Annotated in this window: 50 protein-coding genes, 1 pseudogene and 1 riboswitch (1 of these 52 running past the window's edge); of the genes and pseudogenes, 1 reads left to right on the forward strand and 50 read right to left on the reverse strand. The window is 49.5% G+C overall.

The window, feature by feature from the left end; all coding sequences use genetic code 11:
* The 24 genes from LZ11_RS12455 to ribD form a co-directional block, all read right to left on the reverse strand.
* Window positions 1-210: transposase (locus tag LZ11_RS12455; protein ID WP_484421978.1), on the reverse strand; the 210-nt coding region annotated here is incomplete at its 3' end.
* 158 nt (window positions 211-368) lie between these two features.
* Entirely contained in the window at window positions 369-3218 is a 2850-nt protein-coding gene (gene uvrA / locus LZ11_RS02145) for an excinuclease ABC subunit UvrA (RefSeq protein WP_148866212.1), read from the reverse strand.
* A gap of 16 nt (window positions 3219-3234) precedes the next feature.
* Entirely contained in the window at window positions 3235-5253 is a 2019-nt protein-coding gene (gene uvrB / locus LZ11_RS02150) for an excinuclease ABC subunit UvrB (protein ID WP_148866214.1), read from the reverse strand.
* Window positions 5254-5430: 177 nt separating this feature from the next.
* Window positions 5431-5538, reverse strand: a complete 108-nt coding sequence (locus LZ11_RS02155) for a MetS family NSS transporter small subunit (protein WP_148866216.1) — start codon at window positions 5536-5538, stop codon at window positions 5431-5433.
* 6 nt (window positions 5539-5544) lie between these two features.
* Complete coding sequence (locus LZ11_RS02160) at window positions 5545-6999, reverse strand: sodium-dependent transporter (RefSeq protein WP_148866218.1); 1455 nt, start codon at window positions 6997-6999, stop codon at window positions 5545-5547.
* Window positions 7000-7063: 64 nt separating this feature from the next.
* Window positions 7064-7930: a sulfite exporter TauE/SafE family protein gene (locus LZ11_RS02165; RefSeq protein ID WP_148866220.1), complete on the reverse strand. Its 867-nt coding sequence runs from the start codon at window positions 7928-7930 to the stop codon at window positions 7064-7066.
* Window positions 7931-7946: 16 nt separating this feature from the next.
* Window positions 7947-8987: a proline racemase gene (locus tag LZ11_RS02170; RefSeq protein ID WP_148866222.1), complete on the reverse strand. Its 1041-nt coding sequence runs from the start codon at window positions 8985-8987 to the stop codon at window positions 7947-7949.
* A 6-nt stretch (window positions 8988-8993) separates the two neighbouring features.
* Window positions 8994-9458 carry a glycine/sarcosine/betaine reductase component B subunit gene (locus LZ11_RS02175; protein WP_148866224.1) on the reverse strand — a complete coding sequence of 155 codons (465 nt, stop codon included), beginning with the start codon at window positions 9456-9458 and terminating at the stop codon, window positions 8994-8996.
* An 11-nt stretch (window positions 9459-9469) separates the two neighbouring features.
* On the reverse strand, window positions 9470-10348 hold the full coding sequence (locus LZ11_RS02180; protein ID WP_148866226.1) for a glycine/sarcosine/betaine reductase component B subunit: 879 nt from the start codon (window positions 10346-10348) through the stop codon (window positions 9470-9472).
* A gap of 85 nt (window positions 10349-10433) precedes the next feature.
* Complete coding sequence (gene prdB / locus LZ11_RS12835; protein ID WP_148866227.1) at window positions 10434-11159, reverse strand: D-proline reductase (dithiol) protein PrdB; 726 nt, start codon at window positions 11157-11159, stop codon at window positions 10434-10436.
* Between the two features lie 5 nt (window positions 11160-11164).
* The gene (locus tag LZ11_RS02190) at window positions 11165-11365 is read right to left on the reverse strand and encodes a CBO2463/CBO2479 domain-containing protein (protein ID WP_148866229.1); all 201 of its coding nucleotides are present in this window, start codon (window positions 11363-11365) and stop codon (window positions 11165-11167) included.
* Between the two features lie 33 nt (window positions 11366-11398).
* Entirely contained in the window at window positions 11399-13144 is a 1746-nt protein-coding gene (prdA, locus tag LZ11_RS02195) for a D-proline reductase (dithiol) proprotein PrdA (protein ID WP_148866231.1), read from the reverse strand.
* A 19-nt stretch (window positions 13145-13163) separates the two neighbouring features.
* Window positions 13164-14453, reverse strand: a complete 1290-nt coding sequence (gene prdC, locus LZ11_RS02200; RefSeq protein WP_148866233.1) for a proline reductase-associated electron transfer protein PrdC — start codon at window positions 14451-14453, stop codon at window positions 13164-13166.
* A gap of 251 nt (window positions 14454-14704) precedes the next feature.
* Complete coding sequence (locus LZ11_RS02205) at window positions 14705-16117, reverse strand: sigma-54 interaction domain-containing protein (RefSeq protein ID WP_148866236.1); 1413 nt, start codon at window positions 16115-16117, stop codon at window positions 14705-14707.
* A gap of 266 nt (window positions 16118-16383) precedes the next feature.
* A complete protein-coding gene (locus tag LZ11_RS02210; protein WP_148866238.1) occupies window positions 16384-16581 on the reverse strand; it encodes a hypothetical protein in 198 nt (65 codons plus the stop codon).
* Between the two features lie 354 nt (window positions 16582-16935).
* The gene (locus LZ11_RS02215; RefSeq protein ID WP_148866240.1) at window positions 16936-18180 is read right to left on the reverse strand and encodes a PDZ domain-containing protein; all 1245 of its coding nucleotides are present in this window, start codon (window positions 18178-18180) and stop codon (window positions 16936-16938) included.
* 12 nt (window positions 18181-18192) lie between these two features.
* Entirely contained in the window at window positions 18193-19431 is a 1239-nt protein-coding gene (locus LZ11_RS02220; RefSeq protein WP_148866242.1) for a S41 family peptidase, read from the reverse strand.
* Window positions 19432-19499: 68 nt separating this feature from the next.
* On the reverse strand, window positions 19500-20648 hold the full coding sequence (locus LZ11_RS12840) for a murein hydrolase activator EnvC family protein (RefSeq protein WP_148866243.1): 1149 nt from the start codon (window positions 20646-20648) through the stop codon (window positions 19500-19502).
* Window positions 20649-20669: 21 nt separating this feature from the next.
* Window positions 20670-21542: a permease-like cell division protein FtsX gene (ftsX, locus tag LZ11_RS02230; protein ID WP_148866245.1), complete on the reverse strand. Its 873-nt coding sequence runs from the start codon at window positions 21540-21542 to the stop codon at window positions 20670-20672.
* Window positions 21532-22218, reverse strand: coding sequence for a cell division ATP-binding protein FtsE (gene ftsE / locus LZ11_RS02235; RefSeq protein WP_148866367.1), 687 nt, complete (start codon window positions 22216-22218; stop codon window positions 21532-21534). Before ftsE ends, ftsX begins: the two co-directional genes overlap by 11 nt.
* Window positions 22219-22337: 119 nt before the next feature.
* Complete coding sequence (gene ribH / locus LZ11_RS02240; RefSeq protein WP_148866247.1) at window positions 22338-22817, reverse strand: 6,7-dimethyl-8-ribityllumazine synthase; 480 nt, start codon at window positions 22815-22817, stop codon at window positions 22338-22340.
* 22 nt (window positions 22818-22839) lie between these two features.
* Window positions 22840-24042, reverse strand: a complete 1203-nt coding sequence (locus tag LZ11_RS02245) for a bifunctional 3,4-dihydroxy-2-butanone-4-phosphate synthase/GTP cyclohydrolase II (protein WP_148866248.1) — start codon at window positions 24040-24042, stop codon at window positions 22840-22842.
* Window positions 24043-24083: 41 nt separating this feature from the next.
* Window positions 24084-24731 carry a riboflavin synthase gene (gene ribE / locus LZ11_RS02250; RefSeq protein ID WP_148866250.1) on the reverse strand — a complete coding sequence of 216 codons (648 nt, stop codon included), beginning with the start codon at window positions 24729-24731 and terminating at the stop codon, window positions 24084-24086.
* Window positions 24716-25837 carry a bifunctional diaminohydroxyphosphoribosylaminopyrimidine deaminase/5-amino-6-(5-phosphoribosylamino)uracil reductase RibD gene (gene ribD / locus LZ11_RS02255; RefSeq protein WP_148866252.1) on the reverse strand — a complete coding sequence of 374 codons (1122 nt, stop codon included), beginning with the start codon at window positions 25835-25837 and terminating at the stop codon, window positions 24716-24718. Before ribD ends, ribE begins: the two co-directional genes overlap by 16 nt.
* Window positions 25838-25923: 86 nt before the next feature.
* Window positions 25924-26070: riboswitch (FMN riboswitch) on the reverse strand.
* A 128-nt stretch (window positions 26071-26198) separates the two neighbouring features.
* Between ribD and LZ11_RS02260 the strand changes: the two genes are divergently transcribed.
* Window positions 26199-27092, forward strand: a complete 894-nt coding sequence (locus LZ11_RS02260; protein ID WP_148866254.1) for a radical SAM protein — start codon at window positions 26199-26201, stop codon at window positions 27090-27092.
* A 71-nt stretch (window positions 27093-27163) separates the two neighbouring features.
* Here LZ11_RS02260 and LZ11_RS02265 read toward each other — a convergent pair whose 3' ends face one another.
* The 26 genes and pseudogenes from LZ11_RS02265 to LZ11_RS02395 form a co-directional block, all read right to left on the reverse strand.
* Complete coding sequence (locus tag LZ11_RS02265; RefSeq protein ID WP_148866256.1) at window positions 27164-30715, reverse strand: glycoside hydrolase family 130 protein; 3552 nt, start codon at window positions 30713-30715, stop codon at window positions 27164-27166.
* Between the two features lie 11 nt (window positions 30716-30726).
* Complete coding sequence (locus tag LZ11_RS02270; RefSeq protein WP_148866258.1) at window positions 30727-31752, reverse strand: hypothetical protein; 1026 nt, start codon at window positions 31750-31752, stop codon at window positions 30727-30729.
* Complete coding sequence (locus LZ11_RS02275) at window positions 31745-32905, reverse strand: glycosyltransferase family 4 protein (RefSeq protein ID WP_148866260.1); 1161 nt, start codon at window positions 32903-32905, stop codon at window positions 31745-31747. The genes LZ11_RS02270 and LZ11_RS02275 overlap by 8 nt, the downstream gene beginning before the upstream one ends.
* 334 nt (window positions 32906-33239) lie before the next feature.
* Window positions 33240-33985: pseudogene (locus LZ11_RS12970) on the reverse strand (MerR family transcriptional regulator).
* Window positions 33986-34537: 552 nt separating this feature from the next.
* Entirely contained in the window at window positions 34538-35302 is a 765-nt protein-coding gene (gene madM, locus LZ11_RS02290) for a malonate transporter subunit MadM (protein ID WP_148866262.1), read from the reverse strand.
* Window positions 35303-35324: 22 nt separating this feature from the next.
* The gene (gene madL / locus LZ11_RS02295; RefSeq protein WP_148866264.1) at window positions 35325-35699 is read right to left on the reverse strand and encodes a malonate transporter subunit MadL; all 375 of its coding nucleotides are present in this window, start codon (window positions 35697-35699) and stop codon (window positions 35325-35327) included.
* Between the two features lie 16 nt (window positions 35700-35715).
* Complete coding sequence (locus LZ11_RS02300; RefSeq protein WP_148866266.1) at window positions 35716-36900, reverse strand: CaiB/BaiF CoA transferase family protein; 1185 nt, start codon at window positions 36898-36900, stop codon at window positions 35716-35718.
* Between the two features lie 413 nt (window positions 36901-37313).
* On the reverse strand, window positions 37314-38240 hold the full coding sequence (locus LZ11_RS02305; RefSeq protein ID WP_148866267.1) for a transketolase family protein: 927 nt from the start codon (window positions 38238-38240) through the stop codon (window positions 37314-37316).
* A gap of 52 nt (window positions 38241-38292) precedes the next feature.
* Window positions 38293-39120, reverse strand: coding sequence for a transketolase (locus tag LZ11_RS02310; RefSeq protein WP_148866269.1), 828 nt, complete (start codon window positions 39118-39120; stop codon window positions 38293-38295).
* Between the two features lie 30 nt (window positions 39121-39150).
* Window positions 39151-40002 carry a YitT family protein gene (locus tag LZ11_RS02315; protein ID WP_148866271.1) on the reverse strand — a complete coding sequence of 284 codons (852 nt, stop codon included), beginning with the start codon at window positions 40000-40002 and terminating at the stop codon, window positions 39151-39153.
* Window position 40003: 1 nt separating this feature from the next.
* Window positions 40004-40744, reverse strand: a complete 741-nt coding sequence (locus LZ11_RS02320; protein WP_148866273.1) for a WecB/TagA/CpsF family glycosyltransferase — start codon at window positions 40742-40744, stop codon at window positions 40004-40006.
* Window positions 40725-41840: a polysaccharide pyruvyl transferase CsaB gene (gene csaB, locus LZ11_RS02325; protein ID WP_148866275.1), complete on the reverse strand. Its 1116-nt coding sequence runs from the start codon at window positions 41838-41840 to the stop codon at window positions 40725-40727. Before csaB ends, LZ11_RS02320 begins: the two co-directional genes overlap by 20 nt.
* Window positions 41833-43767, reverse strand: a complete 1935-nt coding sequence (locus LZ11_RS02330; protein ID WP_148866276.1) for a DUF5693 family protein — start codon at window positions 43765-43767, stop codon at window positions 41833-41835. The genes csaB and LZ11_RS02330 overlap by 8 nt, the downstream gene beginning before the upstream one ends.
* Window positions 43767-44873, reverse strand: a complete 1107-nt coding sequence (locus tag LZ11_RS02335) for a glycosyltransferase family 4 protein (protein ID WP_148866278.1) — start codon at window positions 44871-44873, stop codon at window positions 43767-43769. The genes LZ11_RS02330 and LZ11_RS02335 overlap by 1 nt, the downstream gene beginning before the upstream one ends.
* On the reverse strand, window positions 44870-46765 hold the full coding sequence (locus tag LZ11_RS02340; RefSeq protein WP_148866279.1) for an O-antigen ligase family protein: 1896 nt from the start codon (window positions 46763-46765) through the stop codon (window positions 44870-44872). Before LZ11_RS02340 ends, LZ11_RS02335 begins: the two co-directional genes overlap by 4 nt.
* A gap of 13 nt (window positions 46766-46778) precedes the next feature.
* Window positions 46779-47264: a DUF4330 domain-containing protein gene (locus LZ11_RS12655; protein WP_148866281.1), complete on the reverse strand. Its 486-nt coding sequence runs from the start codon at window positions 47262-47264 to the stop codon at window positions 46779-46781.
* Complete coding sequence (locus LZ11_RS02350) at window positions 47264-48394, reverse strand: glycosyltransferase family 4 protein (protein WP_246110677.1); 1131 nt, start codon at window positions 48392-48394, stop codon at window positions 47264-47266. The genes LZ11_RS12655 and LZ11_RS02350 overlap by 1 nt, the downstream gene beginning before the upstream one ends.
* 74 nt (window positions 48395-48468) lie before the next feature.
* Entirely contained in the window at window positions 48469-48930 is a 462-nt protein-coding gene (locus LZ11_RS02355) for a hypothetical protein (RefSeq protein ID WP_148866283.1), read from the reverse strand.
* Window positions 48931-48949: 19 nt separating this feature from the next.
* Window positions 48950-50051, reverse strand: a protein-coding gene (prfB, locus tag LZ11_RS02360; protein WP_425473428.1) for a peptide chain release factor 2 whose coding sequence is annotated in 2 segments (ribosomal slippage) — window positions 48950-49981 and window positions 49983-50051 — 1101 coding nt in all. Because the reading frame shifts where the segments join, the coding sequence is not laid out codon by codon here.
* A gap of 67 nt (window positions 50052-50118) precedes the next feature.
* The gene (gene secA / locus LZ11_RS02365) at window positions 50119-52629 is read right to left on the reverse strand and encodes a preprotein translocase subunit SecA (protein WP_148866287.1); all 2511 of its coding nucleotides are present in this window, start codon (window positions 52627-52629) and stop codon (window positions 50119-50121) included.
* A 64-nt stretch (window positions 52630-52693) separates the two neighbouring features.
* Window positions 52694-53272: a DUF5317 domain-containing protein gene (locus LZ11_RS02370; protein ID WP_148866289.1), complete on the reverse strand. Its 579-nt coding sequence runs from the start codon at window positions 53270-53272 to the stop codon at window positions 52694-52696.
* Complete coding sequence (locus LZ11_RS02375) at window positions 53259-54518, reverse strand: HD-GYP domain-containing protein (protein ID WP_148866291.1); 1260 nt, start codon at window positions 54516-54518, stop codon at window positions 53259-53261. Before LZ11_RS02375 ends, LZ11_RS02370 begins: the two co-directional genes overlap by 14 nt.
* A gap of 257 nt (window positions 54519-54775) precedes the next feature.
* Window positions 54776-55438, reverse strand: a complete 663-nt coding sequence (locus LZ11_RS02380; protein ID WP_148866292.1) for an alpha-isopropylmalate synthase regulatory domain-containing protein — start codon at window positions 55436-55438, stop codon at window positions 54776-54778.
* Window positions 55439-55541: 103 nt separating this feature from the next.
* A complete protein-coding gene (locus tag LZ11_RS02385) occupies window positions 55542-56246 on the reverse strand; it encodes an ABC transporter ATP-binding protein (protein ID WP_148866294.1) in 705 nt (234 codons plus the stop codon).
* A complete protein-coding gene (locus tag LZ11_RS02390) occupies window positions 56212-56967 on the reverse strand; it encodes an ABC transporter ATP-binding protein (protein ID WP_148866296.1) in 756 nt (251 codons plus the stop codon). The genes LZ11_RS02385 and LZ11_RS02390 overlap by 35 nt, the downstream gene beginning before the upstream one ends.
* Window positions 56948-57671, reverse strand: the 3' portion of a protein-coding gene (locus LZ11_RS02395; RefSeq protein ID WP_222927155.1) for a branched-chain amino acid ABC transporter permease. The gene runs 266 nt beyond the window's last position; only the last 724 of its 990 coding nucleotides appear in the window; its start codon lies beyond the right edge, outside the window — the gene reads right to left on this strand; it ends in the stop codon at window positions 56948-56950. The genes LZ11_RS02390 and LZ11_RS02395 overlap by 20 nt, the downstream gene beginning before the upstream one ends.

Consider the following 57671-nt stretch of genomic DNA (forward strand, 5'->3'; position numbering starts at 1 on the left):
TGCTTGGAGCATGAGTAGCTTAATTAACACTACCGGGTCAATACTAGGTCTTCCTGTATTTTCGCTATATAGGTCTTTTACTTCATCATAAATGAAATTAAAGTCGATGCTTTCTTCTACTGCCCTAAGGAGATGGTCTTGAGGTACTAAGCTATCGATGCTTACTAATTCTACCTGCTCTATTATTTCTCGATTTTTCTTCGTTAACATTTCATCGCCCCACAATATTTTTGTATCTTCTTTAATTTTACTAAAAAGCTGATGATTTTTGTACTAGCTTTTGCAAAAAAAGACTGTCGACAGTTACTTTGTCGACAGTCTGAATCCCACTTGAAAAGTGGGATTTTTTTTATTCATCAACATGAAGTTTAACCGGCCCATGAAACCTTTTTCATTTCGCACATCCCCAGGACCTTCTTGAGAAAATACCCTGTGTAAGACCTCTCGTTGGCCGCCACTTCTTCCGGGGTGCCCAGAGCGATAACCTCTCCTCCCCCGTCTCCCCCTTCAGGCCCCAGGTCTATTATATAATCGGCCGTTTTGATTACATCCAGGTTGTGTTCTATAACTATGACCGTGCTGCCGCTTTCTACGAGTCTGTGGAGCACATCCAGAAGTTTCTTGATATCCGCCGGATGGAGTCCCGTTGTAGGCTCGTCCAGAATGTACACCGTACCTCCGTTATTCTTCCTCGAAAGCTCGGTAGCTAGCTTGACCCTCTGGGCTTCACCTCCCGACAGCGTCGTCGAGGACTGGCCCAGTTTGATGTACCCCAGCCCCACATCCCTCAAGGTCTCCAGCTTGCGCTTGATTTTGGGGATGTTCTGGAAGAATTCCAGGGCTTCGTCCACCGTCATGTCCAGCACATCGGCTATGCTTTTCCCCTTATATTTCACTTCCAGGGTTTCCCGGTTATAGCGCTTGCCCTTGCATACTTCGCAGGGCACGTAGACGTCGGCCAGGAAATGCATTTCTATCTTTATTATACCGTCGCCCTTGCACGCTTCGCAGCGACCTCCTTTTACGTTGAAGCTGAACCTGCCGGGTTTATAGCCCCTCATCCTAGCCTCCGGGGTCAGTGAAAAAACCTCCCGGATATCGTTGAACACTCCGGTGTAGGTGGCCGGGTTGGACCTCGGGGTCCTGCCGATGGGCAACTGGTCTATATTTATCACTTTGTCCACATATTCGACGCCTTCAATATCGTCAAAATCCCCGGGTCTGGTTTTTACCCTGTACAGCTTCTCCCTCAGAGCCTTGTAAAGGATTTCGTTCACGAGGGTACTTTTTCCTGAACCGGAAACCCCTGTGACACAGGTGAAAAGGCCCACGGGAAACTTTACGTCGATATTTTTCAGGTTGTGCTCCCGGCAGCCCTTAAGGACGATCCACCGGCCGTCGGGCTTCCTCCGCACAGGAGGCACCGGTATCCTCAACCTGCCGCTTAAATACTGTCCCGTAAGGGACTCTTCGCACTTTTCGATGACTTCAACCGGCCCTGCCGCAACGACCCTCCCGCCGTTTTCCCCGGCCCCCGGACCTATGTCGATAATGTAATCGGCGGCCCTCATGGTATCCTCATCGTGTTCGACCACCAGCACCGTGTTTCCCAGGTCCCTGAGGTCTTTCAGAGTCTTGATCAGGCGCTCGTTGTCCCTCTGGTGGAGGCCTATGCTGGGTTCGTCCAGGATATAGAGAACACCCACCAGTCTGGAGCCTATCTGGGTAGCAAGCCTTATCCTCTGAGACTCGCCGCCGGACAAGGTCCCTGACGTCCTGTCCAGGGTAAGATAATCCAGACCGACGTCGATCAAAAACTGTAACCTGCTCTTTATTTCCTTCAACACCTGGTGGGCGATTAGCTTCTCCTTTTCGGTCAGCTGCAGGCTGTTGAAAAAGTCCATGGCGTCTTTTATGGAAAAAGCCGTCACCTGGGCGATGGAAAGACCGCCTACCTTTACCGCCAGGCTTTCGGGCTTGAGCCTGGCCCCCTTGCACGCCGGACACGGCCTGGTGCTCATAAACTGCTCGATTTCTTCACGGGACCATTCGGAATCCGTCTCTTCGTAACGCCTCTTTAAATTGTTTATCACGCCCTCGAAATATCCCCTGAAGTGCCTCGTGCTGCCGTAACGGCTTTCGTAGTAAAAGTCTATGACCTCGTCGGACCCGTAAAGCAGCATCTCTATCATGCGCTCGTCCATTTTCTCCAGTGGAGTCTCCACGTCGTAGCCGTAATGTTCCAGCACCGCCTGCAGCATCTGGAAATAATAGCCGTCGGGGCTGCTGTTCCAGGGCACTATGGCACCTTCGGCCACGGACTTGGACCTATCCGGTATGACCAGGTCCGGGTCGATCTCCATGTTCACCCCCAGGCCGCTGCAGGCCGGACAGGCGCCGTAGGGGCTGTTAAAGGAGAACATCCGCGGTGACAGTTCCTCAAGACTTATACCGCAGTCCGGGCAGGCAAAATTCTGGGAAAAAAGTATTTCCCTATCGCCGATAACATCTATGACCACCAACCCTCCCGCCCGGGCCAGGGCGGTTTCTATGGAATCGGCCAGCCTGGATTCCACTCCGGGTTTTACAATTATCCTGTCCACGATTATATCGATGTTGTGCTTTTTTTTCTTGTCCAGTTTGATTTCTTCTGCTGTTTCCCGGATTTCCCCGTCAACCCTTATGCGCACAAAACCGTCCTTCTTTATTTGCTCGATGAGCTTTTGGTATTCGCCCTTACGGCCTCTGACCACGGGCGCCAGCACCTGTATCCTGGCGCCTTCGGGCAATTCCATCACCACGTCCACCATCTGGTCTACGGTCTGCTGCGATATCTCCCTGCCGCAACTGGGGCAGTGCGGTTTACCGATCCGGGCAAAAAGCAGCCTGAGGTAGTCGTAAATTTCAGTAACCGTTCCCACGGTGGAGCGCGGGTTCTTGCTCGTAGTCTTCTGGTCGATGGATATAGCCGGGGACAACCCTTCTATATAATCCACGTCGGGCTTATCCATCTGTCCCAGAAATTGCCTGGCATAGGCCGAAAGGGACTCCACGTACCGCCTCTGCCCTTCGGCGTAAATCGTATCGAAGGCAAGGGTGGATTTGCCCGAACCCGAAATGCCTGTTATGACCACCAGCTTATCCCTGGGGATTTCCACGTCTATATTTTTTAAATTGTGCTGTCTTGCACCTTTAACGATTATTTTATCCTTGGACATGAGCATCACAACCCTTTTAGCTTTTTGAAACCGCCGTGCGGTTGTCCCTGACCACGCTGAAAGCCTGGGCATTGATCTCGAAGATTATGTCGCGAAGCTGGGCTGCCTTTTCAAACTCCAGGTTCCTGGCGGCCTGCTTCATTTCCTTTTCCAGCTTGTCAAGATAAGCTTTCAGTTCTTTCTTGCTCATCCTGGCCAGGTCCTTTTCCGGCAGGTAATCGGCCTTCTCTTCAGCAACTTTTGTAGCCTCGATCAATTCCCTGACTCCCTTTCTGACGGTCGTAGGCACTATGCCGTGCCTCCGGTTGTACTCCATCTGTATCATGCGGCGGCGGTTGGTCTCACTTATGGCCCTGGCCATTGAATCGGTTATTGTATCAGCGTACATTATCACTCTGCCTTCTGCATTGCGCGCCGCGCGCCCAATAGTCTGGATGAGCGAAGTCTCCGACCGCAAAAACCCTTCTTTATCGGCGTCGAGGATGGCCACCAGCGAAACTTCAGGGAGATCAAGGCCCTCCCTGAGGAGATTGACGCCAACCAGGCAGTCAAATTTTCCAAGCCTCAGGTCGCGTAAAATCTGGAGCCTCTCCAGGGTGTTGATCTCCGAGTGCAGGTATTTCACCTTTATCCCGGATTCCCTCAGATAGTCGCACAGGTCTTCGGCCATCTTCTTCGTAAGGGTGGTGACCAGGACTCGCTGGTCTTTTTCGGCCCTTTTTCTTATCTCCCCGATGAGGTCGTCGATCTGCCCCTTCGTGGGCCTCACCTCCACCTCCGGGTCTACCAAACCCGTGGGTCTTATGATCTGTTCGACCACCTGGGAGCTCTTCTCCAGCTCATAGGGGCCGGGTGTTGCAGAGAGAAAGATAACCTGATTTATCCTTTCCTCGAACTCCTCGAAGGTCAGGGGCCTGTTGTCGAAGGCCGAAGGCAGCCTGAACCCGTGTTCCACCAGTGCTTCCTTCCGGGACCTGTCTCCCGCCCACATGGCGCGGAGCTGGGGTATAGTCACGTGGGATTCATCTATTATTATGAGGTAATCCCTGGGGAAATAATCGAGAAGCGTAAAGGGAGGTTCGCCGGGTTTTCTCCCGGTAAGATGCCTGGAATAGTTTTCGATGCCCTTGCAGTAACCGGTCTCCCTGAGCATCTCTATGTCGAAATTGGTGCGCTGCTCGAGCCTGGCTGCTTCCAGCAGCTTCCCTTGAGCTCTCAATTCGGCCAGCCTTTCCTCCAATTCCTCCTTTATGGATTTGATAGCAGCTTCCAACTTGTCTCTCGGAGTGACGTAGTGGGAAGCCGGAAAAATCGAAACATGGGTCCTTTCTCCTATTACTTCGCCAGTGAGGGTGTCGATCTCGGTTATCCTTTCGATGACGTCGCCGAAAAATTCCACCCTTATGGCTCTTTCCGTGAAGGACGCCGGATAAATTTCAAGGATGTCCCCGTGCACCCGAAAGGTGTTCCGGCTGAATTCGAACTCATTCCGGGTATACTGGATTTCCACCAATCTCCGGATGATCTCGTCCCTGTCTTTCTGCATACCGGGCCTCAGGGAAATCACCTGGTTCTCATAATCCACCGGGGAACCGAGGCTGTATATGCACGAGACACTGGCCACGATCACCACATCCCTGCGCTCGAACAATGCGGCTGTAGCCGAGTGGCGCAGCTTGTCTATTTCGTCGTTTATAGAAGCGTCCTTTTCTATATAAGTATCGGTCTGGGGGATGTATGCCTCGGGCTGGTAATAGTCGTAGTAACTGACGAAATACTCGACGGCATTGTTCGGGAAAAATTCCTTTAGCTCGCTGCAGAGCTGCCCGGCCAGGGTTTTGTTGTGAGCTATTACGAGAGTGGGCTTCTGCACCTTTTCTATTAGGTTGGCTATTGTAAAGGTCTTACCTGTGCCGGTGGCCCCCAGCAGCGTCTGGAATTTGTACCCCTTCCTGATCCCTTCAGACAGCGCAGCAATGGCTTTGGGCTGGTCTCCCTTCGGAGTAAACTCCGAAACCACCCGAAACTCCCCCATGCGATCACCCTCTTCATCAATTTTTCCCTTAAAATTATATCATAATTAATGGAGGGAAGAAAGCTAATCCCGAAACTATGTTTGGGAATTTTCATTCACATCAGGACCATCCAATCAATTACAGCTTTGCCGGTCACGCAACATGTAAAAACCGCGCCGTTGCCTGCGGCGCGGTTTTTATTTCTGCTGGGCTCTGAACGCTAAATTTAGAAAGTAAGCGAGTCCTCCCCAGACCATACCCAGTATCAATACCATGGTGATGAGGCTGCCGACTTTTATTCCCATAACCGCTCAATTCCCCTCCTCTTTTTCCGGAATTGCCCTGGCAAACCTTTTATTCAGAGCTATAAGTACGACTATAATTATGGCCCACTGGGCAAACATGGTTGCAGGGCTGTAAACCTCAAAGGGGTTCCACCAGCTGTCAGGATACCATGTGAATTCCTGGTATACCCACCACCCGAAAATTATTGCGAAGAGCAGGGGAAAAATTCTTATGCAGTAATCCCACCAGACACCTATTTTTATATCGGAAACCGGGTTGATATCTTCAATTCTCGCCTTTCTGAGGCCGTATTTGGTCAACGCAAAAGCTACCAAAAGGCCGCTTACGAGCAAGGCCACGCCCCAGACCTGGTCCTGGTTGTTCAGAAAATTGATGTTGACGGCCGAGGGGAGGCCTCCAAGAAAGCTAAGCACAACCACAATAGCAGCCGCCCTCTTCCGATCCCATCCCGCATCGATCATGTTCCTTATGACGACTTCGTACATGGCGTAAAGGGACGTGAGAGCTGCAAAGGCCATGGCCAGGAAGAATACCGTCGCAATCCACCCACCTCCGGGTATCTGCGGGAAAAGCCTGGCGAGCCATATAAAGGTGAGCCCTGTATTACCGGAAGATATGATTTCGTCAACGCTGGCCGGAGCCAATGCAAAGACCGTCGGGACAATCGTCATAGAGGCTATAAGGGCGGCAGAAGTGTCCGCCAGGCCTGTGATAAAGCTATTTACGGCCACATCTTCCTTTTCCCTGGTGTACACCGCATAAGTTATCATAAATCCCCAGCCGGCACCAGTGGACCAGGCCGCCTGGGTAAACGCCTCGAGCCATACCTTACCGCTGATCAATTTGCCGAAATCGGGGTTGAATAAATAGTTAAATCCCTCTACAGCGCCGGGTAGGGTCAGTGCCTTTCCCATTCCCAGGATAAGAAGCCCGAAAAGGCTCGGTATAAGTATCTTCGAGGCCTTTTCGATGCCGCCTTCAACGCCTCTGAATACCACAAAGGCTCCCAGAACCACCGAAATCAGGTGGAACAGGACCCCCTGCCATGGCGTTCCTATGAAACCTTCCCATAGCGCCTGGGTATCGACTCCCGGCTTTAATACCCCCATAAGTCCGAAAACAAAATAACGCAGAGTCCAGCCCATGGTCACCGAGTAATAGGCTCCCAGAGCAAAGCATACGAAGGCTATCCAGGCACCCATCCACGTATAGCGCTCTCCTATAAAATCTCTAAAGGCTCCTACGGTGCCCTTCCTGGTTCTGCGGCCAATGACGACTTCGGCAATTAAAAGGGGAATGCACCAGACCAGCAGGGCTATCATGTAGGCTACTAAAAAAGGACCTCCGCCGTTGGCTGTAGCAACCCTCGGGAAGCGCCATACGTTGCCGGTGCCAACAGCCTGACCCATAGCCGCAGCTATAAACCCAAAACGTGTAGCAAACGACTCTTTTTTACTCATCGACTTACCTCCATGAAAATTTTCCAGGACCCCGAATCGCGCCAGGGTCCTGGAAATAAAGTCTTTATTCGTTGCCCTGATTTTTGAAGGCCGATCTCAGCATTGTTACGGCGGTGTATATTATTACGAATACCACGAGCCACTTCAGCATTGTTAGCGGCAGGGATTTTACGATATACGCCGCTACAAGAACACCCAATGACCCGGCGATTGTGATCGCAACGGAGGCCTTCCTGTCATACGCACCTTCCTGCACGAATTTTATTGAAGCAGCGGGCATGAGGAAAGCACAGGAGCCCATCATTATCGGGAAAGCCACCCTCGGGCTCATGCCCAGGGCGTAAACCAGGGCCATGCACGGTGCATATAGACCTATACCTATGGTCATCAGGGCCCCGAGGATGAAGTTGCCGGCGACACCGATGATAAGTTTGGTTCCAGTAAGACCTATGGCCTCACCGCCGACGGGCATGAGGTTGAACATACCTGCCAGGAAAACCATGGCCACCACGAGCAGGGCGATACCCATTCCGATCTGGATTTTTCTCTCAGGGAGTTTGGATACTATCCCGGCACCAACAACGGCGCCAAGAGTCGCAGAGGCGAGCATGGAGATGAGGGTGATAGGTTCTACTTTGATTACGGTTATGAAGATCAGTGCCTCAAGAACAACGGGTATTGTCATGCTCACGTTCAGCGTACCGGGTATCAATTTATCGGGTACGAGCTTCATCAGCTTAAAAAATGCGGTGGTCGGAGCGAAACTGCCTATGCCCAGGGTATCGAAGAAGTTGACGATAAACCCCACCACGGAAAGTTTTGCCCAGCTGGCGTCGGAAAACGTATGCTTATTTTTCACCGTGTCCTTGAAAAATACATAAGAGAATCCAAGAGTGAGCAGTCCGAGAACCGAAAGTACTGCCTGCGTCATATTTTTTCCTCCTTAACTAATTCATTTTGCAGCATTCACCCGTTCCGGGCTTTCCTAAAAGAAAACCGTATTTCACGGGGTCTTCCGGGTCGATGACGAACTGGTTAAAACCTGTGATATAAGCGCTTCCGGTTATTTCGGGTATAACGGCTGTGTACGGTCCCACCCGGGTTTCGCCAACCAGCCTGCCTTTAAATACAGTGCCTATGATACTCTCGTAAAGGAACTCCTGGTTCAGAGACAGTTTCCCTTTGGCGTAAAGGGTTGCCATTTTGGCACTGGTGCCGGTACCGCAGGGAGAGCGGTCTGCCTGTCCATCTCCAAATATGACAACATTTTTCAAATGAGCGTTCGTATTTTCTGTTTCATCGTAAATCTCCACGAGGTCGATGGTCCTTATATGCTCCTTTTCCGGGTGCCGAACCTTTATCTGCTCGTTCGCGGCTCTCTTTATTGCCATTCCGACTTTGATTAAATCGTCGATATAGGAGGGGTCTATTTTTATTCCCAGCTGTTTGGCGTTGACTATTGCGAAAAAGCTGCCTCCGAAGGATATGTCTGCAGTAATTTCGCCGATTCCGGGTACATTGATCTTTACATCGGGTTCATATAGAAATGCCGGAACATTTGTTATAGTAACGGATTTTACCATGTTGTTCGATACCTCGGCCCGTGCTTCGATCAGACCTGCAGGAGTATCCAGCTTTACGTGGGTAACAGGCGATACGGGTTTTACCATCCCCGTTTCTACGGCAACGGTGACCGCACCTATGGACCCGTGGCCGCACATGTTGAGATAACCGCCGCCGTCCATGAATATTATTCCGAAATCCGCCTCCTGGTTCACCGGGGCTGTGATTATTGAGCCGAACATGTCCCTGTGGCCTCGGGGCTCATGCATCAAGGCGGTCCTGATGTGGTCCATGTTCTGCTCCAGATAAGCTTTTTTTTCGGCCATCGTATTTCCTGGAATGTGAGGAATACCTCCAACTACTACCCTCGTCGGTTCTCCCATGGTGTGGGAGTCCACTGCAATTATCATCCTGCTGAATTTCATTTTATATCATCCCCTTTTCTTCTTTATCCTTTGCTTTAAAATCTTCATCGACTTTACCGCATCCGCTTTGATAACACAATTTTGCCCGACAACTTCCGTCTCCATGCCCTGGCCGGCTTTGTCCAGGTCAATGATATCCTCCATATACTCGTTTTCCACCACCAAGCCGTTACCCGCAAAGGTAAGACCTACGACAGGAATCCCCCTTTTACCCAATTCCTCTATATGGGCGGCAAAATCCACGTGCTGGTTTCCGAAACCCTCTGCGTAGATCAGTACGCCGTCGACTCCGAGGGCTTCGGCCAGCATGCCCAGCCTTTTTGCTACGTAGAACTTCTCCAGGTTATCCTGGGGGCTCCCGACAACGGCTATTCCTACCATGTCCACATCCCTGTCGTTTTGCACAATTTCTACCAGGGGATCCCTCATGTGGTGCAGTGTGGTTTCTTTAGTCGAAGGGCCTACTCCCATTTTTACTCCTCCTAAGTCATAGAATGTATGCCGCCATCCCTTACCTCATTGGGAGAAAGAATTATGGGAACGTTGCCCAGGTCGATTATCGATTTTCCACCCCTAACTCCTCCGGGTTCCGACGGCATGATGATTTTTTCATGCATGGCACCCTGACCGCCCAGTTCCTTCACGATCAGCACTTTAGGCCTACCCTTACGTCTGATATCCTTGAATTCCTGCGTAAAGACGGCTTCCTGCGGAGGTATTTTCTTCAGTTCCCACCTTACATGGTCCAGAATCCAATCGCAGACCTGATGCGCCGCCAAGGGGCCTCGCCTTTCCATTCCCGTGCCCTTTTCTATGACCACATCAATCCTTATCACAATTTCATCGCTTCCCGGCGTCCCCGGCATGCCAAAAGCAACCTTGTCCTTAAAAATACCGTTGGATGAACCGAATTCGGCTATCTGCCTTCCGGCCTCGTCGATTCCTGTCAGGAAGACGACCACGCCCCGCAGGCAGTGAGTTACGCCCTCCCCTATTTTACCCTCGACCTTGGCGGCTATAGGCATTATATCCATTATGGTGTTTGTGAAAACATCCTGCGCACCGGGTCTTATCACATCTATAGTTACTTTTTTCACAAGTGGGTTAATATTAATGGACTGCTGGGCTAAAGCCGCATCCAGATAGAGGGTGTTGTCCTTAATTTTGGTATTATTAGAAATTTGTACATTGTTTACTGAAAATTCGCGCCATATCAAAGTGCGCAAAACCTTTTCCCTGGGCAGTGGGGTTACCTCTGCCGCTTTATTCCGCTGCGGCTTATCTTTCAGGGCTATTTTCGCGTACTTTTCCGGCATCTCCATCGTTATGCTTTTTGCCTGGTTTATCAATAATTTGAACATTCCCTTTTCACCCCCTCTTAATACAGTTTTGTATATATCCCCGCCGGCAGGCCGTTGACATGACCCACCGGCGGAAAAAAAGGTTTTATATCTTTGCCTTGTACTCGTAAGGCAGGTTTACTACTTTTCCGTAAGTGTCTATTGTAACCAGAGCGTTGAGGGCATCCTTCAGTATCGCGGTCTGCATCACCTTGTTGTTGGGTTCGCCCACGTTGGCACCCATGGGCACCATCGGAGCGACTATTCTCGGGGACCCCTGCTGCTTCGCCACCGGCGGCAGCGCGGCAATCAGTACCGTGGGAATCCCGATGTTTTCGATTGCTCTCTGCACAATCACGGCAGAGCGGTGACAGGTCCCTCACCCGGCGGTCAGAACGACCGCATCAACTCCTTCCCTTTTCAGCACTTCGGCGATCTGGGGGCCGGTTTCTTCCTGGAATTTTTTAACATTCCCTCCACCGCCCATAAATCCAACATGGACGGGAGCCACTGCCTTTATAAAGCCTTCTTTTGCCAGTTCCCTCAGGCGGTCGATGGGGAACATGCAGTTGATATCCTTGTTTACATCGGTGTTGTCGTACCCGCCGTGGGTTACCATCAGCTCGGAGGACGGCGTGTCTCCGGGTATTTCCCTGAAGGTGAAGTCCCCTGCCAGGTTAAACGGCTTTTGGGATTTCATATGAATACCCGCAGCGGACACCAGGGCTACGCTGCAGTCCTTGAGCTGCTTCGTGAACGGCGTATATACAGGGGGTGGGGTTATCGGAACGTAAATTTCCGATTGCAGCCCTTCCACAACCGTGAGTTTCATTTGCTCTACCTCCCATCACTTTTTAGTCTGACGTAGCTCATCTCCAGTTCAACTTCGTCGCCGACCTGCGGACGCTTATCGCAGATCAGCATCCGCAGGGGAACTCTCAGCATCCCCATGCGGCCGTAAAATTCAATCTTAACGTCGCGTTCGGTGAGCTCTATAATCCTTCCCTTTACGGGCCGGGTTTCGGGGTATATTTCCATAATCCTTCTCCCTCATACCCTTTCGGCGAGCTTCTAAACGAGTTTCTGATTGTTCTCGATTACCGACGGATCCCATTTTTTCGGCGCGGGTTTGATTTCTACCCCGGCCATCTTAGCCTTGAGCATGGCCAGAGCCCTTACGGCGTCCTCTTTCGTCAAAGTATTGTCGCCCAGTATCTCGGACTCCATCCCGTTGGGGTCCTTGTTCAGCTCTATCATGGCGTCCATATACTTGTTGCCCACAATGAGCTGCCCCTGGTAAGCGGCATACGTCACGCCTACGACGGGGATACCTCTCTTGCCTATCTGCTCGATGTGGGATGCGAAATCAATGTGATTGTTTCCGAAACCTTCGGTGGTTACGATGGCGCCGTCGACGCCCAGCGCTTCCACCAGTGCTCCCAGGCGCTCCGATACGTAGAACTTTTCGTCATTTACCTGCGGGCTTCCAACAAAAACCACGCCCACCAGGTTAACCTCCTCGTCCTCGGCCACCAGGTTTACCAGCGGTTCCCTGAAATAGTGGCGCGTATTCTCCTTTGAGGCGGGGCCTATGCAGGTGAGGGCGTGAATTCCACCGTCCCTTACCTCGTTAGCGGAAAGCACTACCGGGATGTTGCCCAGGTCTACGTTGGGCCTTCCTCCCAGCACACCGGCCGGCTCCTTCGGCAGGATGACGTTGTCGTGCATGGCGCCCTGGCCCATGATCTCCTTCACTATTACTACTCTGGGCCTCCCGATCCTTTCCACGTCTTTGTATTCGATTTCCCTGGCGGCTTCGGCAGCAGGCCTCTTCTTGAGGGCGTCGCGGATTTCCTGGATTACAGCGTCGCAAACCTTATGAGCGGCATAAGGCCCTTTTCTCTCCATACCCGTTCCGGCCTGAATTGTCACGTGGATACGGATCATAATATCGTTTTCATCGGGACAGCCGGGCCTGCCGTATCTCACCTTTTCGCCGATGATTCCCTCGCAGGAACCGAATTCGTGCACCTGTATACCGCTCTCATCCACACCGGTGAGTACCACAACAGCACCGGACATGACATGGGTGATACCTTCGCCCAGAGAACCCTCGACTTTTGTAGCGATCGGTATGACGTCCATTATGGTGTTTGTGAATACATTCTTGTTGTCTGGCGTTATTATATCTATTTCCATCTTCTTGGCCAGAGGATCGGCCTTCAGCGCATCTTCGACCAGGCCCTTTCTGATCGTGAGAACTCCGTTTTCAAAGGAGGTCTCGTCTCCCAGTCTTACCTCTTTAACCTCAAATTCGCGCATCAGCAGGGTTCTCCTAACCCTGTCTTCCACCCTGGGTTTCGCAGCCACCTCCGCCCTCTCTTCCGGCTTCGCGGTAGGTTCGGCTGCTCCTGCTGCTGTCACAATGGCGGGAATTTCCAGGTTTATTCCCTTGCCCTCTTCAATATGGATTCTGATCACATTGCCGGCACCTGCTACGGGCTGCGCCGCTCCGGACTCCACCACCTCGGCTTCGCTCACCATCTCAGGTTTTTCCGTTTTTTCCAGCCCGCCCTCGATCATGTCGGGAGTAATGGGTGTCAGGGCGTCGATGGTTTTTGTCAATTTTTTACCAAGCACATCGCCGATGGTAAGAACGTTCTCCGGTATATTAAGCAGGCCCGAGTCCTCCAGATCCGGGAATATGGCAGGATCCTCCAGGTCTGCCGGGCTTATGATCGTACCTTCCTGGGTAAGGCAGCAAACAACTGCCGGATCATTTTTATGCTGATTGGCAGTTTCTGGAGTGATAGACATGAATCTCTACCTCCTTTTCTTATTTTTTCAGCCTGCGCACCAGAGGGTGGCCCACGGTGCGTAGCACGTGATCGGTATGATGGTAAACGGGCATTTTCAACTTCGGTGCAACACCCATTACAGTGTTGGTGCAATCACTGCAGGTCCCTACTATTAGTACGTCTGCCCCCATTTTCTTTAGCTTCAGGATTTTTTCGGCCTGTCCTGGGCAGTTTCCGGGATTCTCGCATTTAATTCCTCCCTTGACGTCAACCACCTGCTTGCAGCGTTCGACCCCGGCGACGCAGGCCCCCATCTTTTCGGCCACTTCACGCAGCCTCGCTTCGTTGGCACCGCAGCCGCAGACGAGAAGGCCGGCCTTCCTGCCCTCCCGGGGCAGCGGGTCCGTGACTATTATTCCTCCCGTTGTTTTGGTGACAACGCAGTCCAGATCAACGGCCTTCCCCGTAAAGGGGCCTCCCATTATTATTTCCCCAATCTCTCCTTCAAAACCCCCGGCCCTCTCGATCAGCTCAGCCACAGGAGTTCCAATGGGCACGTCGAAGAATACATAGGCTCTACGCCCGCTCTTCAGCCGGCCGACTACTGTGACGTTTTTGGATATGACCGGCTTTCTCTTTTCCACTGCTTCGCAGATGCGGGAAAGGGTTTCAACGTTCGATATCACGGCTCTAGCCGCCGAAGGAAGCTGATCGGGCCTCAAAAGCTGCCCTAGAATTTCCCGGACCAGCGCCCTCTCTTCGCCCATTGGGTAAAGGTCGGGCATTTCCCTCACTTCTATCCTGGGATCGTCGATCGCCGATTTCATGGCTTCAACGGCTTTTTTGTTTTTTGCCTTTATGGCTATATAGGCCCGGGAGGCGTTGGTAGCTTTCATTGCATACTTAAGCCCTTTGTAGACCGTTTCCGGGTTATTTTCCATCTGCCGCACGTTATGATTGAGCAACGGCTCGCATTCTATGCCGTTGGCAATTACAACACCGCCCTGTAAATCGACATCCATTTTGACGTGAGTGGGGAACCCCGCTCCGCCCATGCCCACTATGCCGGCTTCTTTTATAGCCTCAATAATACTTGAGGTTTCCTTTATGGGCACGTAATCCTCGGGCTGCTCTTTATCGGGCTCTATTTCTATATACTCACCGGTTACCGCCGTCACCACGCCGCTGACGCTGGCATGGATATTGGCCCCCAGCTTATCCGGAGCTGCAATGAGCTGGCCCTTCTTAACCCTTTCACCCGCACCGACAACGGGTGTGCAAGGCGCCCCTACATGTTGCTGCAGCGGTATCTTAAAGGTATGGTCCATGCGCAATCACCTCCTTTGTGATTTTCGTAACAATTTATACGCAATTTCCGTGCCATCACTCGCCATAATTCGACAAATGGCTTTCTAATGGGGTTTCATTAGTTAATATCGTCAATTAACAAGGCTATTATGCCTCAAGGAATTAAATAAATAATGTCAGTATACCGACACTTTTTGACAAAAAGCGCGTAGAAACTATGTTAAACCTTTGTCATCCTTCATTAAAAAAATGTCCATCCTACCGACACGCGTCAGTAGGTTGGACAGTCTATCTTGAGAGTTTGTATTTTGAAATAAAGGGTGCTGCGAGGAATTCCTAACATTTTGGCTGCTCTGGCTTTATTATTCCCTGCCATCCTTAAGGCGTATGTGATAGCCTGCTTCTCGGCCTCCGCCACTACCTGGTCCAATTTCTTGAATCCGGCTTTTTTATCATTTTCGGACGTGCTTTCAAAGTATTTTCTTATAGAATGGGGCAGGTGTTCAGCCAGAATCGAACCGTCTTCAGACAGTATGACCAGCCTTTCGACCACGTTTTTCAGCTCCCTGACGTTCCCCGGCCAGGGATAATTGAGCATCATTTCCATAGCAGCGGGTGCGATGCTGTCGATGACCTTTTTATTTTCCACCGAATTTTTTTTCAAATAGTAATCTATTAGTACGGGTATATCCTCCGGACGCTCCCTTAACGGTGGTATTTTCAGCGACACCACGTCGAGCCTGTAAAGGAGGTCCTCCCTGAATTTCCCCTCTTTTACCATTTCCGCCAGGTCCCTGTTTGTAGCGGCGATAATCCTAATATTTACCTTAACGGGTTTGACGCCACCGACCCGGTAAAATTCGCGGGTCTCCAGCACCCTGAGGAGCTTCGACTGCATTTCCAACGGCATCTCGCCTATCTCGTCGAGAAAGACCGTCCCGCCTTCGGCCAGTTCAAATTTCCCCGGCTTACCTTTTTTCTGAGCACCGGTAAAAGCTCCGGGTTCATAACCGAACAACTCGCTTTCCAGCAGGCTTTCCGGTATAGAACTGCAGTCAACCACTATGAAAGGCTTGTCCTTTCTGGGGCTGCCCTGGTGTATGGCGCGGGCAAACAGGTCCTTGCCGGTACCGCTTTCACCCTGAATCAGCACCGAAGCGTCGCTTTCAGCCACCTTCATCGCCAGCAGAATCAGATCGTACATGGTCTTGCTCTTATAAACGATGTTTTCAAAATTGAAATCTTGATGCAGTTTCTTTATCTCCTCTTCGATGTATTCCAGGTACTGAATCCTATTCCTCGCCCTCTGCAACTCGTAGTTGAGCTTCCTTATCTCGGTTATGTCCTGGTCTATGGATACCACACCCAGAACTTCACCGTCTTTTTTTATGGGTATTGAGCTGATGACGACCACGTTGCCTTCCCGCGGCCTGTGTTCGGCGTATTCTACTGGTCTTCCCGTTTTCAGTACCTCGAGCGCCAAAGCGTTTGGGAAAAATTGCTCTATATCCTTGCCCAGAATCTGTTCTTTTTTTATGCCGTAGAGCTTTTCGGACCGCCTGTTCCAGTATATAACCCGCCTCGAGCGGTCGATTACACAGATACCTTCGTTTATATGCTCCAGAATGCTTTGCAGCGGTATGTCAAAGGTAGCATGAACACTTCCAGCGTTAGCATCTATCATATCTATGGTAACCTCCGAAAAAAACGTTCGCACCAAAATAGTGCAATTCGCGTGCCATAATTCGTCTAATATTGTTGTAAAATGTCGATATACTCCGTTTTTATTATATTACCATAGAACAGAAATTCAATAAATGAATATTTTTTACCATTAAAAATAGGACCGGAGCTAACCGGAGCTATTTTCATTCCTGGGTTGATATTTCCCGGGTACATAAAATAGGAGAGGATCAGTATTAAAACTTTCCTCTCCTTTTTTTCGACATGTTAGTTCACGTAAATTATCTTGTTCCGGCGGCGCGTAAAAAATCCGTTGGACCTCTGTCCGTAAGTATCCTTGTCATCGTGCATGGAGTCTATGTTCATTATTTTTAGCATAATCTCCCGCTTCTCTTCTTCAGAAGCGGTAAGGTAAGCCCTTAGGAGCATGTCTCTTTCCCGCTCTAAGTACTGCTGCCGCGTCATTTTTTTCCCTCCTTGTGCGTTTTATATTAAATTATGAATTATGATTAGGATTTGTTTATTCTTATAGAGACTGTTATTTCTTTCACAAATATTATATCAGAGGTTAAAAAATTAATCAAGTATGTAAGTTATAAATATCATATAATTTTCTAAATTTTTGTTCCTATCTCTTTAGGACCTTTGAACTACCTCCTCCTTTCATTAACTATTTTTCCTCATCTTACCGAAGCTTATACATAATACAGGAAAAAACGAAAAAAAAAAAGGCTGCAAAGCAGCCCCGCCATATGTCGTTATCGCGGTATAGTAATTATTAAATGGAGTACAAGTTCTTAAACCCGGAATGTAAAAATCTTATCCTGTTCTTTTTCTAAAGAGCTTTCTCAATCTCTCCAGCATGCCCTTTTCTTCCATCACTACAAAAGGAACATCCTGGCTTTTAGGAACGAGAAGCACCCCCAGGGTGCTCATTCCTTCGGGGTATGCACTCACCTCCAGGGTTTTAAAGCTGCCGTCGGTTTTGAGCACATCAACCCAAACGTAAGTTGGAAAAGCTGCCTTTATCTGCCTTATGTCCTCCACATCCTCAATCTGCCGCCCGTTTATTGAAAGGATTATATCCCCGGGTTCTATTCCCATTTTTTCAGCCGGGGAACCCTTCACTACATCCAGGACCCTGATTCCTCTTGCGGAAGGAGCAAACAGCGGCTGTTTTTCCCTTTCGTTCTTCCTGCCCAAGATTATTAAAGCCTCATGAGCTGCGGGAGCGAATAGGGCAGCTACAAACTTGAAAGCGTGAATCCTGGAGGCCGTAATTGACAGCAGTAGGAGGGTCACGCTGAAAAACAAAAGGTTCAAAGCCGACGCCCTGCTCCTGGCCCTGGGAGTCCTGGTAAGAGCTACGTCGCCGTACCCGAGTGCTGCTACCACCGGGATCATAAGGTAGACGGCGTCCTGCCTTCCAAGTATTCCTGGAGGAGGCTTAATTACCGGCCACCAGTCGGGCATGTTGATTATATCCTGCGTGGGTGCCTGCCCCAGCACAACCGCCAGCAACATTATCGGAACCGGCCAGAATTCCTGGAGGGAAAATCCGCCCACTATGCCGTATCTCTTATCCTGTATGAAGACGGGGGCGGAATTCAGGTGGCCCGCCGTGTAAATGAGGAGGCTTTCCACCATATGGAGCACGGCTACCAGGGCCATCAGCCCGGCTACGTCTACCCTGGGATAGCCGAATATTAGGGAAAATAGAGAAACTATACCCCCTGCGTAAGAAAAACACATCAGATGCGGGTGTATCAGCATGAGCATAATCGCCAGAGGCCAGACATAAATCAGGCCGGCTTCAGTTATGCTGATGCCCAAAAAGACTATCACCAGGCTTCCGGCGATACCTCCTAATGTTCCAAATAATACGGCGTAAAGCACTTTCTGCCCCGGGCTTATTTTTACAACTCCAAACATCCTCTCTTCCAGATCGGCGGCCTTCCTGTACTGGAGCCATATAATCAGAAGCACCGTCCAGAAAAAAGGATTGGTCACCGAAAGGGGCAGACCTTTCAGGATAAAAACCAGTATGCGGAATAACGGAAACATGCGCTATTCTCCTCAATTACCTGCTCTTAGGGATGTTTTTAATATGTCCATGGCTTTTTTCAGCTGTTCGTCTTTCTCCGGCGGCACATCGAATGGATTATCTGTTTTGCCCTGCGCCACCTCGACGTTGGGTTCAACTCCTTTTCCGTCGATGCTCCTTCCGCTGGGTAAAAAATACCTGGCTATAGTTATTTTCAGCCCGGAACCGTTGCTCAGCGGTGTCAGTTCCTGGACGGTACCTTTCCCGAAGGTCTTTTTGCCCACCAGAACGCCCCTGCCGGTGTCCTGAAGGGCTCCTGCCACAATTTCCGCCGCACTGGCGCTGTTCTCGTTTACAAGCACCGCCAGCGGCATATTGAGGCTGGCCGTATCGGAGTAATATTCTTCTAACCGGTGACCGTACCTGTCTTCGGTGAACACCACCAGCCCTTTCCCCATCAATGCGTCGGCAACCTCCACCGCCGCGTTGAGGGAACCACCGGGATTATTCCTGAGATCCAGCACCAGGGCTTTTACGCCCTTCTGTCGTAGGTACGACAGGGCATCCCTGAATTCCTCGGGCGTGTGAGTATCAAAAGACGTGATCTTTACGTAACCGATGTCATCTCCCAACACATCCCGTTTAACCGTCTTCAGCCTTATATCATCCCTTACGAGTTCGTATTTCAATAAATCCTTTACCCCCGGCCGCTCTATATAAACCGTGACCTTCGTGCCCTTCCTGCCGCGAAGGAGCTTTACGGCCTCATCCAGAGTCTTTCCTTTGAGTTCCACGTCATCTACCTTTACTATCCTGTCACGAGGGCGTATTCCGGCTCTCTGCGCCGGAGTGTCTTCAATCGGTGCTATCACTATTATTGAGCCGGTTTCTTCATCTATGTCGAGAGAAAGCCCTACTCCCTCAAAGCTGCCGTTTACGGAAATCATGAAATCCTGAAATTCCTCGGCATCCATGAACACGGAATACGGGTCTCCTAGAGCCTGAACCATTCCTTTGATGGCGCCCTGCACCAGCACGTTTACCGGAACATCCTTTATGTATCTCTCGCGGATGTAGTTCATCACGTCGATAGCCGGTTTGAGTTCCTGAAATTCGCTGCTTTCCCGGGAAAAAACCTCCGACGGTGGCTTTTCCCTTAAAGCAGAAAGGGGCTTTACACCAAGAGCAGCCCCTAAAAAGAATGCGACAGTAAAGACCAGCAAGTATGAAATAAGCGCCCTGATAAATTTTTTCCCTTTACCGGTCAGCATCTATTGACCCACCTTAACTTTGATTTTCATTTTATCTATATTTATTAAACTTTTTCCCATTATATCACTTATTTTAACCAATTCCAAGGGTTAACATGCTGACCGTTCTTACGCACTTCGAAATGGAGGTGCGGCCCAGTGGAGTATCCGCTACTTCCGACAAGAGCCACCCTTTCTCCGCGCTTAACCTTTTGACCCTCGCTTACGAGTATCTTTGAGAGATGCGCATACAGGGTGGATATGCCGCCGCCGTGGTCGACAATAACGGTATAACCGTAACCGCCGTAATACCCGGCGTATATCACTACACCGTCATCGGCCGCCACAACGTTGGCCCCCATGGAAGCGCCGATGTCGACTCCCGTGTGGAACCGCTTGGTCTTGAATATGGGATGGGTGCGCCAGCCGTAGTTAGAAGTAACCCGCGTGGAACTGGGAGCAGGCCAGTGGAACTTACCGGTTCCCATATACCCCCGGTTGTTTTTAGCCTGAATTTGCTTGATCATTTCAGCTATTTTTCTGGATTCCGCCTCCAGTTGATCTTGCTGGCGCTCGTACTCCTTCCTTTGTTCCTCCAGGCTCGCCAGTAATTTCTGCCGGTCCTGCTGGCGGGAGGCTATCCTCGCCCTATGGGTGCTTATGATCTGGTGCTGCTGAGCGATAGCCCGCTTGTGTGCCTCCAGCTCCGCCTTCTTCTTCGCTATTAAGTCCTTTTTTGCCTTGAAGTCCGCCAGAAGGTTTTTGTCGTAATCCGCCACCCTCTTAACCATATCCATCCTCGTGAGAAAATCGGAAAAACTGGTCGCCGCCAGCATTACTTCCAAGTAATCCACGGGGCCGGCTATGTACATCGCCTTCAGGCGTACCCGCAGGTTCTCCTTCTGGTTCTCGACCTCCTGTTCAGCCTTGTTGAGCTCCTGCTGGGTAACGGCAAGCTTTTGCTGAGTCTGCTTTAGATCGGCTTCGGTTATCGCCAGCTTTTTCTGGGTTTCCTGCAGGTCCTTTTCTATTGCGTCAAGTTCCATTAATACATCTTTCCTTTGAGAATCCACTTTCCTCAAAGCGCTCTTTACCTCTTGTAACTTCTGCGATATTTTATTCTGTTGATTTTTCAGGTTCTGCAGGTCAATAGCTCCGGCTGGTGCTGCCGATGTTATAAAAAATGCGGCCAAAATCAACGCAAGAAGGCGCCTTGCTCCGTTTTTGAGTTTTTCCAAACCTACACCTCCTTTCGATGTCTAAACCCTCAGGAAACGCTTGATTGAAAATCCGCTGCCAAAGGCTCCCAGAAAGGTTCCCATAGCCAGTAACCCTAGACTGTAATCGTAAAATTCCTCTATCGGCAGCAGGGAAATCATCGGAATATTTAATTTCACCGTATCATATAAATAATTGTAGCCGATAATAAGGAACGTCATAGCGATCAGCGAGCCGGCAAAACCCAAAAGCATTCCTTCTATGAGGAAAGGCCAGCGCACGAACCAGTCGGTGGCGCCGATGTACTTCATGATATTTATTTCCCTTCTCCGGGCGAAAACAGTAATCCTTATTGTATTCGATATAATAAATACAGAAATCACGGCGAATATCGCCATTATGGCCAGGCCCAGCAATCTCATCCAGTAGGTTATATTGAACAGCTTTTCCACAACGCCCTTGCCGTACTTCACCTCCTCCACTCCGGCAATCCCCTGGATGCGGTAAGCAACATCAGCCACCTCCTGGGGACTTTCTACCTTTATGCGAAAGGAGTGAGGCAACGGGTTTTCTATGCCCTCCAGCAGCTCCTCACCCACCTGTTTCTTAAACTCCTCGAGAGCCTGTTCCTTTGAAATAAAGGTAACTTCTTTCACTCCGGTAATACTCTTTATCTGATATTCGATTTGGTTGATCTCCAGCTGATTCACGGAATCCTTGAGGTAGGCGGTAATCTCCACCTGGGATTCCACGTCTTTTGCTACGTGGTCGAAGTTAATAGAAATCATCAGAAAAGAGCCGAATATTATCAGCGCCGACGCCACGGCCCCCACCGACGCCAGGCTCATCCAGCCGTTTCGAAGCAGGTTGGCAAAAGCTTCCTTGAAAAAGTAACGGATAGTCCTAAATTTCACAGCGGTAAACCCCTCTCTCTTCATCCCTGACGAGACGGCCGTTTTCCAACTGCAAAACCCTTTTCCTCATGGTGTCTACCAGTTCTTTGGCATGGGTGGCTACGATTAAAGTGGTGCCCTTTTTATTTATTTCGTTCAACAATTTCATTATTTCCCAGGAAGTATCCGGGTCCAGGTTGCCGGTGGGTTCATCGGCTATGATTACATCCGGATTGTTGACCAGGGCCCTGGCGAGGGCCACTCTCTGCTGTTCTCCCCCCGACAGTTCGTGCGGCCTGGCGTTCAACTTGTGGGAGAGGCCTACCATTTCGATCACCCTGGGCACTCGCTTTTTTATATCCCTTGGCGATGCCTCAACCACTTCCATTGCAAAGGCGACGTTTTCGTAAACGGTCTTTTGAGGCAGCAGCCTGAAGTCCTGAAATACGACCCCAAGCCTTCTCCTCAGATACGGCACCTCGTTGGGCCTTAAGCGGGTTATGTTCTTGCCGTTGAAGAAAATCTGTCCGCGGGTGGGCAGCTCCTCGCGAAAAAGAAGTTTAATAAATGTGGACTTACCGGCGCCGGTAGGACCTACCAGAAAAACGAACTCGCCTTTTTCGATTTTGACGTTTATATCCTGAAGGGCAACGCAACCGCCCGGGTACACTTTGGAAACCCCGACCATCTCGATCATATGTAGCACCTGAAATCACCTCTCATTAACTATTTTTTACTTCGACACAAATCCCAAAATTCCTTCCCTCCTAGGGCTCATATTCTATGGTAATATATTCCCGTTAATTAAAAAAGCGGCTATTCGCCGCTTTTGGGTAGTAATCTCTTAAGGTTAGCCATCTCTATGGCCGTCAGGGCAGCATCCCATCCCTTATTCCCCGCTTTTGTGCCCGCTCTCTCAATCGCCTGCTCTATGGTATCGGTGGTCAGGACGCCGAAGATGGTGGGCACCCCTGTTTCGAAAGATACCAGGGCTATCCCTTTGGAGACTTCGGCCGCAACATAATCGAAATGAGGTGTTGCACCTCTTATGACGGCGCCCAGGCAGATTACCGCATCGAAGCGCTTACTCTCGGCCAGCATTTTTGCCGTCAGAGGTATCTCGAAGCTCCCCGGCACCCAGTAAATCTCGATGGCCTCATCGAAGGCACCGTGGCGCACCAGGCAGTCGAGAGCCCCTTCCAGCAGTTTGCCGGTAATGAATTCGTTGAAGCGGCCGACGACGATGCCGAATCTCAGGTTTTCCGCTGTCAGTTTAGCCTGGAATATTTTTGGCATTTTCAAATCCTCCTCCTATTCACTATAGCCAGTGACCCAGTTTTTCTTTTTTAGTCTCCAGGTACCTGGCGTTGCTCTCGGTGGCCGGGATTTTTAGCGGCACTCGATCCACTATCTCAAGGCCGTAACCCGAAAGGCCCACCACTTTTTTGGGATTGTTGGTAAGAAGGCGAATCTTCTCAACTCCAAGGTCCCTAAGTATCTGCGCACCTATGCCGTAATCGCGAAGGTCGGGAGGGAACCCCAGCTGCATGTTGGCCTCCACCGTGTCGAATCCCGCATCCTGCAATTCATATGCTCTGATTTTATTGGCAAGCCCAATACCCCTGCCTTCCTGGCGCATATAGAGTATCAGGCCCTTACCCTCCTCCTGGATCAACCTCATAGCTGCCCTCAACTGCGGGCCGCAGTCACAGCGCCGGGAAGAAAAGACATCCCCGGTCAGGCATTCAGAGTGCACGCGCACCAGGGGTACATCGCCCTCCTTTATCTCCCCCTTCATAAGCACCAGGTGGGTCTCGGCAGTCAGGATGTCTTCATAGCATATTAGCTTAAAGTCGCCGTAATCGGTGGGCAACACCGTCCGGGCCACCTGTCGCACCAGCTTTTCTCTCGCCCTGCGGTACCTGATGAGGTCTTCTATCGTAATTATTTTCAACCCCTTTTCTTTCGCAAACCTCATAAGGTCGGGAAGCCTTGCCATGGTGCCGTCGTCCTTCATTATTTCACATATAACGCCAGCGGGATAAAGCCCGGCCAGCCGGGCAAGATCGACGGCCGCTTCGGTGTGTCCAGCCCTGCGCAGCACTCCGCCGTCCCTGGCTATCAGGGGGAATATATGGCCCGGCCGGCGCAGGTCCTGGGGTTTTGTGGACGGATCGATCAACGCCTTTACCGTATCGGCCCTGTCGTAAGCCGATATACCCGTGGAATTTCCTGTGTAATCCACCGAAACCGTAAATGCGGTGCACATATTGTCGGTGTTGTTGCTCACCATCAGGGGCAGATCTAGTTCTTTTGCCCTTTTTTCCGTTATAGGGACGCATATCAAACCGCGGCCGTGAATCGCCATAAAGCTTATGGCTTCCGGCGTTACCTTTTCCGCAGCCATGACCAGGTCTCCTTCGTTTTCTCTGTCCTCGTCGTCGACGACGACTACCATCCTGCCCTGTTTAATGTCCTCAATTGCTTCCTCAACGGTATTAAATTCAAATTCTCGCGCCATCGGTTTTCTCCTTCCTTTTCAGTCTAAAAGTCCGAGACCGGCTAAAAACCGTAAAACTTGAGCATTTCAGCGGTAAGGCCTTTCCCCGAACCGTTCTCCCGCAGGTTGAACAGGTACTCCCTTACGTACTTCCCTATAATATCGGCTTCGAGGTTTACCGTATCTCCCGGCTTTTTATACTGGAGGGCCGTAGCCCTGAGGGTATGGGGTATAATTGAAATCGAAAATCCATGGATTCCCACCCCCTGGACGGTCAGGCTGATGCCGTCTACAGCTACGGAACCCTTAGGGACCACATATTTCATTAGCTCCGGCGACGCACCTATCTCGATCACTACCGCGTTTCCTTCCGGGTAGGATTTCAGAATTTTCCCGACCCCGTCCACGTGGCCCAAAACCATGTGCCCACCGAAACGGCCTCCTGCTTTCAACGCCCTCTCGAGGTTTACGCGTTTGCCCGCCGAAAGTTCGCTCAAGGCTGTGCTTCTGAAGGTTTCCGGCATTATGTCGGCCACAAAGAAATCATTCCCGACTTCCCTGGCGGTCAGGCATACCCCGTTGACCGCAACACTGTCTCCGACCCGGATGTCTTCCAGCACTTTTTTACACGATACGGTGATCATGGCTCCCGAAGAAGACCCGACCAGCTTAGCAACAACTCCTACCTCTTCGATTATCCCGGTAAACATGAGTCTTCCTCCCTTTCCAGGTCCGGATAGACTTCCAGCAGCAGATCGCCGCCTATCGCCTCGGCCGAATGAAATTTAAACCGGGGGGCCTGGCTGAGCCGGCCGATATAAAGTTTGCTGACAGAATCGATCCCCTCCCCGCCTATTACTACAGGAGCCACGAAGACCAGTAGCTTATCCACCAGATTCTTTTTTATTAGAGAAGCGGTAAGGGTTGCCCCTCCTTCGACCAGTACACTGGTTATCCCCATGCCGCCCAGGATCCCCATCAGCCGGGACAGGTCCACCCTGCCTTCGGCTGCGGGGACTTTTATCACTTCCACACCCCTCTCCATCAGAGCGCTCACCCTTTCGCTGTCGGCCCTTTCCGTGGTGGCGAGTATTACCCGCCCGCCCTCGCATTTCAGCATCCGCGCGTCAGGGGGCATCCGGGCCCCGGAATCCACAACTATTCTGACCGGACTTTTCCTTTTACCCGGCAGCCGGCAGGTGAGAAGGGGATCATCAGCCAGCACCGTGCCAACACCCGCCATTACTGCGTCATACCAGCTCCTGAACTCGTGAGCTTTTACCCTGGCGGGTTCCCCGGTAATCCACCTGGATTCGCCCGAGGCCAGGGCAATCTTACCGTCAAGGGACTGGGCTATTTTTGCCGCAACGAAGGGTCTGCCGGTGATGATGTATTTTATGAACACCTCGTTCAATTTCCTGGCCTCTTCTTCGAGCACCCCGACTACCACCTCGACACCGGCTTCTTTCAAGCGCTTTATGCCCTTACCGGCAACCAAAGGGTTAGGATCGGCCATAGCCGCCACAACCCTTTTTACACCGGCCCTTATTATCGCCTCAGCACAGGGAGGTGTTCTGCCGTAATGACAGCAGGGCTCAAGGTTTACGTAGAGCTCCGCCCCCCTCGCCCTTTCGCCCGCCTGGGCTAAAGCCTCTACCTCGGCATGGGGCTCTCCGGCTTTTCTGTGGTAGCCTTCGCCGACTATCTCGCCGTCCCTTACCAGTACGGCACCCACCATGGGGTTTGGACTGGTAGTGCCCCTGCCCTTCTTCGCCAGATCCAGCGCCCGCCTCATGAAGAAAACGTCCCTTTCCATAAACACCTCCGCAATTTTATTCAGCAGTATTATTTTTTACAAAAAAAATACCCTGATGTCCTCAGGGTATTCTGCTAAAATAATTAAACAGTCTTCTCCCATCCAGACTTTACTGTCGGCTCCGGAATTTCACCGGATCTGCCTTGCGGCTCGCGGGCTTAAGGCCTTTCGCCTATCACCGCCGGTCAGGAATTGAAGGCCGAACGCCTTCTCACCTTGCCCCGAAGACTTCGGAATAAATTCCATATTTAATTAACTTAATGATAACATATATATAGGGGGATTGCAATACTTTGAAAAGTTAATAACGACAACCGAAAAAATAAAGACTAAAATTAAAAGTCAAAAGAGGTGTGTTGCCGTGGGTTATCGCGACCTTTCTCCTGAAGAATTATCCCGCCGGGTGGAAAAAGCTCTTGAACTTTTATCAGACTGCGTGGTCTGCGCTCAGGAATGCCACGTAAACCGCCTGAAGGGCGAAAGAGGTTTTTGCCGCACCGGCAGGTATGCAGTTATAAGCAGCTGGGGACCACATTTCGGCGAGGAGGAGGTGCTGGTGGGTAGTCACGGCTCGGGCACCATATTTTTCGCATACTGCAATATGGCCTGCCGGTTCTGCCAGAACTGCGAGATAAGCCATTACGGCGAAGGCAGAGAAATGACGGCCCGGGAGCTAGCCGGTGTGATGCTGGAACTGCAGCAAATCGGGTGCCATAACGTAAACCTGGTCTCCCCCTGCCACTGCGTGCCTCAGATCCTGGAAGCCCTGCAGCTTGCCGTGAAGAACGGCCTTAATATACCCCTCGTCTACAACACGGGCGGTTACGATGCGATTCCAACTCTGAAACTGCTCGACGGAATAGTCGATATATACATGCCCGACATAAAGTTCGGTGACGACGAGACCGGAAGACATTACGCCAGTGCTCCCGGCTATTTCACGGTGGCGAAGCGAGCGGTAAAAGAAATGCACAGGCAGGTGGGAGACCTGATCATCGATGATCGGGGAATAGCGGTGAAAGGCCTGATGGTCAGGCACCTGGTGCTGCCCAATGACCTTGCCCGGACGGAAGAAATTATGAAATTTCTGGCCGAAGAAATTTCTCTTAATACTTTTGTGAATATCATGGACCAGTATTACCCGGCCCATCAAGCCCGACAGTACCCGGTGCTTTCCCGGCGCATTACATCCCAGGAGTACAGGCGGGCCCTGGAAATCGCCAGGACCTTCGGGTTAAAGCACATCTATACTTAATCTGCCCTTTTTATTGCTTGAAATGAAAATATCGCCAACCGGCCGGAGGCGACAGCTCACGACTTATTACATTACATCCTGACATCGGATCTTTTTTTGAGCCGGCGCCTTACCTCTTCCGGTATCAGATCGCCTACTTTACCGGTAGCAACGCAAATGTTTGTATCCGCCGCACCGTAATACACCAGGATCTCGTCGTTCTCATCCAGAATCTCCTTATCTTCTGCGGGTACCGCCCCGCATGTAAACACCACGTTGGGCACCCAGCATTCCCCCTCCCTGCCTAGCTCGCACTCGGTCTCCGGAGAAAGAATCGGGTTGGGGGAACGGTAAAGCACGCGCCCCGGGTCATTTAGATCGGCCAGGATTACTCCCAGCCTGTATACCATCTGATAGTCGACCCCATGGTAAATCAGGAGCCAGCCGTACCTGGTCTTTATGGGCTGGGCTCCAGCTCCTATTTTTAGGGAATCCCACATCATCCCGGAACGGGGCCCGATTATTATCTTATGGCCTTCATGCGGCCACGGGAAAACCAGCTTATCGGAATAGGCGACCCATATACTGGGTTCGATCCGGTGGTATATGACGTAATTGCCCTCTATCTTTTCCGGGAACAAAATAGCGTCCTTATCCCAGAGCCCGGGAAAAGCGAGCCCCCTCCGCTTCCACCGGTCAAAGTTGCGGTTGAGAAAATCCTCCACGGAAATTGACGCGGCGGCTATCTGAGCCACAACGCCATCGTAAGCGGTGTAAAGCATTATAATCTCGTCGTCTATGATCACCACTCTGGGGTCCTCACAGCCCTTTATTTCTTCGTTGGTTCCGGGGACAAATATGGGCCGGTTGAGCCTTTCTATGACGTTGTAGCCGTCGGTAACGGCAAGACCTATCCTGGAGACCTCATCCTGCCCGAAAGCTCTGTATAGCAGATAGACCTTGCCCTTTATCCTGAGGGCGGCGGCGTTGAGCACGTACCTGCTCTCCCACCAGTGTTCCTTGATGGGATTCAAAATCGGGTTTTTTTCGTACCGTTTCAGTATCCCGGCAGGCGGCCAGTCCTCCAGATCCTGGATCACCACTTCTTCCTTGGGAGGCTTTATGCCGAGAAGCACGTTTCTCAGGTCCTGGCTTTCCCTTCCGAGGCTGATGAGCTGAAAGACCTGTTCCATTATTTCCCAGGGGTCGTATCCCATTTCTCTATAAATTTCTTCCAGAAGGTCGTGGTTGAACCAGTCCCTTTCAACGTGCAGCGAGAGAGGGGTGGGCACTCCTTCGCCGCCCTTGAAGCTGAAACTGGCCCAGGTCCATGCAGAACACGGTAGAAAAGTCCCGTCGCGCAGAGTAAGGCTGAGTCCGTAACCCTCAGTCATAGCCATGATCTTTTGCGCTTCTTCCTGCCTTCCCTCTTCGGCGATATTTTTTGCAAACTTCCTGAGCCTTGTCACGAATTCCCGCTGATGCCAGTTTTCGAATATCCGGTGGGCTGAAAACACTTCCTTGCCGTAATGCCGGGTTATGGAGTTCACGAATTTTCGCCCGACTTCTTTTCGCTCTCGGGCATAAGTTTCCCAGATGCGGGAGAAATGCTCGGCTTCGATTATGCTCTTGGCTATCCTGGTAAAATAGCGCAGCTTCGGGTATTTACCCCCTATCCCCTTTCCCAGGTTGACCACCGCTATTCGCGCGGTCAGGCGGTTGTATTTGGAAATATCCCCTACTTTGTTTAAGGTGGGGAACCTTTTCCTGCTTAAAATCAGTGGTAGGAGCTCCACCTCTTCAAAACTGTCGGGACGCAGGTTATCTTGCAGCCATTCATAAAGGCGGTCGAAATACTCCGCGCTCTCGGTAAACTGGGCGAGGGTCAGGATATCCCTGACATCTATGTTGTCCAGGAGTTCCCGCATGTTACGGAAGTTCATCTTGACCAGTAAATTTCTAGGAGGAAACTCGTAGAGCAGCTTTCGCAGGATCTCCCATTTCACGCAAAGTACTTTCCTGTGAGGAAATATCCTGAAAAGTTTTTCGCACATTTCAAGAGTGCCTTCTTCGGTGGTGAGGTCCCCCGGGAAAAGGCTGTCGATGATTTTTTCGAGCTCAGCCATGAAATTTTCAAAGCCGCTGACGATCTTACTCGGGTCCTCTTCTTTTATATTTAGGACATTCGTAACGTAATTTTCAAATGCCGCGCCGTATTTCCTTTGAAGCCTTTTAAAAATCTCGCTGGGGTGAACTTCCCTGCCCCGGTAGCCTCTCAGTTTTTTCGGGAGGACGATGGGAACCCCGGGAATGAACTCCAGATAGTCCAGCGGGGTTATCAGCGGCCTTGTCTCATCGGCCCGGTTTTTCCACCTGGCCCTGAAGCTGCTGCCGTTTTGTATAAAGGCCTGTTCCTGATCTTCGTAAAGACTTTTGGCTTTAGAATAAACAACATCCTTCTCATCAATTCCCGTCTTCTTTAAGGCCGATTCCAGGGCATGTATCTCCCTGACGTATCCGGCAACCCTGCCGTCGTATACACCAGCCAGCGCATCCAGGATATCCTCCCGGGATACGTTGTCCCGGAAGAAATATGCCAGCAGGAACTCGTAGATAACTTTAGCCCATAGCTCGGACGGGAACTCAAAAACGTCTTTTTCGCTGGAGGCGAGTTTCTCCAGGGCCTCGCACAATTCACCGGCCAGTATTCTTCTGAAGAGGCTTTCATAGCGTTCGTAGCTCTCCTTGAAGGATGCGGCATAACTTTCAAAATTGCAGGACACCGGAAGGGGAACTTCCTTTTTTTCCAGTCCAAGCATCTCGAGCTTTTTTACTAGATCCCGGTCTTTTAACCAGAGATCTTCATCTCGCTTTATGCACTCGAAAAGGGCTCTACACACCGCCTTAAAAACCACGTTCCTCTTGTCGAAAAAAGACGGCGGCGACAGCTTCGCACCCAAATTTACCTCGCATATTCTTTTTCCCCAGCGAAGAGCCGTTGTGACGAGCCAGGGGTTTATGCCGTAACCTCCAATGTGTTCCTGACACTGGTCGAACTCCGAGCAGTAATCCTCCACGAGGTCGTGGGATATGGCAAAGATACCGCTCAGGGGGTCGGATATACGAACACCGTACAAAGCTGTGAGGAGGGGCGATACCAGCAGGCCGCCGGTGGTATTTTCAAAGGGGTGACGCCTGAAGTTTGCAATAACCATGTCGTAATCTTCCATCACGGGTTTGTACAGCCTGTCTATAGAGGCTGGTTTAAGCCCCCGATCCTCCTCTTTCTTCAAATCAGCCTCCAGGAGGACAACATCCGATTCCAAAAAACGGGCCACTTCGAAAATGGCCCTTATGCTGAATCCCCTGCCGTTGACCCCCTCGGGCATCAAAAAGACGATGAGATCGTCTTCCTCAAAACGCCCTATAAACTCCAGAGTTTCTTTGCCCGCAGGGTCTCCGGCACACACAATCAGTTTGGAAACCCCGTCAGAATTTAAACTTTCTCTCGCCGTCTGAACCACTTCTTTCAGGGTTTCCTTTTCGTTACAAAACGGGATACCTATTACGACATCTACCTCGTTTTTATCTTCGATAAGTCTTTTTATGTTTTCCAGGGTATCGTAGAAAAGTTTTGATTCCACGCTTTTTCCTCCTAAACCGCCGGAATAGACACCATCTCTTTTCTGCCCTCTATTTCTTTAAGAATCTGATGGGCCAGCAAAAAGGAAACGAGCGCTTCGGCTCCCTGGTTCTGATTAACGCCATCGGGAGTTAAAGCATCGTGACAGCCCTGAGTCTCCCGGTTGATGAGTGGTATTTCGTTTATATTTTTGCCCCAGTACCAATCGTAGGCAACCTTCGCCTTGAGGGCGTATTCTCTTTCTCCCGTCGACAGGAAGGCCTGCAGGCAGGCCAGTATTATGGAAGCCGCGTCCACCGGCTGCTGGTCGTATAACGGCATCTCGCTCTCCTTCTGCCACCATCCCCTGTTGCCCACTATGTTGAGATAACCCTTTTTGAAAAGGGAATCGGTCAGAAATCTCAGGGTATTTCTGGCTACTTCGAGCACTTTCCTGTCGCCGCTGATAGCATAAAAGGCAAAAAGGGAATGGGGAAGGAGGGCATTGCAGTACGTCAGCTTTTCTTCGAACCACCGCCAGGTACTCGTATGGCATTCATCGTATGATTTCACAAGCCTGTAAGCCAGCTTTTTCGCCGCCGGATACAGTCTCGAGTAAATCTTTAAGTTGTTTATAAGGCTAACCAGCCCCAGCAGCACGTATGCTACGGCCCTGGGAGATTGAACGTTCAGTGCCTTTCCCAAACTCTTTCGCAGCATCCTTTGACTTGCCTGCTTTATATCCTCCAAGTCGCTGCCTGCAGCGAAGCTTGCCGCCATAAAGGCGCGGCCAATGCAATCCTCCGAATTAAGTACAGGTAAGAACCGGTCTTCCAGCTTCAGGTTGTTCCATATGCCGCTGTCTTCCTGAGCTTCTTCAAGGAAACCGGCGTATATCCGGGATAATCTTTCCCTTTCCTTTTCTTCCATGTTTATGGCTACTAATAGAGCCCTGGCATTGTCGTCGACGGTATATCCGCTGCTTTTCAGAGGCCGTGATTTATCCGAAAACTGGATTATGCCCGTGGAGTCGGTCATTCTCAGCAAGTGCCTATACATCTTTCACCGCCCTCCTCTTGTAATTGGGCCGCAGGATTTCCTCGATGATTTCCACGTAGCTTTTGGCAACCAGAGGCCACGTCATGGTCTTCCCCAGTTTTGCAGCCTTTTTCTCCAGCTGGCTCTTGAGAAGAGGGTCGTTCAGCACCATTTCTATCAGCCGGGCCAGTTCAGCGGAATCAGCACCGGACGCCACCAGTCCCCTGCCGTTGGCCAGCATTTCCAGCGAGTATTCGTAAGGTGTCGAAACTATGGCTCTGCCGCATCCTATGGCATACGAAAGTGTACCGCTTACTGCCTGGTGCCTGCCGGGGTAAGGCGTCAGGTAAACGTCGGTCATGTAGAGAAAGTCTCCTAGTTCTTCAAGGCTTAAATATTTGTTTGCGAAGCGCACATTTTCATGCAGTTTGAGCGAATCCACCAGTTTTTCCAGTGACTCCCGGTAGACTTCTCCTTCCCGCCTTTTAAGTTTGGGATGGGTCTCGCCCACTACCCAGTAAACTATATTCGGGTACTTTTCCTTCAAATTTGCAACGGCCCTTATGCCCAGTTCTATACCTTTACCCGGCCCTATAAACCCGAAGGTCGTAACCACAGGACGACCGGCTACTCCGTAGGCCTCCTTCAGCTTCTCCCGGGGCTTTTCAGGGAATATGGGAACGCCATGGGGTACTACGTATATTTTGTTCAGCGGGATCCTGTAAACTTCGTGCAGGAGTTCGGCTGACCGCCTCGTCATGCATATTACGGCTGCGGCCTTGCGTCCCAATTTCATCAATATGCTCTTCTGGCCAATCGTGGGCTGAGAAAGCACGGTATGGGTGTTGAGTATAAACGGCTTTTTCAGACGTGCCACGAAGTCGAGGACATAGCTGCCGTCACAGCCGCCAAATATTCCGTATTCGTGCTCCAGAATCACTACATCTGTGAAAGTGGCGTTGACATATTCTGCTGACGCTATAAAATCGTCCTTTTTCTCCTCTTGGAGTTCGAAGGCGACTTCCTGTGGATATGAATACGACGCTTCATTGTCGGTAATGGCCAGGATTTTTACGTTTTGTCCCCACAGGGTAAGATTGTCCCTGAGGTCCTTTGCAAATGATGCTATACCGCATTCCCGAGGCGGATAAGTGGATAATATAGCTAAATTCATAAACATCCCCCGCTTTTTTTATTTGTATAATGAGAGAATAATTTTCACAGGTATATGCTGCGAATTCCAGAAAAATCAGGATCATTCTTATTATACATTCAAACAGACTATATTATCCAACTTAAGGCGTTATAGCATCAATTGCCAAAAATTTTTAATTGGAGTTCATTAAATTCCTACTTTTTCTAAAACGTTGACACGTGAGAAGACCCTTTTGAAAATTAAAACTCTGACGGTAAATCAGAGTTTTAATTCGGCAGTATGTATTTCCAATATTAAAAATATACATTTTTTATATTTTGTCAAGGGCTTTGGGCAGAGGTCCACAGTACTATTATTTTTTGTTTTTATCCGCAAAGACTGCCATGGCATCGCGCATAAATTTCGCTAACCCTTCACCAAATTGTTCGATGTTTTTGGTGAAGCGTTCATCTTCTACGTACATTTGCCCTAATCCTTTGAATGCTTCAAGTGAGTAACAACCAAAGTTGTTGTTCAAAAAGTCATACCATTCTTTAATTGCTGCTTGCGCTTCTTCTGATTCAGGTGAGCCATGGCGAAGGGCTGCGAGTTTTTTATAGATCGAATTCATCGCTTTAGCCACAGCTTCTTGTTCTTTAGATATGCTCCCGATTTTAGCGTTTGCTTTGTCGACAGCTTCATCTCCCCAAAGTTCACGGGCTTCTTGCTCGTATGGATTACGACTGAAATCAAAACCTTCAAATTTCTCTTTGTTTGTCATTTGAATTTCTCCTTTCATATGCTTAATCGTTTTGTCAATAGTAGCAAGCATTTTATCCAGCCGCCTGCGTTTCTCAAGCAACATTTTTCTTTGTAGCACCAACGCCCTATATCGATCAAATGAAGGACTATTGATAATTTCTTTGATTTTCTTTAAAGGGAAGCCAAGTTCTTTGAAAAATAGATCTGTTGTAATTTCTCAAGGTCATCATCGGTGTAAAGGCGATAACCGGATTCACATGTTTTTTCTGGAGTCAATAACCCGATTTCATCATAATAATGCAATGTGCGCACACTAATGCCAACTAAATCTGCAACTTCTTTCACTCTCATCGCCATCGTTTCGGCCTCCCTACCATGCTCATTATAAAACATCACGTAACGTGAGAGTCAACATAAGTTTTGAAAATTATTCCGTTTCTTCCTTTAAGCGCACTTCATTTTTTATCAATTCATTAATCATCTTGTGTAATGGTTCAAAAATTCCATTTTCAGCAATAGTCTTACGTGATTCAAATAATTCCTTATCGTATCTGGTTGCGAGAGAACACTCTACACACAGGCAGAGCCTTTGAACGTATTCAATTATCCGTTCAAAGTTTGGGATCGAAGTCCCAGAAATGCCACAATGAAAATTTTTTTTAGAACATAAAATGGCCGCTTTTATTACAGCCAAAATTAAAGGAAATAAAAGCGGCCAAAGGTGGGTTTTTCCGACCAATGTCCGAGTCTACGCTTACGATATTTCCGCCGGGCCCAAGCACGAGCAAACGAAGATTAAAACCACGGCCAGGTTTGTGAAGGAATTAAAATTTTACATCCATTTTTAATCTCAATTTCTAAAGAATAAAGTTTTATTTTTTACGGCTTCTATGCCAAGATCGTTCAAATTTAACTAAAAATAGCTCTTACAAGTAAGAATCCCAAAGATGGAATAATAAGCGTTCCGAGGCCTGTATAAAAAGTGGCAGTCATTGCGCCATAGGGTACAAGTTTTGGATCAGTGGCAGCAAGCCCACCGGCAACTCCACTGGTTGTGCCAAGAAGACCTCCGTAAACCATAGCTGCTGTAGGATTGTTTAAACCTATTATCGGAGCAATTAGGGGCGTAATTATCATCGTAAGTACCGACTTAACCACTCCAGCCGCTATTGAGAGGGCAATCACTTCTGAACTTGCTCCAAGAGCGCTCCCTGTTACTGGCCCTACTATGAAAGTCACTGCACCGGCACCAATTGTAGTTATATCAACCGGGTTTTGAAAACCTAATATTGCTGCGATTATTGCACCTACTATGAAGGAGAAAAAGACTCCCACGATCAATGATATAACGCCCACCAGACCCGCTTTCTTTAGGTTCTCAAATTTTACTCCATAAGCCGTAGAAATTATAGCGTAGTCCCTCAACATACCGCCTCCCAAGAGGCTTAAACCAGCAAAAAGTTCTATATCGGCAAGGCCTTTTTCCCCTCCGGTATATTTTCCTGCTATATAGGCCAAAATGAGACCAATTATTATAGCAAATGCAGAACCCATCCTTTTCTGACCTATTGCATTTGCAATGTAATATGCCACATGCATTATAAGAGCAACAATACCAAAAGCCCCCACGAGACCGTATGATGTGAACAGTTTTTTTATTATGCTTACTACCATATCGTTTCAGCTCCCTTTTTTATTATTTTGCTACTTTTTTGAGATGCACCGATCTTGAAATAAGAGGTATTAAAAGCATAGAGCCTATCGTCGCAAGGCCTCCTGCAAGAAATGCTACAGCACCACCTTTAAAAGCCGCTAAAACATTTTGGATGGAAGCCATAGCCACAACTATGGGGATATATAGACAACTTACAAACTCTATACCTTTAGCGATCCTTTCCGGGAAAGGTTTTCCTTTGGATTCCATATAATTGCTGATCAATACCAGCAATAGCATTGCCATTCCTACTCCGCCTACATCTCCACTAACACCTAACAATTCTCCCAGCAAGTTTCCTAAGAAAGTTCCGATGAACATACACAGTGAGATTATTCCCATACCATAAATTTCCATACTACTTTCTCTCCTTTTAAATTACTTTATTTACTCTTAAATCTTCTATTTTTTGTTCGGAAAAACCGAGCATATCCTTTAAAATTTCTTCTGTATGCTGCCCTAGAAGTGGCGCGGGTCTTTCAATCTGCCCCGGTGTTTCGGAAAATTTAATAGGTATCCCTGGAACTTTTATTTTTCCTGCCACAGGGTGTTCAAGTTCTACAAGCATCTCCCTAGCTTTTACTTGCGGGTCATTTACCACCCGTTCGATGTTGTTTATTGGGCCACACGGTATGCCAGCTTTTTCTAATATTTCAAGCCACTCATCTGTATTTTTTTCGCTTAAGATCTCATTTAAGATTGGTTCAAGCTCATTCCAATTCTTTGTCCTGTCAGGGTTTGTTCTAAATCTTGTATCGTCTATTAACTCTGGCCTTCCCACTACGTTACAGAATTTGGCCCATAAGCTGTCATTGCCTATTGCTATAATTACAAAGCCATCTTTAGTTTTAAATGAGGAAAAGGGGGTAATAGAAGGATGTCTGTTTCCAATGGGTTCCGGGGACTTACCGGTAACAAAATATCTAGCAATCGCATTTTCGAGTATTGCCACCTGGCAATCCAACATGGCTACATCTACCTTTTGGCCCTTTCCCGTTTTCTCGCGAACATTAAGTGCTGCCAGAATACCTATGGTTGTAAACAATGCTGCGGTAATGTCGCCAATAGATGCGCCCACTCTGGTAGGAGGGCCACCCGGCTGACCAGTAATACTCATAATACCGCCCATTCCCTGCACTATCACATCATAAGCCGGTCTCAGGCTGTATGGACCTGTATGACCAAACCCGGAACAAGCAGCGTAAATGATTCTCGGGTTGATCTCCTTTAATACAACATAACCTATTCCTAATTTTTCCATGGTGCCGGGCCTAAAATTTTCAACAATAACATCTGCTTTTTCAACCATTTTTTTCAATATATTTACGCCTTCCTGTTTCTTAAGGTTTAATGTCATGCTCTTTTTATTTCTGTTAATGCTCATAAAATAAGCGCTTTCATTTTTTATAAAAGGACCAAAACTTCTTGAATCATCGCCAACACCCGGAATTTCAATTTTTATAATCTCAGCACCCAGATCTCCTAAAATCATTGTGGCAAAAGGACCTGCTAATACCCTGGATAAATCGAGTACCTTAATTCCTTCTAATGGTCTCAAATCTGAATTCCTCCTTTACAAAATTATCTAGCTGTCATAAAATTTTTATGCTGCCTATGATAACATTTATGACCATCCAATCCACTTAGGAATAAAGCTGATAACCGCGAAAATTTTATCGTTGCCCTCCCGTATAGGCTGATAGTGATAAAAAAAAGTAACATTGAAAATCGGGATATTTAATTTCAGGCTATGGTTGGAAATTTCCATTTCCTTTTCCTTTATCCCAATTAGCTATGTTTTAACTTACACATCAATTACTAAAAATAAACAAAACTGGGGAAGTTATCCATTTTTTTCATACGGACAACTTCCCCAGTCTCAAAAAGGAAACAAGGACGCGAATGGCCTCTATTCCATGCCTATAGTTTAATTGAATTTTCCAATCCCCGGAGGACCAAGTAATACCGCAGCTACCGCCGCAAGGATCTTGCCGCTTCCGCAATATCCTCCGCCGTCAGGCCGTAGGCTTTCAGGAGTTCTTCGGGTTTGCCCGACTGTCCGAACACGTCGCGGATGCCTATCCTCTTCATGGGCACCGGCTTTTCTTCCACCAGCACCTCGGCCACGGCGCTACCCAGACCGCCGATTATGGAATGCTCTTCGGCGGTGACTATGGCTCCGCATTCGGCTGCCTGCAGAATTATTTCTTTGTCTATTGGCTTTATCGTGTGGATGTTGATGACCATGGCGTTTATACCGCCTTTTGCTAGTATCTCGGCTGCCTTCAGTGCTTCCGCCACCATTATGCCCGTTGCGATCAGGGCTACGTCTTTACCGTCTCTAAGGATGACGCCTTTGCCCGGCTCAAATTTGTAATGCTCGTCGAAGATGGTTTCTACGGGGTGGCGGCCCAGCCTCAGGTATACGGGTCCCTTGTGCAGGGCAGCCGCCCTTACAGCCTGTTTTGCCTCAACGGCGTCGGCCGGGTTGATGATCGTCATGTTGGGCAAAGACCTCATAATGGCTATGTCTTCGATGGATTGGTGGGTGGCTCCGTCTTCGCCGACGGTAATACCGGCATGGGACGCTGCGATCTTTACGTTGAGGTTGGGGTAGCATATGGAGTTTCTTATCTGTTCGAAGGCTCTGCCGGTGGCAAATACGGCAAAGGTGCTGGCAAAGGGAATCTTGCCGCAGGTGGCCAATCCCGCCGCCGTGCCCATGAGGTTTTGTTCGGCTATCCCCATGTTAAAGAAGCGTTCGGGGAATTTCTTCGCAAATACGCTGGTCTTGGTGGATTTTGAAAGGTCCGCATCCAGAACCACTATGTCTTTTATTTCTTCGCCAAGTTCGGCGAGGGCTTCACCGTAAGCTTCACGCGTGGCTATTTTGGGCATTTTTAAACCTCCATTCCTTTAAATATGGTGACGTTTATGGTACGGGCTTTTGTTACTCTCCGAGAGCTTTCAGCGCTTCTTCCGCCTGCTGGCGGGACGGAGCTTTCCCGTGCCAGTCGACCTGGTTTTCCATAAACGGCACTCCCTTACCCTTTACTGTCTTTGCGACTATCACCGTGGGCCTGCCTTTTGTGTTCACGGCTTCTTCGATACCCCGGATTATGTCTTCGAAATCGTGGCCGTCCACGTCGATTACATTCCAGCCGAAGGCTCGGAACTTATCCTGGATTATTTCCGGCGACATTACTTCCGCTATGGGGCCGTCTATCTGCAAACCGTTGTGGTCGACGAAAGCCGTGAGGTTGTCCAATTTGTAATGGGATGCAGCCATAGCCGCCTCCCATACCTGGCCCTCTTGGAGCTCCCCGTCTCCGAGGACGGCGTACACCCTGTAGTCCTTTCCGTCAAGTTTTGCTGCGATGGCCATTCCGTTGGCTGCGGAAAGCCCCTGTCCCAGGGAACCGGTGGTCATGTCTACACCCGGCGTCTTTTTCATGTCAGGATGTCCCTGCAACCTGGAATCGATTTTCCTTAAGGTAAGCAGTTCTTCTACCGGGAAATAGCCTTTTTCAGCCAGGACCGCGTAAAGCGCGGGGGCCGCGTGGCCTTTTGAGAGCACGAGCCTGTCTCTTTCGGGCCAATCGGGATCTTTGGGGTCTACTTTCATCACGTGGAAATATAGGGCTACCAGGATGTCGGTGCAGGATAGTGACCCGCCGGGATGGCCCGAACCGGCTTCTGCGGTCATGTCTATAATGTGCCGCCTCACCTTGCGTGCTACCGCTGTTAGTTCTTCTACTTTTTCTCGGGTTATTGCCATTTTATCATCACCTCTTATAATTCTTTAACTTTATTTATTATTATCCATAAGCGTAAATCCTTCCCCCAGCACTTCGTGCACGTCGTGGACTATTATAAACGCCCTGGGGTCGATATCCCAGATTATCTTTTTCAGTTTTGGAAGCTCTAGACGGGTTACGGCGCACATCACTACATTTCTGTTTTCTCCAGTGTAACCGCCCTTTGCTTCAAAAAGGGTGATGCCCCTGCCCAGGTCTTCCAGTATCCTCTTTTGGATCTCGTCATTCCTGTCGGATATTATGTATACAGCTTTTGCGTAATTTATGCCTTCCTGAACGATGTCTATGACTTTGCTGCTTACGTAAAGGGCTATCCAGGAGTACATCGCCAGTTCCCAGTTGAAGGAGATCCCGTTCAGGGCGATGACAAAAAAGTCTATAAACAGTATGCCCTGACCTATGCTGACCGTTGGCAGAAAATGGTGAATCAGCATAGCGGCCACATCGGAACCGCCGGTGGAAGCCCTGGTCCTGAACACGAGTCCGAGTCCCAGACCCAGGACTATTCCGCCGTAGACGCTGGAAAGCAATAGGTCCCGGGTGAGTACCGGGAAATTCTTCGTTACTTCCGTGAAAACCGAAAGCAGCACGGTGCCCAGTACAGTCTTTGCGCCAAAACCGGAGCCCAGAAAAACTACTCCGGCTATGAAAAGGGGTATGTTGAAGGCGAGCATCGTCCAGCCCACCGGCAGGCCGAAAAGATAATGAAGCACCGTTGCAAGGCCGCTGACGCCTCCGGCAGCTACCTTATTCGGTATTAAGAACATGGTAAGGCCAAGAGAAGCGATGAAACAGCCTACGAATATTTGCATGTAGTCCAGTATATTTGATTTAACCTTCAAGTCACCTTCTCCCCCTTACCCCGAGTACTTTTAATAAAAACAGAGGAAGTGCAACCATCCTCTTAATCCTGGAAGGTTCCTGCACCAGCCTGTAGAACCATTCAAAACCCAGCCGCTGCATCCACTGCGGGGCTCTGCTGACCCTGCCTGCAAGCACGTCCAGGCTGCCGCCCACACCCATCATTATACCGCCCCGGATTTTGTCTTTGTTATTTACCATAAAAACCTCCTGACGGGGAGCACCCATACCGACGAAGATGAAATGGGGCTTTAGCCCGTTGATTTCGTCCACCACCTTATCCTGCTGGGACAGATCAAAGTAGCCGTGATGGGTGCCGGCTATCCTGACCCCCGGAAACTTCGCTTTTATACCGGCTGCCGATTCTTCGGCAACACCGGGCTTTCCTCCCAGAAGGTATACCGAAAGTTGACGCCGGTCGGCTATCTTGAGCATTTCCATCATCAGGTCGAATCCCGCAACCCTCTCAGGCAGCGGCTCTTCCAGAATCCGGGAAGCTATCACCACGCCTATGCCGTCGGGAAGGCTGAGGTCAGCAAGCATTATCGCCCGCCTGAGCCTTATATCCTTCTGGGCTGCCATGATGATCTCCGCGTTAGGTGTTACAATTACTTTGGTACCCCCAGATTCCAGCATCTCTTCGACCTTTGACGCTGCCTGCTTTAATGTTACCCTGTCCAGGGGCACTCCGAGTATTTCAATCCTACCTGCTGCCTGCCTCATAACCACCCTCCAGTAGTTTCAGGGCCAGCCTTGCGTTTTCGTAAGCCAGACCCTCCAGCTCATCCTTTTTGGCCAGAAGTTTGCTGCGGCTCTCGGTCCTCCGTCCTATGGCCTCTTCGAAAAGGTGGCACAGGTCCACCACGTTTAAATCCAGGGGCGAACCCGCGGAAGGCTGTTCGACGCGTTTTAAGAAGTTTTCAACCTTCGGGTCGTAGGCCAATCCAAGAAGCGGTACGCCCATTATGGCGCCGAAGATAAGGGCGTGAAGCCTCATTCCGCAGAGAAGATCCATCTGTCCGCTGATCCAGAGCAGCTCCCTTGGTCCCAGCGGTTCGTCGATCACCCGAGCTTTTCCCTTCATGAGCCCCATAATTTCGAGGGATTCGGAGTAATCCTGCGGAAATTGCATTGGAAGAAAAACAATCGTTGCGTCATGGTTTTTTATTAAATAATCGCAGGTCTCGGCTATGACCTGCCTGTTCTTACCCAAATTCCAGGGCCTGACGGATACGCCTATTTTGAGACTGCCTTCATCAAAATTTATACCCTTCCACCTGAGTATTCCAAAGCCGGTTTCGTCGTCCACGGGCTTTAAGGCGAAAGCGGGGTCAGCCGTGACGTAAATCGGGGGATTTTTCACGCCAAGGCTCATTAACTGGTCCCGCGAGTTATCATCCCTTACCGTAATCAGGTCCACCGTATTGCCTACCGCCGCTATGAGTCGCTTGTTGAGTTTCCGGTTGACCGGACCGACTCCGTTGGCGTAAAACATGACCCTCTTCCCCATCTTCTTTGCCAGGTAGACGATAAGGAGATAATAGGGGATGGACCTGCTGCTGGTTACATCTTGGAGCAAGCCCCCTCCTCCGCTCAAAACCAGGTCGGCCTCGGCAATGGCTTTTATGACGAGAAAAGGATTGGTACGGTGCACGGCGTCTATACCGTGCATTCGCTTGGTTTCCTTGGGATTGGCCGAAAGTGCCTTTATGGATATATTATTATCCAATTTTTTGAGGGATTCCACGATCGCCATCAAAATGGCTTCATCTCCGGCATTTCCGAACCCGTAGTACCCCGAGACCAGTATCTTATTCATTCGCTTTCATTCCCTTTCCAGCACATATATAATATCCCCCTAAGGCTAAAGCTCCGATAAAACCGCCCAGTATTAGCCCCTCGACGGAACGTATGATCGATATCAGAGCATTAACGTGATAATGACTGAACGTGTTTACCATAGATACCTCGCCCAGAAGCCCTGTGACCATCAACAACCGGGACCATAAGGGTCTTTCCGTATTTTTGAGGCCTCCTGCCAGCACCAGGGCGGGAAAGCCTATCAAAAATTCTTTTGTCCGGGGCCTCACGGGGAGTACTTCTTCCAGCCATATTCGGAAATAAAGTTCCCACTTAGGTATGGGTATAACGGAAAAATTACCCGTCCTGTTTATAAGGATGTAAAGGATTCCGCCAGCCAGAGCAACGGCTATGAGATTTCCGATGGAGAGCACAGGCTTACGAAGCGGGATGCTCCCGTGCTGTAATTTTATATAGAGCAGGGCGATGATGATAAAGGAAGAAATATACATTGCCTTGATACCGCGAAATTTCTCGATGCCGAGTATGAAATCCACGTCACCACTGATTCCAGTTATCAGCAGGGCTCCGGTGGCGGCAATCCCTGTGGCTCTTAGAAGGGTGAAAATCCCCTCTTTCAGAGCTTGCCGGTAATTCGAGGGGTGTTTCCTTTTTATTGTCATCTCCCGGTATATCCCCAGGCACGGGTAGAGTACGGATGCCAGGAGACTGGCTCCGCTCCTGAAAGTGGAAAAATCAAGAGCAGCAAAAAGGCCCATCGCCAGTATAAGCGCGTATGATACTGCTAAAGCCGTCTTTTCCAGAACTCCGCTCAACTTAAGCAGGTGGTAAACCCCCAAGCCCAACCCCATAGAAGCCATTATTGGAAGCAACGACGTCGCAACGGTTGAGGTTGGAGTTTTTGAAAACACCGAAGCTTTTTGGGGATAAACGCCCGCGATAAAATCCCTTGATATTACGTCATTATAAATCTCTTTTATGTGCATTTTATTGTAAGAAACCAGATCCTCATCGCCCGACATGAAAAGGTGCAGGTAAAGCAGCCTGTCGTTTCTATCCCTCACGGCGAGCAGGTATTCTTCCATCCACCTATGGGGCGGCCGGTTGTACACCCTCACGGCATTATAGCCGTTTTGCTGCAAAAATTTTTTCAAATTCCCCGCTTCCTTAAACTCATCCAATCCCAGGCGGATGCTTTTCCCCTTTACAGCCTTCAAAAGTAGTTCCGCTGCTTCGACCTTGCGCGGCATTTCGTTATTTTGCAGTACCAAAACGGACATTTCTCTATCGAAAAGCTCGTCCAGTAGCTTTATCTCTTCCGCGGTCTTTTCTTTTACCCCTTTGAGCATAACCACGATGTTAAGCCCAAGAGACCGGGCGTTTTCAAGCGAATCCAGGTCGATACCAAGGCCGATTTCGGTGAAACCGCCTGCTCCCTTTACTTCCTGGATTACGTAAATACCCCCGCCCTCTGCAGCATTTATGTCATACCCCCTGGAAGCCATGGCGGTTTTTAATTTCCGGTAGATCTCCCTGTCCTTCGTGAATATATAATAGCTCCGGGGGTTGAAATCTTTTTGGGAGAGAATATCCCTGACAAGATTATTCGCTACTCCGAAAAAACTGTCATAGTCCAAGAGCTGCCAGCCGTTCAGTACCAGAATCTTTCCCCTGTTCATCATGTCCTTTACCGTCGTTTCTTCCACCGCTAGGGAAGTAAGCCCGGCCGACCTGAACTCCTCCAGTATTTCAACGGGCCGGCGTCCGGTAATCCTGGACAGCGCTTCAACCTCGTGCATGGGGACGGAAATCTCTACTACCCTGTTTTTTTGTTCAATCGATATTTTGCCTACAACGCTGTAGAGCGAAACCACCAGGGCAAGTATAAAAAGCGCTATTAGACCTTTAGCAGCCCATTTCACCATTACCGCCCCTTACTCCCTATTATCTCGTCGTAGACCTCCATGGTCTTTTCTGCCATTATCCGGGCTGTGAACTTCCTGTATATGGTGTCTTTAGCTTCCCGCCCCAGGGATCGCCTCAGTTCTTCCCAACAGAGGAGTTCTATGACCTTTTCGGTAAGAACTTCTACATTGCCGGGCGGCACCAGAATGCCGTTATACCCGTTTTTAATCACTTCAGGGATCCCCCCGACTTCAGAGGCTATAACTGGCTTGCCCAGAGCCATGGTTTCCAGAAGGGCCAGGCCAAGTGCCTCGTTAACGGATGGCATAAGGACCACGTCAAAGGCCCCGGCAACATTTTCGACATCCTTCCTGAACCCCAGGAAAATCACCTTATCCTTAACCTGAAGCTTTTCACACAGGTCTTCGAGATAACCTTTGTGGGGACCGTCACCCACCAGAATCAGGCGGGCACCGGGAAATCTTTCGAGGATACCCGGCATGGCTCTTATGGCGAATTCATGGCCCTTTTCCGGCACGAGGCGAGCCACGATGCCTATAAGCGGGGTGTTTTCTGGGATACCGAGCTCCTGTCTGATCGTCGACTCTAACTCCCCGGAATAAGCAGGAAGCTGTATGCCGTTGTACACGGTCTTTATAATCCCCGCAGGCGCACCTATATCTATAAGGCTGACTTTTACAGCTCTTGACACCGCAATCACTCGGTCAGTGAGGAGCCTGTAAACTATCCGGTTTATCAACCGCCGAACAAACCCCATTTCGTTCTTTTGCCCCATCCAGTGGCGCGTCAAAATCACCCTGCAGCCCGAAAGCCTTCCGGCGATTCTGCCGGAAAGACTGGCATGGGTATGGACTAAATCTATCTTTTCCCGGGCAATAATTCTTAGCAGTTCTCGAACGTGGGATATTCTGAAGGATTTTTCCCCACCGTCAAGGGGAAAGACCCTTACCCCCAGGCTCTTTAAACGCTTTTCCAGTTCCCCACCCGCAGGACAGGCGACCGCTATGTCGTACCTGTCTATATCCCACGCCGAAAGGAGGTTCAGCAGATACCTGCCGGCACCTCCGATGTTGGTGTCGGTTATAACGTGCAGCACTCTTCTCATGACCCACCGCCTTCAAAGGGGGCTTTTTCAGTTCCGGCTGTTGCGATTAAGGCCGACAGAATCCCCGTCATTTCCCAGAAGGCCAGGCCTATCCTGGGACTGAACCAGACGTGGTCGAACAATCCGTGAAACAGGTGACCGGAAACCGCACCTGCGATCCCCGCCGCAAGCAGGGCAGCCCATGCTTTTCGGTGTCCCCTAAAAACCCTGCCGGCGCCATTAAGCACCGTTGCGGTAAACCAGAGAAAGGATACGAGCCCCAGCACACCCATTTCAATGCCCAGTTGCAGGTAAAAATTGTGGGAATGAAGGGCTGGAGTCCCCGCTATCATGTAATCCCTGTAAACTCTCGAAAAGGCCTGGAGGCCCAGTCCTAATCCTGTCAGCCAGTAATCCCGCAGCATACGTAAACTTGCCACCCATATGGTCACCCGGTAAGCGTTGGAACTGTCCTCTAGACTGCCGATACTTGCCACGCGGTTTATAATAACCTGGGGCAGGAACAGGGGCGATACCAGAGCCAGAACCAGCAGTACTATGAACAGCCGCCGGTCGGCAACCGCTGCAAAAATCACCACTGCTAGGGCCAGGCCCAGCCAGCCGCCCCTCGAAAGGGTCAGTATCAGGCACAGGACGATGACGCCGAGCAGTCCTCCAAAAACTGCTTTTCGGATCGTTCTGGCCTCGGCCCACATAAATGCCATGACCACGGGAATGACGAAAACCAGGTATTCCGCCAGCACGTTGGGGTTTTCCAGCGTCGCATAAACCCGCGTGGAGACCTCCGGAAACAGCCTGAAATCCAACCAGGCTATCGAAGTAGGCTTTTTCACAAAGTAATACTGGTATATCCCGTAAAGGGATATTCCCACCGTAGAAGCTATCTGAAAAAGCAGAGCGGTCTTTAAGACTCTACGGTCCCTGCAAAAATAAGAGAAAACCAGGAATGCCATAAAATACGCTACGTAAATAGGCAGTATCTTCAGGCTCTCGCCCCTGGTGACCGAAAATACCGCCGCCATGGCAGCCGAAGCAAGAAAAAGCGCAGCCGGCACCGCTCCGGTGGGGATGCCGAACCCGCCTTTGTCGATTCGAAGCAGCATTGCCGCAAATGTAAGCCCTATCAGCGCTATGCTGTAAAGGGTAGGCACCAGGGGTAGTATGAATGCAACGATATAGACGCCGAGGGAGGGCTTCATGTATATTAGAAGTCCTAGCCCGATGAGCCCGGTAAGTTTTACGAAAGTTATGTTCGGCAGTGCAAAATAAAGTGCTCCCAGCACGGCGCCCAAGACCGCGTATAAGGTGCCGGGTTGTCTTTTATCTACTTCAGGCACATCGATGTCAGCGTTCCATGCAACCCATCTGGCTGTCCTAATAAACCCGCTCCCGGAGACCACCGCGGAAAGCGGCAAATTTATAAAATACCCCGGAACGAGGACAGCCATGATCGATAAACTTATCATCAGATCTTCACTGGATAAACCGGAAAAGAGGACTTTCAGCGCGGTATACGTCAGAATTGCCGGGGTGAAAACCAGGGAAGAGGTCCTGAAGGGCTGCCCTACAAAATCTATCACGGCGCTTCCGGCGAACCTGTAGCAAAAGCTGTTTTCGATGGCGCTGTTCAATATATCCCTGAGGCCGGTACATAAAATTACCGGCCGTAAAAGCATCTTGAAAAACCGGCTGCGAGCCACGGCCTCTTTCTCCCACGGCTCTGAGCGGAAGAGATTCGCAAAAAAACACCCCTTATAAGCGCCCGCAACAAAACCTGATATTTTCTTAAACACCCGGTAAAGCAGGCTACTCTCACAAAACTCCAGAGAAAAAAGACAATATATTATTTTTACAACTACACTTCCCGCTATCCAGCGATTTACGGCTTCCATAAGCCCGTCTCCTTTAATCCAACACTTTAATTCCCATCACCGTAGCCACTACCGAATATATATTGGTCTTTATCTGGAGCACGGTACCTATGCGTATTTCGGTGCCGCCTATTACAATGGCGTTTTCACCTGCCGTGCCGGAACCCTCCAGCGTAACATAAACGTCTTTCAAGACCGGATTCGGCACACTTACTACCCTGCCGTCGGCAGTATTCACAAGAGTTTCGGCAGGTCTTACCTCTACTTTTGTGATCTTCCCGAGCAGGTTGTTGGTCTTGGTCTCCCGAACGATATCCCCCTCTTTTATGACGCTGGCGGTGGCGTCCCTGACGTCCTTAACCAATAGCACCACCTCGATCTTCTTTTCGGCGCTACCCACGGGCCTCTGCTGAGCCTTCAGGGCGAACCTGCCCGCAACGGCCACTATCAGGAGTATCACCATCAGGTCTATTATATTTATGAGACCGAATAACCTGCCTTTTTTGTCTATTAAGCTCATTATTTAACCTCCTCCAAGACCTTTCTGTAAACGTCCATTACTCTTCTCGTCATGGATTTGATTGAAAAGTATTCTTCCACAGCCCTGCGGCCGAATTCGCCTAATTCCCTTCTCCAGTCCGGCGAAGCAAGAAGCCGCTTTATGGAAGCGGCCAGATTCACCGAACCGGTCTTCTCCGCAGATCCCCTGCCGCTAAAGTTATGCTTCATACCGGAGTTAAAGTTTTCCGGCGTTAGAACACCCATAAAGCCTGCTTCTCCAGCTATTATCACCGGCTTTTTCAACGCCATGGCCTCCAGGGCCACCCGGCCTACTCCCACCGCCACATCGGCCAGTCCCATTAGAGTATGGGTGTCCAGCCTGGCTCCGGTGACGATAACCCTCCTGCCATTCAATGCTCTGTTGCACCCTTCGGCCTGCTCTTTTATGGCTTCCAGCTTGTCGCCCTCCCCCACCACCAGGAGTTTCACCCCCTGATAAGATGAGGCTATCTCGGGCATGGCCTCAATGAGCCTAAGCGCAATCTCACCCCGGGCACCCATGAGCCTGCTGACGTATACTATCTTCAGGTCTTGGGGTTCCAGCCCGAGCTCTTTTTGGATTTCCGAGGTATCCACTCCGGGATCGAATTTATCCAGGTCAATACCGTTCGGAATTACGTATATCCTTTCAGGCTTTACTTTGAAGTTTTTTATAAGGTGTTCCTTGACATCCTCGCTGACGGCTATTATTTTACTGCCCCACGCCGTTAAAAATCCCATACCCCAGCTGGTGGAGTAAATGCCGTGGGACGTGGTTATGTACGGACATCCGGTGAAATAGGAAACCCATTGGGAAACCCATGCGGGTATGCGAGCATGGGCGTGGATCAGGTCTACGCCGTACTCTCTCACCAGTTTCGTCAGTCCTCTTACGGAAACGAGCAGGCTTCGCGGCGTCTTGCTGTCAAGGGGGAAGGTGAAATGTTCGATACCGCTGGCGGTAAGCTCCTTCGTCAATTTGCCCCCCCGGGAGGCCACAAGGACCCTGACGCCTTCTTTTTTCAATTGTCTTGCTAGAGACACCACATGGGTTTCGGCTCCACCGGTGTCTAGAGCCATGAGGACCAGCAATACCGTTAGTTGCTCCATCAAAAAGGCCTCTCTCTCAAAGGAAATTAACCAAAAAAAGTATATCATTACGAAGAAACATAGTAAAGGGAAGGTTATTTGGTAACCTCAAAGCTTCCTCTAACGAGGAGCACGAGGCTGGTCTGAGCGACAACTCCCCTGCCGTCTTCTCTCGGTACGATGAGCAGGTGATTTTGGGGCACCTTTTCGCCCTTTCTCAGGTCCTTACCGCCGGTCACGTCAGCGATACCCCCGTTTTCACTGTCTACAATAAGAGCCGTACCGCTTCTTAAAATTATTTCCGTCCCCTTCCCCGCTATCAGGCGATCTCCCTTTTCGAGGTAAACCACCTCGAGATCCTGTGCCGGCCCGGTAACCGGAACTCCTTTATCAAAATACCCTTTTAATTCGGACACAACCCTGTCCACGTAGCTTTTCGTCACCAGAGGATCGTCTTCGGAACCCGGTTCGCCGATGTCGGCCCTTACCATGAGGCCGAATCCGGAAAAAACTACTAGAGCCAGTAAAATCAATAAAATTTTCCCAGTTTTGTTCAAGCATTTCGCCTCCAATGCTTTAATCTCCCGATTTCATTTTTAAATAGGCGTTTATGAACGCATCTATCTCCCCGTCCATTACGGCCTGGACGTTGCCGACTTCCACATTGGTCCTGTGGTCTTTCACCAGGCTGTAGGGGTGAAAGACATAAGACCTGATCTGGCTGCCCCAGGCAATCTCTTTCTGCTCCCCGCGCAGTTCGTTTATCTTCTTCTGCTGTTCTTCCAGGTACAGATTAAAGAGTTTCGCCCTCAAGAGCTTCATAGCCGTATTCCTGTTGCTCTGTTGTGAGCGTTCGTTCTGGCAAGTAACCACGATACCCGTGGGTATATGAGTAATCCGCACCGCCGACTCGGTCTTGTTGACGTACTGGCCGCCCGCCCCTCCGGATCTGAAGGTTTCTATCTTCAAGTCCTCGGGTTTTATTTCTACTTCTATATCGTCGTCGATCTCGGGGACGACGTCGACGGAGGCAAAAGAGGTGTGCCGCCTCCCGGCTGCATCAAAGGGGGATATTCTAACCAGCCGGTGAACGCCCTGCTCCGACTTGAGATAGCCGTAGGCGTAGGGGCCTTCTACCAGTATCGTAGCGCTCTTTATGCCGGCTTCTTCGCCCGGCAGCATATCCAGGATCTTGAGCTTGTATCCCTTGTCTTCAGCCCAGCGGGTGTACATGCGAAGCAGCATCTGCACCCAGTCCTGGGCCTCGGTTCCCCCGGCCCCGGCGTGGAGCGAAAGTATGGCGTTATTTTTATCATACCTGCCCCTCAGCAGGGTCTGAAGCCTCATCTCCTCGAATTCCTTTTTGAATTTCTCGGCTTCATCGGATATTTCACCGTAAAGTTCCTCGTCATGGGCCTCAATACCCAGCTCTATCAGCGCCATGAGGTCTTCCCATTTTTTCCTTATGGCCTCGTATTTCTCCACGGTTTCTTTAAGCTGATTCAAATTCTGAAGGATTTTCTGTGCTGCCTGAGGGTCGTCCCAGAAATTCGGGGTCAGGGTCTTTTCTTCCAGCTGAGCTATTTCGCTTTCGAGCCTGTCTATTTCAAAGAGCATCCCTCATCTCTTGGATGTGGGGTTCAAAGGCCTCAATCTCACTCCTTATCTCTTCCAGCACCTTTATCGCCTCCATTTCTTATTTCAAACTATGTTTGCTTCAGATTTAAGTCAATCACCGTATTTTATTACACAGCCGACCTTCCGCAGCACTTCTTGTACTTCTTTCCGCTGCCGCAGGGGCACGGGTCGTTCCTGCCTATTTTTTCGCCCTTTTTCACGGGCTGGGGCTTTTCACCATCCCCGTGGGAGTATGAAAGATTGCGGGCCATTTCCCGCCTCTGGGGTGCTGTTTTCAGCTGCACCCTGAACAGGTACCTCAGCGTATCCTCCTGGATGTTCTTAATCATCTCCTGGAACATCTCGTAGCCTTCGATCTTGTATTCCACCAGCGGATCCCGCTGCCCGTAAGCCCTTAGGCCGATTCCCTCGCGGAGCTGGTCCATGGCGTCGATGTGGTCCATCCATTTCTGGTCCACAACCTTGAGCATTATCACTTTTTCCAGTTCCCGCATGGTTTCCTCGCCGATTTCAGCCTCTTTCCGGTCGTAAGCTTCCAGTGCCCGGTCCACCAGCAGGCGCCTGATTTTTTCCCTGGTCACCTCTTCGGGATTGATCGCGTCAAGGACGCCCTTTATGGTAAATATATCCGCATAGTATTCGGCCAGGCCCTTCAGATCCCACTCTTCCGGGTGGATTTCCCTGCCGGCGTATATGTCCAGCAGCCCATTCACTACATCTTCTATCATCTGCTTTATGCTGTCCTTCAGGTTTTCCTGTTCCAGGACCTTGCGGCGCTGGGAATATATTACTTCCCGCTGGGTATTCATGACATCGTCGAATTCGAGCACGTGCTTTCTTATATCGAAGTTCCTTGCTTCCACCTTCTTCTGGGCATTTTCTATAGCCTTCGTTATGAGAGAATGTTCTATAGGCTGGTCATCCTCCAGGCCCAGACGGTCCATCAACCCCCTGATGCTGTCGGAGCCGAAAAGCCTCATGAGGTCATCTTCCAAGGAAACGTAGAACCTGGAAGAACCGGGATCGCCCTGGCGGCCCGAACGGCCCCTGAGCTGGTTGTCGATACGCCGCGCCTCGTGCCTCTCGGTGCCGATTACGTGCAGCCCTCCCAGTTCCGCCACGCCTTCGCCCAGCACGATGTCGGTACCGCGCCCGGCCATGTTGGTGGCGATTGTTACCGCTCCCCGCTGGCCCGCCTTTGCGATTATCTCGGCCTCTTTCTCGTGGTACTTGGCGTTCAGCACCTGGTGCGGAATCCCTTTTTTCTTCAGCATCTCGCTCAACATCTCGGATTTTTCTATCGATACTGTACCTACCAGCACCGGCTGGCCTCTCCGGTAACACTCTTCGATTTCGCGGACCACCGCCTGGAATTTGGCCTTTTCGGTTTTGTATATTACGTCCGGATAATCCACCCTGATCATCGGTTTATTGGTGGGTATCACCACCACGTCCATGCCGTAGATCTTCCTGAACTCCTCCTCCTCGGTGGCGGCGGTACCCGTCATGCCGGAAAGTTTCCTGTACATTCGGAAGTAATTCTGGAAGGTTATGGTGGCAAGAGTCTTGCTCTCGCGTTCCACCTTTACTCCTTCCTTGGCCTCGATAGCCTGATGCAGGCCTTCGCTGTACCTGCGGCCGTACATGAGCCTTCCGGTGAATTCGTCGACTATTATAACCTGACCATCTTTTACCACGTAGTCCCTGTCCCTTTTCATGAGGGCGTGGGCTTTCAGGGCCTGGTGGAAATGATGCAGGAGCTCCATATTTTCTTCGTCGTAAAGGTTGCTGACCCCCAGGAATTCCTCGGCCTTTTTTATCCCCTTTTCGGTGGGTATCACGCTGTGGGCCTTTTCGTCAACGATATAGTCCTCACCCGGTTTTAACCTGGGTACAAAACGGGCAAACTTATAGTAGATGTCCGTGGATTCCTCGGCCTGACCTGAAATTATTAGAGGGGTACGGGCTTCGTCTATGAGTATGCTGTCGACTTCATCGATGATGGCGTAGTTCAACTCCCTCTGGACCATATGTTCCTTATAAATCACCATGTTATCCCTGAGATAGTCGAACCCGAACTCGTTATTTGTACCGTAAGTTATATCCGCGTTGTACGCCCTCTTTCTCTCCTCGTAATCAAGCCCGTGGACTATCAAGCCCACTTCCAGCCCGAGGAATTTGTAAATCGCCCCCATCCACTCGCTGTCGCGCCGGGCCAGGTAGTCGTTTACAGTAACCACGTGCACCCCCCGCCCGGTCAGGGCGTTCAGGTAGGCCGGCATTGTAGCCACGAGGGTTTTCCCCTCACCGGTTTTCATTTCAGCTATTCGTCCCTGGTGCAGCACAATGCCCCCCATCACCTGGACGTCAAAGGGCCTCATGCCCAGGGTCCTCTTTGCCGCCTCCCTGACAACAGCGAAAGCCTCGGGCAAAAGGTCATCCAGGGTCTCGCCGGCGGCCAGCCTGTTTTTAAACTCGTTGGTCTTTTCTCGAAGCTGGCTGTCAGAAAGCACCTTAATTTTGGATTCCCAATCGTTCACCTTTTCCACTATGGGGGTTAACTTTTTTATCTCTCTATCGTTGGAATCGCCGAATATCTTTTTCAAGACCCCTAACATATTATCACCTCAAGAAATTTCCGAAAAAATTTATAAGGAACCTTTATCACAGGTTCCTTTTTATTCATCTTCCTATTATTTTACCACTTGACGGCTTCTTTTTCAACATAGCATCCTGAACCAAAAAGAATATTCCCGCCGCCATCAACAGGTCGCCAATACTGAACACCCGGGGTCTCGGATACGGCCGGGGCAGAGGGATGATATCCCCGAGAAGCGCCAACCGGGTTGAGGAAGTCAGGGCGGTATGGTACAGGTAATCGGGATTGAATAAGTCGGACTTGAACTCCTGAAGGCCTGCCGCATCGACAGCCCAGAGGGATACCGGCATTTTGCCGCCGTTGGCAACTATGACCAAAAAGTTCATCAATACTCCGATGGCAGCCGCCCTCAGCGGCTTTATATGCCAGTTTGAAAATAGGCCGGATAACAGCAGCGTATAGGAAATTATTGAAATTGCCATTATGTAATTTGAAGCGAATTCTTTAAAGGGACCTTTTAAAAACAGCGGCGCGTACCGGATAATGAACGAGAGAAATATGAGCTCCAGCCTTCTCATGGGAATTTCGGTCAGGCCCTTTAAATTTCCCCTTCTTAAAAAACCTATTATAAATGAAATCACCATGAAATCAATTAACAGCATCTTTCCAGATTTTCTCCCTTTCCAAGACTTTTTTTAACGCTTTAATTACAGCAGGTCGAAACTGCACTCCGGAACTTCTTTCCAGTTCATCCAGAGCATCTTCTAATCTCCACGCTTTCCGGTACGGCCTGTCCGTCGTCAGGGCGTCGAACACATCAGCTACGGCTATTATCTCTGCCCCCAGCGGAATTTCCTCACCCTTCAACCCCACCGGATAACCGCTTCCATCCATCCTCTCATGATGGTACATAATAAAAGAAGAAGCTTGAGCCAAAAAGTCCACGTTTTTCACGATACTAGCCCCCAATGCGGGATGGGTTTTTATTTTGGAGAACTCATCTTCAGAGAGTTTACACGGTTTATTCAAGATTTCCTCTGGAATCCCTATTTTGCCGATGTCATGGAGTAATGCCGCATACTGTAAATTGCTGATAAAATCGCTATCCATTTTGAGTTCTTCCGCTATAGCTACTGCCAACCTGGCGACCCTCTCGGAATGCCCTCTTGTATAAGGGTCTTTAGCTTCTATAGCTGTGGCTAATGCCTGAATTGTTTCCAAATATACTTTTTTCATTTCCATATAGAGTTTGAAAGAGTGGCGGGCAACTAGGAGGGGGATAAGAAATAAAAGTAAGCCTAAAGCCCCAATGTTAATGTATATAATGGCTAATAAAATACCTAAAGGGGCAAGGGCTATGTAATTGGGTAGAGCCCATTTGAAAGTAGTTGAAAAAATATATTTGATCGATTTCTTGTATAGTATAGACAATCCTATTGTCAATAAACCAACATTAATTAAGAAGTATGTTAAAATCAAAGCCAAGAATCCAAACAAATTTTGTTGAAGGTTTATATATCCAGGAACCCCTCCTAATCTTTCATAAATTAAACCAGAGCCACCCACCATGACTATATATAATCCAATATTTGTAATCTTCTTGAAAAAAGTATGATAAGGTATTCTATGTCTTATCTCACATAACAGTTCCGACATAAAAGCGACCCAAATACTCACTTCATACCCTAAAACAAGTATGGATCCGATAAATACCGCGAAACCTACAGTCACTTCAGCATCATTTACTAATCTTACAGACAATGTCTCCGCTAAAAGAGCAAGAATAGTGAATATAATAAAAGTCTTAATGTCTGCCGCTAATAAAGATTTATAAGAATATATCAAAAATAACGTGGCAATTAATAGTATTATTAAAAAATATAAATTTTGTTTGTTAAGCTTTATCATTTTATGTCACCCATAAATTGTTTAAAATATATTGAAAAAAATTAAATAAAAGGGCCGACTGAAATCAATAGTATTAACCAAACTTAAAATTAGCACCGCCGGCAAGGACAAGAGCCATCAATGCCAGCAATATCTTAACCAGAGCAGCATTGAGTTTCATTGGTCTACAGCCTCCTCCCTGTCTACGGTGCTCTGCTCCGCCGCTATTAGAGCAGGCCATAAAAACCGCTTCGCTTCTGTCGGCCCTTTTAATCATTTTAATCATTTTTTTCTTTTACTAGAAAACTTATCCGGCGGTTGACAGCGTTTAGCACCGCCAGAACGACACTCTCTGCTTTATCCTGCCGGAAAAGAGCTGTTCCCAGAAAGGACTCCTCACTCCCGTCCATCAGTATGGATATAAGTACGGCGATAGCCTCCTTATCGCCAATTCTAAAGATATTAATATCCTCCAGGGAGATTATAAAATTCTTGCTCAAATACTGCTGAATGGCATCGATGGCGGCGAGAGCGACAAGCCTTAAAAAATATTTATAAGATCCGGCACCTGAGGCTCTGCCTTCGTATACCTTGCCATCGGTGCATTTCAAGGTTACCGTAATCTCATAGCTGTAATTGGTTTTTTTCACATCTATGCTATCTATCTTCAAACGGGATTCCGCTACATAAAGCTCCTCTTTGTTAAGCTGAGCCACACTTATTTTCTTGTGATCTATTTCTGAACCGAAAGTCGCAACCAGTGCTGACTCGATATCCCTTACTATTTGTTTGGGATTCCTGTTGGAATTGGCCAGAACGTGGATCTCGGAAATCTTTCCATCGGGATTGGTTATAATCTTTGCGGAGACGATATCTTTAATCTTTTTTATAACTTCCTCATAGTGCTTGATGATCTCGTCTCTGTTCAGGTTTTCCGACATACCATCCCTCCGTCACATCCCATATATACAATTCGACCATAATTTCCTAATTCCTTCTAGAAAAGAAAAATTTTATTAAAAAAATAGCCCTTAACGGGCTTGTTTACATTCCCATATATGCTTTCTTAACAAGATCACTTTCCAGCAGTTCCTTTCCCGTACCCTCGGCCACAATCCTGCCGGTCTGAAGGACGTATCCCCTGTCCGCCATCTCCAGCGCTTCCTGCACTTTCTGTTCCACCAGCAGTATCGTCATGCCCCTCCGGCTTATTTCTTTAAGAATATCCAGTACCTTATCGACCAGGATAGGCATAAGCCCCAGGGACATTTCGTCCACCAGGAGCAGTTTGGGCCTTGACATCAAGCCCCTGGCGATGGCCAGCATCTGCTGTTCTCCGCCGGACAAAGTCTCCGCTTTTTGGTTCTCTCTTTCTTTAAGGCGCGGAAAGATTTCATACACTTCCTCCAGGACCTTTTTAATATCTGTATCACTTTCCAGGGTATAGGCCCCGAGGAGAAGGTTATCCCGGACTGTCATCTTGCCGAAAACGTGCCTGCCTTCCGGCACATGGGCAATGCCGAGTTTTACTATCTCGTGAGCGGGCATCCTGTCTATCCTCTTGTCTAAAAATTCAATTTCACCGGAAAATGGCTTTAAAAGTCCCGAGATCGTCTTCAATATGGTGGTTTTACCGGCCCCGTTGGAGCCCACAATGGAGACCATTTCCCCTTCCCGGACTTCAAAGGATACGTCAAATATGACAGGTACGCCGTCATACCCCGTGCTCAGATTTCTTACTTTTAGCATGATATCTTTCCCCCAGATAAGCTTTAATTACCTCTTCATTACTGGTAACTTCCTCAGGAGAGGCGTCGGCAATCTTTTTGCCGGCGTTTAATACCACGACCCTATCAGAAATTGGCATAATGGCTTCCATTATATGTTCCACAATTAAAAGGGTAATTCCCCTGTTTTTCAGATTCAGACAGAGTTCCATGGCTTCCTTTATTTCAGTCTGGTTAAGCCCTGCCATCGCCTCGTCCAGCATGACCATTTTTGGTCCTGTAGCAAGGGCCCTCGCTATCTCCAGCCTTTTCTTATCCGCTATCGTAAGGCTTCCGGCCGGCATATCCTTTTTACCGGAAAGACTGGTCATCTCCAGGACTTCCTCTGCGATTTTCTCCGCTTCCTTCCTGCTGCTCGCCCGCAGAAAAGCGCCGGTAAGGACGTTCTCCTTCACCGTCATTTCCTTTAAGGGCTTTACTATCTGAAACGTCCTGGTAAGCCCCATAGCCGTAATTTCATGGGGAGGTCGCCCGGTTATATCCCTGCCCTGAAAATATATCCTGCCCGCATAAGGTCTATAGAACCCTGTTATGCAGTTAAAAAGTGTGGTTTTCCCGGCACCGTTGGGCCCTATTAGACTAACTATTTCACCCTTGTGTACGGAAAAACTGACATCCTCGTTGGCGATCAGGCTGCCGAACTTCATGGTTACATTTTGAACTTCAAGCATCGGCTCTTGCATAAACATCACCTCTCCTGCGGGATCTCTTTTTCTTAAGAAGGCCGAGGATCCCGTTTGGTTCAAAACACGCCACAAAAATTATAAGCGCACCGAATATCATGAGGTCTATACCCTTGCCGGTACCTCCGAGGTATACCCGGGTGTACTCCGACAGGGGTATCAGTATGGCAGCCCCTATGATCGGACCGTATATATTCCCCAGACCGCCGAGCACCGAAAGAAGCACGATTTTCATGGATACTTCCAGGGTAAATACCATAAAGGGGTCGATGTAAAGAATATACTGAGCGTAAAGGGTCCCGAAAGTGGCTGTTAAAGCTGCACTCACCATCATGGCGTACAGCTTGTACCGCGTGGTATCTATCCCCAGAGCTTCTGCAGCTTCGTGGCTTTCCCGGATAGCCTTCAGGTAAAATCCCATCTTGTTGTTCTCTATGTATCTGGCCGTCATGGTGGTGATCAAAAAAAGCACGTAGGCGATAAGGAAATATGGTATCTTGGACGAATGAAACTGCATTGAGGTAACGCTTTCCTCAACTATCGGTATCGAAATCCCCGTCGCCCCTTCGACGTAATCCCAGCTTATAAAGAGCTGCTTTATGATCTCTGCCACAGCCAGCGTGGCAATCGCAAAGTAATGGCCTTTGAGTCTGAAGCATGGATAGCTCACTATCACCGATATGACCGTCGCCAGTACGGCCCCT

This window comes from Thermosediminibacter litoriperuensis (assembly GCF_008124715.1).
GTDB lineage: Bacteria > Bacillota > Thermosediminibacteria > Thermosediminibacterales > Thermosediminibacteraceae > Thermosediminibacter > Thermosediminibacter litoriperuensis.

What these genes read in the sequence shown, in the direction of transcription:
- LZ11_RS02170 (WP_148866222.1), bottom strand. Translation starts at nt 8,987, where the DNA reads ATGAAATTCAGCAGGATGATAATTGCAGTGGACTCCCACACCATGGGA.
- LZ11_RS02175 (WP_148866224.1), bottom strand. Translation starts at nt 9,458, where the DNA reads ATGGGAGTAGGCCCTTCGACTAAAGAAACCACACTGCACCACATGAGG.
- csaB (WP_148866275.1), bottom strand. Translation starts at nt 41,840, where the DNA reads ATGAATAAGATACTGGTCTCGGGGTACTACGGGTTCGGAAATGCCGGA.
- LZ11_RS02335 (WP_148866278.1), bottom strand. Translation starts at nt 44,873, where the DNA reads ATGAGAAGAGTGCTGCACGTTATAACCGACACCAACATCGGAGGTGCC.
- LZ11_RS12655 (WP_148866281.1), bottom strand. Translation starts at nt 47,264, where the DNA reads ATGAGCTTAATAGACAAAAAAGGCAGGTTATTCGGTCTCATAAATATA.
- LZ11_RS02215 (WP_148866240.1), bottom strand. Translation starts at nt 18,180, where the DNA reads ATGTTTCCGTTATTCCGCATACTGGTTTTTATCCTGAAAGGTCTGCCC.
- LZ11_RS02210 (WP_148866238.1), bottom strand. Translation starts at nt 16,581, where the DNA reads ATGACGCGGCAGCAGTACTTAGAGCGGGAAAGAGACATGCTCCTAAGG.
- uvrA (WP_148866212.1), bottom strand. Translation starts at nt 3,218, where the DNA reads ATGTCCAAGGATAAAATAATCGTTAAAGGTGCAAGACAGCACAATTTA.
- LZ11_RS02190 (WP_148866229.1), bottom strand. Translation starts at nt 11,365, where the DNA reads ATGGAAATATACCCCGAAACCCGGCCCGTAAAGGGAAGGATTATAGAG.
- prdC (WP_148866233.1), bottom strand. Translation starts at nt 14,453, where the DNA reads ATGGACCATACCTTTAAGATACCGCTGCAGCAACATGTAGGGGCGCCT.
- LZ11_RS02385 (WP_148866294.1), bottom strand. Translation starts at nt 56,246, where the DNA reads ATGCTAAAAGTAAGAAATCTGAGCACGGGGTATGACGGCGTACCTGTC.
- LZ11_RS02320 (WP_148866273.1), bottom strand. Translation starts at nt 40,744, where the DNA reads ATGAGGCAGGCAGCAGGTAGGATTGAAATACTCGGAGTGCCCCTGGAC.
- LZ11_RS02205 (WP_148866236.1), bottom strand. Translation starts at nt 16,117, where the DNA reads ATGATAGATGCTAACGCTGGAAGTGTTCATGCTACCTTTGACATACCG.
- madL (WP_148866264.1), bottom strand. Translation starts at nt 35,699, where the DNA reads ATGGAAATTTATGGTATGGGAATAATCTCACTGTGTATGTTCATCGGA.
- prdA (WP_148866231.1), bottom strand. Translation starts at nt 13,144, where the DNA reads ATGTCTATCACTCCAGAAACTGCCAATCAGCATAAAAATGATCCGGCA.
- LZ11_RS02180 (WP_148866226.1), bottom strand. Translation starts at nt 10,348, where the DNA reads ATGTTCAAATTATTGATAAACCAGGCAAAAAGCATAACGATGGAGATG.
- LZ11_RS02245 (WP_148866248.1), bottom strand. Translation starts at nt 24,042, where the DNA reads ATGGCGCGAGAATTTGAATTTAATACCGTTGAGGAAGCAATTGAGGAC.
- LZ11_RS02350 (WP_246110677.1), bottom strand. Translation starts at nt 48,394, where the DNA reads ATGGAGCAACTAACGGTATTGCTGGTCCTCATGGCTCTAGACACCGGT.
- LZ11_RS02275 (WP_148866260.1), bottom strand. Translation starts at nt 32,905, where the DNA reads ATGAATTTAGCTATATTATCCACTTATCCGCCTCGGGAATGCGGTATA.
- LZ11_RS02270 (WP_148866258.1), bottom strand. Translation starts at nt 31,752, where the DNA reads ATGTATAGGCACTTGCTGAGAATGACCGACTCCACGGGCATAATCCAG.
- madM (WP_148866262.1), bottom strand. Translation starts at nt 35,302, where the DNA reads ATGGTAGTAAGCATAATAAAAAAACTGTTCACATCATACGGTCTCGTG.
- LZ11_RS02220 (WP_148866242.1), bottom strand. Translation starts at nt 19,431, where the DNA reads ATGCTGACCGGTAAAGGGAAAAAATTTATCAGGGCGCTTATTTCATAC.
- secA (WP_148866287.1), bottom strand. Translation starts at nt 52,629, where the DNA reads ATGTTAGGGGTCTTGAAAAAGATATTCGGCGATTCCAACGATAGAGAG.
- LZ11_RS02155 (WP_148866216.1), bottom strand. Translation starts at nt 5,538, where the DNA reads ATGGGAATAAAAGTCGGCAGCCTCATCACCATGGTATTGATACTGGGT.
- LZ11_RS02160 (WP_148866218.1), bottom strand. Translation starts at nt 6,999, where the DNA reads ATGAGTAAAAAAGAGTCGTTTGCTACACGTTTTGGGTTTATAGCTGCG.
- LZ11_RS02165 (WP_148866220.1), bottom strand. Translation starts at nt 7,930, where the DNA reads ATGACGCAGGCAGTACTTTCGGTTCTCGGACTGCTCACTCTTGGATTC.
- LZ11_RS02390 (WP_148866296.1), bottom strand. Translation starts at nt 56,967, where the DNA reads ATGCAAGAGCCGATGCTTGAAGTTCAAAATGTAACCATGAAGTTCGGC.
- LZ11_RS02380 (WP_148866292.1), bottom strand. Translation starts at nt 55,438, where the DNA reads ATGTCGGAAAACCTGAACAGAGACGAGATCATCAAGCACTATGAGGAA.
- LZ11_RS02310 (WP_148866269.1), bottom strand. Translation starts at nt 39,120, where the DNA reads ATGGCAATAACCCGAGAAAAAGTAGAAGAACTAACAGCGGTAGCACGC.
- ribH (WP_148866247.1), bottom strand. Translation starts at nt 22,817, where the DNA reads ATGCCAAAAATATTCCAGGCTAAACTGACAGCGGAAAACCTGAGATTC.
- LZ11_RS02375 (WP_148866291.1), bottom strand. Translation starts at nt 54,518, where the DNA reads ATGATAAAGCTTAACAAACAAAATTTATATTTTTTAATAATACTATTA.
- ribD (WP_148866252.1), bottom strand. Translation starts at nt 25,837, where the DNA reads ATGGAAAGGGACGTTTTCTTCATGAGGCGGGCGCTGGATCTGGCGAAG.
- LZ11_RS02330 (WP_148866276.1), bottom strand. Translation starts at nt 43,767, where the DNA reads ATGGTGAAATGGGCTGCTAAAGGTCTAATAGCGCTTTTTATACTTGCC.
- ribE (WP_148866250.1), bottom strand. Translation starts at nt 24,731, where the DNA reads ATGTTTACCGGGATAATCGAAGAGGTAGGAGTTGTTGCTAAGCTGGTC.
- LZ11_RS02370 (WP_148866289.1), bottom strand. Translation starts at nt 53,272, where the DNA reads ATGCTGTTAATTGATTTCATGGTGATTTCATTTATAATAGGTTTTTTA.
- uvrB (WP_148866214.1), bottom strand. Translation starts at nt 5,253, where the DNA reads ATGGGGGAGTTTCGGGTGGTTTCGGAGTTTACTCCGAAGGGAGACCAG.
- ftsE (WP_148866367.1), bottom strand. Translation starts at nt 22,218, where the DNA reads ATGATCGAGATGGTCGGGGTTTCCAAAGTGTACCCGGGCGGTTGCGTT.
- LZ11_RS02305 (WP_148866267.1), bottom strand. Translation starts at nt 38,240, where the DNA reads ATGCCCAAAATAGCCACGCGTGAAGCTTACGGTGAAGCCCTCGCCGAA.
- LZ11_RS02340 (WP_148866279.1), bottom strand. Translation starts at nt 46,765, where the DNA reads ATGGAAGCCGTAAATCGCTGGATAGCGGGAAGTGTAGTTGTAAAAATA.